59 protein-coding genes (2 of these 59 only partly in view) are annotated in these 57,671 nt (G+C 35.8%); 38 read left to right on the top strand and 21 right to left on the bottom strand.

Annotated elements, in window-relative coordinates:
- Both dusB and fis read left to right on the top strand, forming a co-directional pair.
- Nucleotides 1–457 carry the 3' end of a tRNA dihydrouridine synthase DusB gene (gene dusB, locus A6A10_RS07745; protein ID WP_121122737.1) on the top strand. Its footprint begins 509 nt before the window's first position, so the window shows 457 of its 966 coding nt (coding positions 510–966); its start codon lies off the left edge, out of view; the stop codon is at nt 455–457.
- A gap of 22 nt (nt 458–479) precedes the next feature.
- Nucleotides 480–773, top strand: coding sequence for a DNA-binding transcriptional regulator Fis (gene fis, locus A6A10_RS07740; RefSeq protein WP_121122735.1), 294 nt, complete (start codon nt 480–482; stop codon nt 771–773).
- Between the two features lie 65 nt (nt 774–838).
- Here the strand turns inward: fis and A6A10_RS07735 are convergent, their stop codons facing one another.
- The 3 genes from A6A10_RS07735 to A6A10_RS07725 are packed head-to-tail and all read right to left on the bottom strand — an operon-like array spanning nt 839 to nt 4,593.
- A complete protein-coding gene (locus tag A6A10_RS07735; RefSeq protein ID WP_121122733.1) occupies nt 839–1,024 on the bottom strand; it encodes a YnbE family lipoprotein in 186 nt (61 codons plus the stop codon).
- Entirely contained in the window at nt 1,021–3,774 is a 2,754-nt protein-coding gene (locus A6A10_RS07730) for a YdbH family protein (protein ID WP_121122731.1), read from the bottom strand. The genes A6A10_RS07735 and A6A10_RS07730 overlap by 4 nt, the downstream gene beginning before the upstream one ends.
- A 3-nt stretch (nt 3,775–3,777) precedes the next feature.
- Nucleotides 3,778–4,593, bottom strand: coding sequence for a hypothetical protein (locus tag A6A10_RS07725; protein WP_121122729.1), 816 nt, complete (start codon nt 4,591–4,593; stop codon nt 3,778–3,780).
- Between the two features lie 90 nt (nt 4,594–4,683).
- Here A6A10_RS07725 and gloA point away from each other — a divergent pair, with 90 nt between their 5' ends.
- The 12 genes from gloA to A6A10_RS07665 all read left to right on the top strand — a co-directional run bounded on the left by gloA (nt 4,684) and on the right by A6A10_RS07665 (nt 16,288).
- Nucleotides 4,684–5,088 carry a lactoylglutathione lyase gene (gene gloA, locus A6A10_RS07720; protein ID WP_121122727.1) on the top strand — a complete coding sequence of 135 codons (405 nt, stop codon included), beginning with the start codon at nt 4,684–4,686 and terminating at the stop codon, nt 5,086–5,088.
- 66 nt (nt 5,089–5,154) lie between these two features.
- A complete protein-coding gene (gene rnt, locus A6A10_RS07715) occupies nt 5,155–5,835 on the top strand; it encodes a ribonuclease T (protein ID WP_121122725.1) in 681 nt (226 codons plus the stop codon).
- Complete coding sequence (locus A6A10_RS07710) at nt 5,835–6,218, top strand: pyrimidine dimer DNA glycosylase/endonuclease V (protein ID WP_121122723.1); 384 nt, start codon at nt 5,835–5,837, stop codon at nt 6,216–6,218. Before rnt ends, A6A10_RS07710 begins: the two co-directional genes overlap by 1 nt.
- 198 nt (nt 6,219–6,416) lie before the next feature.
- Nucleotides 6,417–7,529, top strand: coding sequence for a spermidine/putrescine ABC transporter ATP-binding protein PotA (gene potA, locus A6A10_RS07705; protein WP_121122721.1), 1,113 nt, complete (start codon nt 6,417–6,419; stop codon nt 7,527–7,529).
- Nucleotides 7,516–8,376, top strand: a complete 861-nt coding sequence (gene potB / locus A6A10_RS07700; protein WP_121122719.1) for a spermidine/putrescine ABC transporter permease PotB — start codon at nt 7,516–7,518, stop codon at nt 8,374–8,376. The genes potA and potB overlap by 14 nt, the downstream gene beginning before the upstream one ends.
- On the top strand, nt 8,376–9,143 hold the full coding sequence (gene potC, locus A6A10_RS07695; protein WP_121122717.1) for a spermidine/putrescine ABC transporter permease PotC: 768 nt from the start codon (nt 8,376–8,378) through the stop codon (nt 9,141–9,143). The genes potB and potC overlap by 1 nt, the downstream gene beginning before the upstream one ends.
- Before the next feature lie 132 nt (nt 9,144–9,275).
- Nucleotides 9,276–9,884, top strand: a complete 609-nt coding sequence (ruvA, locus tag A6A10_RS07690; protein WP_121122715.1) for a Holliday junction branch migration protein RuvA — start codon at nt 9,276–9,278, stop codon at nt 9,882–9,884.
- Nucleotides 9,885–9,900: 16 nt separating this feature from the next.
- Nucleotides 9,901–10,905: a Holliday junction branch migration DNA helicase RuvB gene (ruvB, locus tag A6A10_RS07685; protein ID WP_121122713.1), complete on the top strand. Its 1,005-nt coding sequence runs from the start codon at nt 9,901–9,903 to the stop codon at nt 10,903–10,905.
- Between the two features lie 191 nt (nt 10,906–11,096).
- Nucleotides 11,097–12,734, top strand: coding sequence for an ABC transporter substrate-binding protein (locus tag A6A10_RS07680; protein ID WP_121122710.1), 1,638 nt, complete (start codon nt 11,097–11,099; stop codon nt 12,732–12,734).
- A 92-nt stretch (nt 12,735–12,826) separates the two neighbouring features.
- A complete protein-coding gene (gene oppB, locus A6A10_RS07675; protein ID WP_121122708.1) occupies nt 12,827–13,750 on the top strand; it encodes an oligopeptide ABC transporter permease OppB in 924 nt (307 codons plus the stop codon).
- 10 nt (nt 13,751–13,760) lie between these two features.
- Nucleotides 13,761–14,681, top strand: coding sequence for an oligopeptide ABC transporter permease OppC (gene oppC, locus A6A10_RS07670; RefSeq protein WP_121122706.1), 921 nt, complete (start codon nt 13,761–13,763; stop codon nt 14,679–14,681).
- 11 nt (nt 14,682–14,692) lie between these two features.
- On the top strand, nt 14,693–16,288 hold the full coding sequence (locus tag A6A10_RS07665; protein ID WP_121122704.1) for an ABC transporter ATP-binding protein: 1,596 nt from the start codon (nt 14,693–14,695) through the stop codon (nt 16,286–16,288).
- Nucleotides 16,289–16,374: 86 nt separating this feature from the next.
- Here the strand turns inward: A6A10_RS07665 and A6A10_RS07660 are convergent, their stop codons facing one another.
- The gene (locus A6A10_RS07660; protein WP_121122702.1) at nt 16,375–17,394 is read right to left on the bottom strand and encodes a TrmH family RNA methyltransferase; all 1,020 of its coding nucleotides are present in this window, start codon (nt 17,392–17,394) and stop codon (nt 16,375–16,377) included.
- Between the two features lie 162 nt (nt 17,395–17,556).
- On the opposite strand from A6A10_RS07660, the gene suhB reads away from it, so the two are divergent.
- Nucleotides 17,557–18,369: an inositol-1-monophosphatase gene (gene suhB, locus A6A10_RS07655; RefSeq protein ID WP_121122700.1), complete on the top strand. Its 813-nt coding sequence runs from the start codon at nt 17,557–17,559 to the stop codon at nt 18,367–18,369.
- Between the two features lie 85 nt (nt 18,370–18,454).
- Nucleotides 18,455–20,308, top strand: coding sequence for a 1-deoxy-D-xylulose-5-phosphate synthase (gene dxs, locus A6A10_RS07650; protein WP_121122698.1), 1,854 nt, complete (start codon nt 18,455–18,457; stop codon nt 20,306–20,308).
- Nucleotides 20,309–20,362: 54 nt separating this feature from the next.
- On the opposite strand, the gene A6A10_RS07645 is transcribed toward dxs, so the two are convergent.
- Nucleotides 20,363–20,707, bottom strand: coding sequence for a DUF5339 domain-containing protein (locus tag A6A10_RS07645; RefSeq protein ID WP_121122696.1), 345 nt, complete (start codon nt 20,705–20,707; stop codon nt 20,363–20,365).
- 354 nt (nt 20,708–21,061) lie between these two features.
- On the opposite strand from A6A10_RS07645, the gene A6A10_RS07640 reads away from it, so the two are divergent.
- The 17 genes from A6A10_RS07640 (at nt 21,062) to A6A10_RS07560 (ending at nt 34,629) form a co-directional block, all read left to right on the top strand.
- Complete coding sequence (locus tag A6A10_RS07640; RefSeq protein ID WP_121122694.1) at nt 21,062–22,612, top strand: cytochrome ubiquinol oxidase subunit I; 1,551 nt, start codon at nt 21,062–21,064, stop codon at nt 22,610–22,612.
- 13 nt (nt 22,613–22,625) lie between these two features.
- On the top strand, nt 22,626–23,762 hold the full coding sequence (gene cydB / locus A6A10_RS07635; RefSeq protein WP_121122692.1) for a cytochrome d ubiquinol oxidase subunit II: 1,137 nt from the start codon (nt 22,626–22,628) through the stop codon (nt 23,760–23,762).
- Between the two features lie 9 nt (nt 23,763–23,771).
- Nucleotides 23,772–23,870, top strand: a complete 99-nt coding sequence (locus A6A10_RS07630; protein ID WP_121122690.1) for a cytochrome bd oxidase small subunit, CydX/CbdX family — start codon at nt 23,772–23,774, stop codon at nt 23,868–23,870.
- 2 nt (nt 23,871–23,872) lie between these two features.
- Nucleotides 23,873–24,169: a cyd operon YbgE family protein gene (locus A6A10_RS07625; RefSeq protein ID WP_121122688.1), complete on the top strand. Its 297-nt coding sequence runs from the start codon at nt 23,873–23,875 to the stop codon at nt 24,167–24,169.
- Between the two features lie 147 nt (nt 24,170–24,316).
- Entirely contained in the window at nt 24,317–24,715 is a 399-nt protein-coding gene (gene ybgC / locus A6A10_RS07620) for a tol-pal system-associated acyl-CoA thioesterase (RefSeq protein WP_121122686.1), read from the top strand.
- Nucleotides 24,716–24,741: 26 nt separating this feature from the next.
- Nucleotides 24,742–25,422 (top strand): protein TolQ, encoded by a 681-nt coding sequence (gene tolQ / locus A6A10_RS07615; protein ID WP_121122684.1) that lies wholly within the window; start codon nt 24,742–24,744, stop codon nt 25,420–25,422.
- An 87-nt stretch (nt 25,423–25,509) separates the two neighbouring features.
- Nucleotides 25,510–25,947 carry a colicin uptake protein TolR gene (gene tolR, locus A6A10_RS07610; RefSeq protein WP_121122682.1) on the top strand — a complete coding sequence of 146 codons (438 nt, stop codon included), beginning with the start codon at nt 25,510–25,512 and terminating at the stop codon, nt 25,945–25,947.
- A gap of 13 nt (nt 25,948–25,960) precedes the next feature.
- Complete coding sequence (gene tolA, locus A6A10_RS07605; RefSeq protein WP_121122680.1) at nt 25,961–27,226, top strand: cell envelope integrity protein TolA; 1,266 nt, start codon at nt 25,961–25,963, stop codon at nt 27,224–27,226.
- A gap of 47 nt (nt 27,227–27,273) precedes the next feature.
- The gene (gene tolB / locus A6A10_RS07600) at nt 27,274–28,560 is read left to right on the top strand and encodes a Tol-Pal system beta propeller repeat protein TolB (RefSeq protein ID WP_121122678.1); all 1,287 of its coding nucleotides are present in this window, start codon (nt 27,274–27,276) and stop codon (nt 28,558–28,560) included.
- Nucleotides 28,561–28,579: 19 nt separating this feature from the next.
- Nucleotides 28,580–29,047, top strand: a complete 468-nt coding sequence (locus A6A10_RS07595; protein ID WP_121122676.1) for an OmpA family protein — start codon at nt 28,580–28,582, stop codon at nt 29,045–29,047.
- 123 nt (nt 29,048–29,170) lie between these two features.
- The gene (gene djlA / locus A6A10_RS07590; RefSeq protein ID WP_121122674.1) at nt 29,171–30,037 is read left to right on the top strand and encodes a co-chaperone DjlA; all 867 of its coding nucleotides are present in this window, start codon (nt 29,171–29,173) and stop codon (nt 30,035–30,037) included.
- Nucleotides 30,037–30,660 carry a DUF2238 domain-containing protein gene (locus A6A10_RS07585; RefSeq protein WP_121122672.1) on the top strand — a complete coding sequence of 208 codons (624 nt, stop codon included), beginning with the start codon at nt 30,037–30,039 and terminating at the stop codon, nt 30,658–30,660. Before djlA ends, A6A10_RS07585 begins: the two co-directional genes overlap by 1 nt.
- Nucleotides 30,661–30,712: 52 nt before the next feature.
- Complete coding sequence (dusC, locus tag A6A10_RS07580; RefSeq protein WP_229583635.1) at nt 30,713–31,636, top strand: tRNA dihydrouridine(16) synthase DusC; 924 nt, start codon at nt 30,713–30,715, stop codon at nt 31,634–31,636.
- Nucleotides 31,629–32,675, top strand: coding sequence for a TIGR01620 family protein (locus A6A10_RS07575; RefSeq protein WP_121122668.1), 1,047 nt, complete (start codon nt 31,629–31,631; stop codon nt 32,673–32,675). Before dusC ends, A6A10_RS07575 begins: the two co-directional genes overlap by 8 nt.
- Before the next feature lie 69 nt (nt 32,676–32,744).
- Complete coding sequence (locus tag A6A10_RS07570; RefSeq protein ID WP_121122666.1) at nt 32,745–33,335, top strand: LemA family protein; 591 nt, start codon at nt 32,745–32,747, stop codon at nt 33,333–33,335.
- A 95-nt stretch (nt 33,336–33,430) separates the two neighbouring features.
- On the top strand, nt 33,431–33,877 hold the full coding sequence (locus tag A6A10_RS07565; protein ID WP_121122664.1) for a TPM domain-containing protein: 447 nt from the start codon (nt 33,431–33,433) through the stop codon (nt 33,875–33,877).
- Nucleotides 33,874–34,629 carry a TPM domain-containing protein gene (locus A6A10_RS07560; RefSeq protein ID WP_121122662.1) on the top strand — a complete coding sequence of 252 codons (756 nt, stop codon included), beginning with the start codon at nt 33,874–33,876 and terminating at the stop codon, nt 34,627–34,629. The genes A6A10_RS07565 and A6A10_RS07560 overlap by 4 nt, the downstream gene beginning before the upstream one ends.
- A 53-nt stretch (nt 34,630–34,682) precedes the next feature.
- Here A6A10_RS07560 and upp read toward each other — a convergent pair whose 3' ends face one another.
- From upp to rpmE, 7 genes are all read right to left on the bottom strand, one after another.
- Complete coding sequence (gene upp, locus A6A10_RS07555; protein ID WP_121122660.1) at nt 34,683–35,309, bottom strand: uracil phosphoribosyltransferase; 627 nt, start codon at nt 35,307–35,309, stop codon at nt 34,683–34,685.
- Between the two features lie 65 nt (nt 35,310–35,374).
- Nucleotides 35,375–36,262, bottom strand: a complete 888-nt coding sequence (gene ilvY, locus A6A10_RS07550) for an HTH-type transcriptional activator IlvY (RefSeq protein ID WP_121122658.1) — start codon at nt 36,260–36,262, stop codon at nt 35,375–35,377.
- Between the two features lie 10 nt (nt 36,263–36,272).
- Nucleotides 36,273–37,154: a glycosyltransferase family 8 protein gene (locus A6A10_RS07545; protein WP_121122656.1), complete on the bottom strand. Its 882-nt coding sequence runs from the start codon at nt 37,152–37,154 to the stop codon at nt 36,273–36,275.
- A gap of 4 nt (nt 37,155–37,158) precedes the next feature.
- A complete protein-coding gene (locus A6A10_RS07540; RefSeq protein ID WP_121122654.1) occupies nt 37,159–38,184 on the bottom strand; it encodes a glycosyltransferase family 2 protein in 1,026 nt (341 codons plus the stop codon).
- Nucleotides 38,177–38,992: a glycosyltransferase family 25 protein gene (locus A6A10_RS07535; protein WP_121122652.1), complete on the bottom strand. Its 816-nt coding sequence runs from the start codon at nt 38,990–38,992 to the stop codon at nt 38,177–38,179. Before A6A10_RS07535 ends, A6A10_RS07540 begins: the two co-directional genes overlap by 8 nt.
- Nucleotides 38,993–39,003: 11 nt before the next feature.
- Nucleotides 39,004–39,777 (bottom strand): glycosyltransferase family 25 protein, encoded by a 774-nt coding sequence (locus A6A10_RS07530; protein WP_121122650.1) that lies wholly within the window; start codon nt 39,775–39,777, stop codon nt 39,004–39,006.
- A 56-nt stretch (nt 39,778–39,833) separates the two neighbouring features.
- On the bottom strand, nt 39,834–40,049 hold the full coding sequence (gene rpmE, locus A6A10_RS07525) for a 50S ribosomal protein L31 (protein ID WP_121122648.1): 216 nt from the start codon (nt 40,047–40,049) through the stop codon (nt 39,834–39,836).
- Between the two features lie 258 nt (nt 40,050–40,307).
- On the opposite strand from rpmE, the gene tkt reads away from it, so the two are divergent.
- Entirely contained in the window at nt 40,308–42,305 is a 1,998-nt protein-coding gene (gene tkt / locus A6A10_RS07520; RefSeq protein WP_121122646.1) for a transketolase, read from the top strand.
- 59 nt (nt 42,306–42,364) lie between these two features.
- Here the strand turns inward: tkt and rsmA are convergent, their stop codons facing one another.
- The 6 genes from rsmA to hemA form a co-directional block, all read right to left on the bottom strand.
- Nucleotides 42,365–43,237, bottom strand: coding sequence for a 16S rRNA (adenine(1518)-N(6)/adenine(1519)-N(6))-dimethyltransferase RsmA (rsmA, locus tag A6A10_RS07515; RefSeq protein WP_121122644.1), 873 nt, complete (start codon nt 43,235–43,237; stop codon nt 42,365–42,367).
- Nucleotides 43,238–43,333: 96 nt separating this feature from the next.
- Nucleotides 43,334–44,278, bottom strand: coding sequence for a peptidylprolyl isomerase (locus tag A6A10_RS07510; protein WP_121122642.1), 945 nt, complete (start codon nt 44,276–44,278; stop codon nt 43,334–43,336).
- Nucleotides 44,279–44,360: 82 nt separating this feature from the next.
- Nucleotides 44,361–44,897 carry a bifunctional pyr operon transcriptional regulator/uracil phosphoribosyltransferase PyrR gene (gene pyrR / locus A6A10_RS07505; RefSeq protein ID WP_121122640.1) on the bottom strand — a complete coding sequence of 179 codons (537 nt, stop codon included), beginning with the start codon at nt 44,895–44,897 and terminating at the stop codon, nt 44,361–44,363.
- Nucleotides 44,898–44,903: 6 nt separating this feature from the next.
- Nucleotides 44,904–46,328, bottom strand: coding sequence for a bifunctional D-glycero-beta-D-manno-heptose-7-phosphate kinase/D-glycero-beta-D-manno-heptose 1-phosphate adenylyltransferase HldE (gene hldE, locus A6A10_RS07500; protein WP_195759398.1), 1,425 nt, complete (start codon nt 46,326–46,328; stop codon nt 44,904–44,906).
- A 96-nt stretch (nt 46,329–46,424) separates the two neighbouring features.
- Nucleotides 46,425–47,936, bottom strand: coding sequence for a ribosome biogenesis GTPase Der (der, locus tag A6A10_RS07495; protein ID WP_121122636.1), 1,512 nt, complete (start codon nt 47,934–47,936; stop codon nt 46,425–46,427).
- Between the two features lie 147 nt (nt 47,937–48,083).
- Nucleotides 48,084–49,391, bottom strand: coding sequence for a glutamyl-tRNA reductase (gene hemA, locus A6A10_RS07490; RefSeq protein WP_121122634.1), 1,308 nt, complete (start codon nt 49,389–49,391; stop codon nt 48,084–48,086).
- Between the two features lie 267 nt (nt 49,392–49,658).
- Between hemA and relA the strand changes: the two genes are divergently transcribed.
- The gene (relA, locus tag A6A10_RS07485) at nt 49,659–51,866 is read left to right on the top strand and encodes a GTP diphosphokinase (RefSeq protein WP_121122633.1); all 2,208 of its coding nucleotides are present in this window, start codon (nt 49,659–49,661) and stop codon (nt 51,864–51,866) included.
- 19 nt (nt 51,867–51,885) lie between these two features.
- A complete protein-coding gene (ispC, locus tag A6A10_RS07480) occupies nt 51,886–53,076 on the top strand; it encodes a 1-deoxy-D-xylulose-5-phosphate reductoisomerase (protein ID WP_121122631.1) in 1,191 nt (396 codons plus the stop codon).
- A gap of 82 nt (nt 53,077–53,158) precedes the next feature.
- On the opposite strand, the gene groL is transcribed toward ispC, so the two are convergent.
- Together groL and A6A10_RS07470 are read right to left on the bottom strand one after the other, a co-directional pair.
- Nucleotides 53,159–54,802, bottom strand: a complete 1,644-nt coding sequence (gene groL / locus A6A10_RS07475) for a chaperonin GroEL (protein ID WP_121122629.1) — start codon at nt 54,800–54,802, stop codon at nt 53,159–53,161.
- Nucleotides 54,803–54,822: 20 nt separating this feature from the next.
- Entirely contained in the window at nt 54,823–55,110 is a 288-nt protein-coding gene (locus A6A10_RS07470) for a co-chaperone GroES (RefSeq protein WP_121122627.1), read from the bottom strand.
- A 184-nt stretch (nt 55,111–55,294) separates the two neighbouring features.
- Here A6A10_RS07470 and A6A10_RS07465 point away from each other — a divergent pair, with 184 nt between their 5' ends.
- Nucleotides 55,295–55,852 carry a GNAT family N-acetyltransferase gene (locus tag A6A10_RS07465; RefSeq protein ID WP_170143759.1) on the top strand — a complete coding sequence of 186 codons (558 nt, stop codon included), beginning with the start codon at nt 55,295–55,297 and terminating at the stop codon, nt 55,850–55,852.
- 3 nt (nt 55,853–55,855) lie between these two features.
- Nucleotides 55,856–57,025, top strand: a complete 1,170-nt coding sequence (locus A6A10_RS07460) for an alpha/beta hydrolase family protein (RefSeq protein WP_121122623.1) — start codon at nt 55,856–55,858, stop codon at nt 57,023–57,025.
- A gap of 93 nt (nt 57,026–57,118) precedes the next feature.
- On the opposite strand, the gene A6A10_RS07455 is transcribed toward A6A10_RS07460, so the two are convergent.
- Nucleotides 57,119–57,671: the 3' portion of an NAD(+) kinase gene (locus A6A10_RS07455; protein WP_121122621.1), read on the bottom strand. Its footprint extends 332 nt past the window's final position; the window shows 553 of its 885 coding nt (coding positions 333–885); its start codon lies beyond the right edge, outside the window; it ends in the stop codon at nt 57,119–57,121.

Below are 57,671 nucleotides of genomic sequence, written 5' to 3'. Positions count from 1 at the left end.
GAGGACTCGCCACTGTTTGTTTCAGGGAGAGGCTGAATACGATTCTATTCGTACAGTCAAACAGTCAGTTTCGATGCCAGTTATAGCTAATGGAGATATAACTTCTGCTGAAAAAGCGAAGTTTGTTTTAGATTATACGGGTGCTGATGCTGTAATGGTGGGTAGAGGAAGTTTTGGAAATCCTTGGATTTTTAAGGAGATTGAAAATTTTTTAGAGAGGGAGGAGCTTTCTTCTGATTTATCAGTCTATAAAAAGAGTCAATTTATGCTAAATCATATAGCAGATCTTTATTCTTTTTATGGCGAAGACAAAGGTTATCGGATTGCTCGTAAGCATGTTGGTTGGTATACCGATAAATTAGCTCCGAACTTGAATTTTAAACGTACTTTTAATGCACTTGACTCTGCAAAAGCACAGTTTGAAGCGTTGGAAGATTTTGTGAAATTGATTCGTTAGAATCTTAAGTTGGATAGAGAAAATGTTAGAACAACAAACAACAAACCCATTAACAGTGGCTATGCTGAATGCACAGGCACAACAAGTAAATAAACCACTCCGTGATAATGTTAAGCAAGCAATTAGAAACTATTTATCACAACTAAATGGCGAAGATCCAACAGAATTATACGAGTTGGTGTTATCAGAAATCGAACATCCAATGTTAGATATGGTGATGCAGTATACTCGCGGTAACCAAACGCGTGCTGCAACTATGTTGGGTATTAACCGTGGTACTTTACGTAAAAAGTTAAAAAAATACGGTATGGGCTAATATTGAACTAATATCGTAGAAAAAACCTCATAAGTTTCTATTTCTTATGAGGTTTTTTATATTTATTATTTATTTTCCGAAGTTTTTATAATTGCTCGTGATTTATCATCCATATTTACTTCAATTTTATGATCAACAACTACATTCATATTGATAGTAATCCCTTCTTGTGGCGTTTCAAGCTGAATTTTTGGAGTACAAGCGGTCAGATACACTGAAAAAAATGCATAAAATAAGAACTTCAATTTCATTGGTTATCCAGTTGTTTATAAATAGAGTGTTCAATGTTTTGTTCAAACTCTGAACCGTAATTAATTAATTGCCACAAATCAAACATATTTTCTTGATGATTATAATTTAAATTCACTTTGGTTTTTTCATAGTCTAGTGAATGTATTTTTAATGAAGTGTTTAGATTCATTAAACCTGTTGAATCAAGATTAACCTTTGCATTTAATTCATCAATACTGCTGTTGTTGATTATTGTCGTGAGTATTTGTTCAGTATATCCCCCTTCCTTGATTGCATTCAATAATTCAGGTGTAAATTTCAACGTACTTTCGCCTGATTTAGTCAAAGAGCCTCCACATATATAGCATGGGTTGCCTGATAACCAAAATGGAAAGACGGCATTTGCTTGTCCTTTTAGATCAATTTGCTGATATTGAGCTAATGAAAGAATATCTTCAAAATGAATATTAAATAAATTTAAGTAAGCAATTTGAGTTTGTGGCAGTGCAAATTTATCGACAGTCAGTTTTCCACCTAGTAAATTAAAAGAAAGCTCTCTCAGTGTAAGCGGTCTTTTTTTGCTATAAGGGTAATGCCCTTGGAGTTTCATTTTGGCGTTATTCAGTTTAATTCCTACATCAATTTCAGCAATATTTACGTCGAGAGCCTTTTTTGCTCCAATATTAAATTCGTTATTTTGATACTGATAAGGGAGAGAAAACTGAATTCCTTTCATACTACCATTGGGTAAGGAAATTTCGCCATTACGGATGGCAAAGTGTCCCCCTGCAATTAATCCTCTTTCTGCATTCGCACTGAATGAAGTTTCTCCACGAATTGTGCCGTTGGTAATAATCCAATTTGAGCGAATAGGGAAAAGGGATTGGAACACCATAGCGGGTTGTTCTGCCCAATAAAGTTTACCAATAATATTACTTGATTGCGGAGTTAATTCTCTGCGAGCAAAGAAACGAATTGGACCTAATTCTCCAGAGCTAATTTGTCCATTTAAGCGGAGATTTTCCAATCTTCCTTCGAAATTTAAAGTGCCAGTCGGGGATTCAAACTCCCCACCATAATCAAATTGTATTTTTTGCATATCAAGTTGTAGTCCGCCCGTTAAGGTATCTTCTTCATAGGCAAAGGTTATTGGGGTTGCTAAGGTAAGAGTCATGTTTGGAATTAACATTGCATTTTGCTGAATTTTACCCATATCCCCTTCAAATTCAGACAGTTGGATAATATTTTCTTGCCAGTTACCTCGACCTGAAATAGTTACAGGGCTATTGAAGGCTTTGATGGTGGAATTTCCCCAAAATCGCCATTGCCAAAGATCAGCGATACTTTCTGGATCTGAAGGATCAGAGAAGAAAGAGAGTAACCCCGCTTTAAATTTTCTGGCAAATCCATCTAAATGCAATTCAATATTATCAAAGTCTGGACTTTCAGCTTTTAAGATGGCTTGTAATCGACCTGTTATTCCATATTTATCAATCGCAAGTCCTGCCATTGGAAAACGTAGATCGTGAATGGTTAATAAATGTTCTGTCCCTGTCATACGTAATAGTGAACCGGGGAGAAAGCGGAGTACTGGATTGTCATACTCCCCTTTAAAATCTAAAGGAAGCGAGGAATAGACAATAAAATTACCTTGTTTGATATTTCCAGTGACTTGAAGCGGTAAGTTAAAGGATTCTTTTTGCAATGTACCGTCAGAGCTATTAAAAACCACATTACCTTTGCCTCGACTATTTTCCGTCAATAAGCTGATGCGGATTGCGGTTTTTATTGGGTATAAGTCGTCAACATTGAAGCTATTTGGCGTGAGTGACGTCGTAATAAATGCTCGTAGGGTAAAATCATCACTCAATAGCCAATTGACATAGCCTTGCGTGATAGTTACACCTTGTTCATCAAAATTAATCGGTAATTCAATCTTATTTTCTGGATTGAAGGAGGAATGTAGAGCAAAAGAGCCTGTGAATTGTTTTTGGTTATTTTTATCTTCTTCCCAAGCAAGTGTCATATTGCCTTGCTGTAAATCAGGATCGCTAACGATATTTTCTGGGAATTGCCAGTGATATTCTAGCGATGTTTTAGGTGGAATGGTTAGAATTTGATTATTGATTGTGCTAGAAAAACTGATTCGGTGCTGTTCTTTTTCTTCTTGCTTATTTTTGTTCGGTTCATAAATGATATTGCCAATCAGTTTCTGATTTTCAAAGTTAAGAAAGAGATTGAGATCGTCTTGTATTAATGAAGCGGTCAGTTTGTCATTAAAATATGCAAATGTTATCTCATTGGACTGTTCTAAAAGTGATTTTATGCGAGGATGAGTTTCATCAGGTAAATTGATAATAGAAAATACTTTGACACTAATATTACCATTAGGCACCATGGAAAAGATTGAGCCAAGACTCTCTAGTGTGACTTCGTTTGATGAAGATGAATCCTCGCTATTCGATGGAAGTAATGCTAGACAAGCATAATTAACAACTGCTTGTTGTAGTGTGATTTCATGCTGTTCTGCCCACTGGACTTTTAGATCATCGGTAGTAACTATGGTGCAATTTTGATAAGCGAGAGAAAAAGAAGGCAGAATGGCATGATCCCAACTCGAAGACATTCCTTTTGGGATATCAACTTCCCACCCTTCAGGTAAGATCCAATTAATTGTCGTTGCTAACTGGCTACCGCTCATTAAGGCTAAACCGCCGCCAATAAGGATAGCCAGTACAGTAGCAAGGATAATTAGACCTCGTTTTAGCATAATTTAAATGATATTGGTAAATGGATAGAGCATTGCTAAAAATGTTGCAGTTGTCCAAGCAATAGGGTTTTTAATACTTTTCCCAAGTAGTAACCAAGCTAGCATTATTAGGATAATGAACTGTACCGCAAAAAAGACAAAATAAGGGGATAATTGCATTTCTGGCATAACTTGTAATTGTTGATAAAGAACAAAAGCTACCCAAATGTAGTTAAATACTAAGAAGATTAATGCAACAAGTACTAATAATTTTAAGAACCCTTCTAAGCGACTTTTTGCGATAATTAAATACCAACCCGCGAGTAATACACCTAACATTAATTGAGCAAAATTATTGGCACGTATTCCGTTAAATAAAGAGGGGAGTTCAATCCAATAAATAATCAAATATTGTAATACGCCAATGAATGCAATAGCTAAACCTAAATAGAGCATGGTTCTATACAGCCTTTGATCTTCAGGCACTTTCCAATATAAGAAAGGAATAAATAAAGAGGCTAGCATTGATATAATCATTGGGATATGCTTTGGTGTAAACCCGATGGAGTATAAAAAATTACCCAATGCAAAAACCATAACAAAAGGAAGAATATAGATTAATCGTCCATATTGTCCAGCACAAATTTGCCCTTTCAGTAGCACAATAAACATAATAATTGTTGTTACGAAAAATGTCAGCAAGTAGGGTGAAATGAATATCGAATTCATTGGAGATGCGATATGATTCAGTAACATTTCAATGAAGAGCATTAATGTTACAGGCAATATTGCAAAGGTAATAATTTCTAATTTTGATGGTGTTTGGTAATCGTATAGCATAGTATTAGCCAGAAAATGATTTTGAGTGGAGATTATGCCATAATACTACTCATTTTTTCTATTGTTAAATATGTTAAAAAGGAGTTGAGTATGAGAATTTTACATACTATGTTACGAGTGGGTAATTTGGAACGCTCTATCAAGTTCTATACAGAAGTGTTAGGAATGCGTTTACTTCGTACTAGCGAAAATGAACAGTATAAATATTCGTTAGCTTTTTTAGGGTACGCTGATGAGAGTGAAAGTGCGGTTATTGAACTTACTTATAACTGGGGAGTGGATAGCTATGATTTAGGGACAGCTTATGGACACATAGCTCTAGGTGTAGACGATATTTATGCAACTGTTGAAGCTGTACGTAAAGCTGGTGGGAATATTACGCGTGAAGCAGGTCCAGTAAAAGGTGGTACGACTTTAATTGCTTTTGTGGAGGATCCTGATGGTTATAAAATTGAATTTATCGAAAATAAAGATGCACTAAAAGCATTAGGATAAAGATAGCACTACCTGAAAATTAAATTAGTAGGGGAATCTCGTATTCCCCTTAAAAATGTAAATCGAATGACAGAAAAAATAGAAAACCAACCAATAAATTACAACTTAATTAAACATCGCTTTCGTGGTTACTTACCTGTAGTGATTGACGTTGAAACTGCTGGATTAAACGCTAAAACTGACGCCTTATTAGAAATCGCGGCAATTACACTTTCAATGGACGAAAATGGCTATATTCAATTAGATCAAAAATACCATAGCCATATTCAACCTTTTGAGGGAGCAAATATTAATCCCGAATCATTGAAAGTAAATGGAATCGATATTGATGATCCTGAGCGTGGTGCTATTGCTGAAAATATTGCGATTACTGATATGTTTAAAATGATTCGCAAAGCAGTTAAAGATGCAGGTTGCCAACGGGCAGTGATCGTGGCACATAACGCTACGTTTGATCAGGCATTTCTACAAGAAGCAGTGAAGAGAATTAACGCTAAGCGAGATCCATTTCATCCTTTTGCCTTATTTGATACAGCAACCTTAGGTGGCTTTATGTATGGGCAAACGGTGCTAGTAAAAGCTTGTCAAATGGCTGGTATTGCGTTTGATGGCAAACAAGCCCACTCGGCATTGTATGATACAGAACGCACCGCAGAATTATTTTGTACAATGGTCAATAAATTAAAAGATCTTGGCGGTTTCCCTCCGTTATCTTCCTCTCCCAATATGGAAACGAAAGAAGTTTAATGACTAGAATTAACGTCGTACCAGTCACAGAATTGTGTGACCAACATTTGTTAGCAGAGCATAGAGAACTCACTCGGATTCCTAATGCTGTTGCTAAAGGTAAATACAATTTAAATGGACAACCTCTCGATTATAAATTAGGAGAAGGGCATGTTCGTTTTTTCTTTAATAAACTCACTTTTTTAAAACGTCGGTATGATGCTTTACACGAGGAATGTAAGAAAAGAGGGTTTAATGTGCAGTATATTTGGCCAACCGAATTACCAACAGATCCAGCTTTGTGGCTAGACTATCAAGTTACAGAGCAAGCAATTAAGTTAAATCGTGAAAGAATTCAATTGAGAATGCCTCAAAAAGCAAGATTTACTCCTTATCAATCATAATATTGCTTATTTTTATGATGAACTGACCGCTTGTAGTCAAACTGAACAAGTAATGGCTAATTTTTACTTTCATTCTCATGTCATTCCTTATATCATTACGGGTCGTTTTATAGCGTATGGCTATGCATAATTTATGCTGAATTTTTATTCAGATTTTTGCATTTTCTCAACAAAACCCTAGGGGGAAAACAAAAATAAATGGAAAAATTAGATCAAAAACCAATTATTGAGCTTCGTTCTATTACGAAACGTTATGGTGATAAGACAATTATTGATAAGTTAGATCTTACAATCAATGATGGTGAGTTTTTAACAATTTTAGGTCCATCAGGTTGTGGTAAGACTACAGCGCTACGTTTAATTGCAGGTTTTGAAGACTTAACGGAAGGCTCTGTCATTTTAGATGGGCAAGATGTGTCAAATGTGCCTGCAGAGCAACGTCCTGTAAATACCGTTTTCCAAAGTTATGCACTTTTCCCACATATGACAATTTTTGAAAATGTTGCGTTTGGATTGAGAATGCAAAAAATACCTGAGGCAGATATAAAGCCTCGAGTAATCGAAGCGTTAAAAATGGTTCGCTTAGAAGATATGGCGAATCGTAAACCAGCCCAATTATCGGGCGGTCAGCAACAACGTATTGCGATTGCACGTGCTGTAGTGAATAAACCAAAAGTATTGCTATTAGACGAATCTCTTTCGGCGTTAGATTATAAATTACGTAAAGAGATGCAAAATGAATTAAAAGCATTACAACGTCAATTAGGTATTACCTTTATTTTCGTTACCCACGATCAAGAAGAGGCTTTAACAATGTCGGATCGTATTATCGTGATGAACAAAGGTAATATTGAACAAGATGGTACACCACGTGAAATCTATGAAGATCCGAAGAACTTATTTGTAGCACGTTTCATTGGTGAAATTAACGTATTTGAAGCTACCGTCATTGAAAGAGTAACAGAAAAAACAGTTAAAGCGAATGTGGAAGGACGTATTTGTGAGATTCATACTGATATTCCTGTCCATCCGCACCAGAAACTCAATGTTTTACTGCGTCCAGAAGATATTGTGATTGAAGAACTAGATGAGAATGAAGCATCTAAAGCAATTATTGGACATATTATGGATCGTAATTACAAAGGAATGACATTAGAATCAAGTGTCAAACTTGATCACAATGGAATGAGTGTATTAGTTAGTGAATTCTTTAATGAAGATGATCCGAATATTGATCACTCAATTGGTCAGAAAGTTGCACTAACTTGGTATGAAGGTTGGGAGGTTGTAATCAACGATGAAAATCACTAGCAATAAATTTCAAAATATCACAGTTGCGGTTATTTTCGGTTGGTTGATTTTTTTCGTCCTTATTCCGAATTTACTCGTTTTAATTACGAGTGTAATGACCAAAGACACAAGCGATCTGATTGAATTTACTTTTTCATTAGATAGCTATAAACGCTTAATTGACCCACTTTATTCTCAAGTATTGTGGAATTCCTTATATATGTCAGGGATTGCGACAATTATTTGTTTAGTGGTAGGTTATCCGTTTGCTTTCATGATGGCAAAATTACCAGAAAAATATCGACCACTATTATTATTCTTAGTGGTATTGCCTTTCTGGACTAACTCTCTTATCCGTATTTATGGAATGAAAATTTTCTTAGGGGTGAAAGGGATATTAAATGAGTCATTACTTTGGCTTGGTGTGATTGATTCGCCAATTCGTATTTTAAATACGGAAGTTGCGGTCGTTATCGGCTTAGTTTATTTGCTTTTACCATTCATGATCTTACCGCTTTATTCCTCTATTGAAAAAATAGATGGACGTTTACTTGAAGCAGCAAGAGATCTAGGTGCGAATGCGTTTCAGCGTTTTATTCGAGTGATTATTCCTTTAACAATGCCGGGTATTGTGGCAGGTTGTTTATTAGTTTTACTTCCTGCGATGGGTATGTTCTATGTAGCAGATTTACTTGGTGGAGCTAAAGTATTATTAGTCGGTAATGTGATCAAGAGTGAGTTCTTGGTAACACGTAACTGGCCGTTTGGTTCTGCAATCAGTATTGCATTAACTGTACTAATGGCATTGATGTTATATGTTTATTATCGCGCAAATAAACTGATGAATAAGAAAGTGGAGTTAGAATAATGAAACGCGTATTTAAAAGCTTATTTATGTTTTTGGTGTACGCGTATTTGTACATCCCAATCATCATTTTGGTCACAAACTCGTTCAATGCAGATAGATATGGCTTGAGCTGGAAAGGGTTCAGTTTCAACTGGTATGATCGCTTATTTAATAATGATACGTTAATTCAAGCTGCTTGGCATTCTATTAGTATTGCATTTTTTTCCGCAACATTATCGACAATCATTGGCGCAATGACTGCCATTGCATTATACCGTTATCGTTTCCGTGGCAAACAAATGGTTGGCGGAATGTTATTCGTTGTTATGATGTCGCCTGATATCGTTATGGCGGTATCATTATTGGCATTGTTTATGATAGTCGGCGTATCATTAGGATTTTGGTCACTATTATTTGCACACGTGACTTTCTGTTTGCCGTATGTTGTTATCACCGTATCTTCACGTTTGAAAGATTTTGACTCTAAAATGCTAGAAGCGGCTAAAGATTTAGGGGCAACAGAAGTGGTGATTTTACGTAAAATCTTATTACCTTTGTTGTTACCTGCGATCGTTTCTGGTTGGTTACTCAGTTTCACGATTTCACTTGATGATGTGGTTGTATCTTCATTTGTCACAAGTGCAAGCTATGAAGTGTTACCACTCAAAATTTTCTCATTGGTGAAAACGGGTGTGACACCAGAGGTCAATGCACTAGCAACCTTGATGATTATCTTCTCATTGGCGTTAGTCATACTCAGTCAAATCGTAGTCAGAAAGAAAAACTAAAATAGATTTAAAATAACCCGCTATCAGCGGGTTATTTTTTGCAAAAAATAAGATCAAACTGACCGCTTGATCTGTATTTTTATCCAGTTTTCAGTTATTCTTATTGTTAAACAATAGATTCAAATAGATATTATGATTGGTAGATTACAGGGTAAAATTATTGAAAAATCGCCACCAGAAATGGTGATTGATGTACAAGGTGTGGGATATGAAGTCCTTCTACCAATGACAAGTTTTTATGACCTTCCACAAGTGGGTGAAGATGCTGTAATTTATACGCATTTAGTTGTGCGTGAAGATGCACATTTACTCTTTGGATTTTCTCAAAAGCAAGATAGAACATTATTTAGAGAACTCATTAAAACAAATGGTGTTGGTCCTAAATTGGCATTAGCGATTTTATCTGCGATGTCTGTTTCTCAATTTGCTACAGCGGTTGAGCAAGAAGAATTAGCAAAATTAGTGAAAATTCCAGGTGTGGGTAAGAAAACAGCGGAGCGATTACTTGTGGAGCTTAAGGGTAAATTTAAAGGAATGGCTCAAAGTGATTTCTTTGTTGAGCAATCTACCGAACAATTTGTCGTGAGTCATACAACCACAACCCCTTCTGATGAAGCTAGAGATGCTTTAATTGCATTAGGCTATAAGCCAACTGATGCAGAGAAGATGATCAAAAAAGTACACCATTCTGATAAAACCAGTGAACAGCTCATTCGAGAAGCACTGAAGAACTCCCTTTAAAGATTTAGTATAAATTATGATAGAAGCAGATCGCATTATTAGTGCCATTCCTAAACGTGATGATGAAGTGATTGACCGAGCAATCCGTCCGAAAATGTTACATGATTACGTCGGACAAGCTTCGGTTCGTGAGCAAATGGATATTTTTATTCAGGCAGCAAAACTTCGCCAAGATGCGTTAGATCATTTATTGATTTTTGGTCCACCCGGATTAGGTAAAACAACATTAGCCAATATTGTTGCTAACGAAATGGGTGTAAATATTCGTACAACCTCGGGACCCGTATTGGAAAAAGCGGGCGATTTGGCGGCAATGCTGACTAATTTAGAGCCTTATGATGTGCTATTTATTGATGAAATTCATCGTTTATCGCCTGCGATTGAAGAAGTATTGTATCCCGCAATGGAAGATTACCAATTAGATATTATGATTGGCGAAGGACCAGCCGCTCGTTCTATCAAGCTTGATTTACCGCCATTTACGTTAGTGGGTGCGACCACTCGTGCAGGTTCTTTAACTTCGCCTTTGAGAGATCGTTTTGGTATCGTACAACGTTTAGAGTTTTATTCTATTGAGGATTTAACTACTATTGTTAGTCGTAGTGCGAATTGTCTCAATTTGAATTTATCCCCAGAAGCTTCTTATGAAATTGCTCGTCGTTCGAGAGGAACGCCTCGTATTGCTAATCGTTTACTCCGTCGAGTAAGGGATTTTGCCGATGTACGTAATGGTGGAGCAATTACCTTAGATATCGCAACGCAAGCAATGGCGATGTTAGATGTTGATCCAGAAGGTTTTGATTTTATGGATAGAAAATTACTTTCTGCGGTGATTGAGCGATTTGATGGCGGACCTGTAGGACTTGATAATCTTGCGGCTGCAATTGGAGAAGAACGAGATACGATTGAAGACGTACTTGAGCCTTATTTAATCCAACAAGGTTTTTTACAGCGTACACCAAGAGGGCGAGTTGCAACCTCTAGAACTTACAATCATTTTGGGTTAAGTAAAGTCAAGTAAATATTCCTTGATCTAATTCATGAGTAAATTGCTGATTTGATGATATAATCCTGCTTAATTATTCATTTTCTGTGATATATTTCGCATAAGTTTAAATTGCCTCTTTTAAATTGCTATAAAAACTTTACAAATTTATTTTTTTCCGTTACTAATTGCAGACCAAATAGAATAAATTAAACAGGAGAATTTTTATGCAAACCAAATTCATTCGTTCATTACTTGCTTCGGCAATTACGCTAGGCATTTCAGCCTCTGCTTTAGCAGCCTCTGTCCCTGCTGGTACAGAGTTAGCTGATGTACAAGAGATTGTACTTAACAATGGTGCCGAGCCACAAAGTTTAGATCCACAAAAAACAGAAGGTGTACCAGAGTCTGAAATCCAATATCAATTATTAGAAGGTTTAGTGACAAAAGATGCTAGTGGTAAGGTTATTCCGGGTGTAGCTGTTTCTTGGGAAAGTACACCTGATTTTAAACAATGGACATTTAAATTACGTCCTGAAGCAAAATGGTCAAATGGTGATCCTGTAACAGCAGACGATTTTGTTTTTGCGTGGCAACGTTTAGCTAATCCAGAAACTGCTTCACCTTATGCAAGTTATTTAGATTATCTACAAGTTATGAATGCGGAAGATGTAATTAGTGGGAAGAAAAAACCGGAAGAGTTAGGTGTTAAAGCTGTAGATGATCATACTTTCCAAGTCACTTTATCTAATCCTGTTCCTTATTTAGTTGGTATGACAAGCCACCAGTCAGTGTTACCAGTGCCTAAAAAAGTGGTTGAGAAGTACGGTGATGATTGGGTAAAAGATGGTAATATAGTGGGAAATGGCGCTTATAAATTAGTGGATCATGTGATCAATGAGAAGATTGTTTTTGAACGTAATCCTTTATATTGGAACGACAAAGAAACCGTCATTAACAAAGCAACATTCCTGGCGATTCCAAGTTTGAATACTGATGTACAACGTTATCGTTCTGGTGAAATTGACATCACTAACTATGGTCTTCCACCAGAATTATTCACTAAATTGAAAGAAGAAATTCCTGATGAAGTTTCTATTGCGAGAACATTAGCAACTTACATCTATGAAATTAATAATAAGAAACCACCATTTGATAATGTGAAAGTGCGTGAAGCATTAAATTTAGCGTTAGATCGTGACATTATTACAGAAAAAGTGCTGGCTCAAGGTCAAACGCCAACTTATGTGTTTACTCCGACGTATATTTCAGAAGGTGATCAAATTCAGCAACCTGAATACTCAACATTACCGATGAAAGAGCGTAATGAGCAAGCAATCAAATTATTAGAAGAAGTGGGTTATAGTAAATCTAATCCACTTAAATTCTCAATTTTGTATAATACTAACGAAAATCATAAAAAAATAGCGATTGCAGCGGCTTCTATATGGAAAGCAAATACGCAAGGTTTAGTTGATGTGACACTTGAAAATCAAGAGTGGAAAACGTACCTAGATACACGTCACCAAGGAAACTATGATTTAGCTCGTGCTGGTTGGAATGCAGATTATGATCAAGCAACAACCTTTGGTAATTACTTCTTATCTAATTCAAGTAATAATACGGCATTCTATCAAAGTGCTGAGTATGATGCTGCAATGGATGAGTCTTACAAAGCAGCAGATGCAGCAGAGCGTGCAGCTGCTTATGCCAAAGCTGAAGCAGTATTAGCAAAAGATTTTGCTATTGTACCTGTTTATAATTATGTGAATGTTCGCTTAGTGAAACCTTATGTTAAAGGGTATGAGGGAAAAGATCCTCAAGATCATATTTTCTTAAGAAACTTATATATTACTAAACACTAATGGTATTTAAGCGGTCAGGATTCAATGTTGCTAATTTTGCATGGGATCTGACCGCTTGTTTTATTTTTGTTGCGTAAATTGGAGAATTTACTATGTTGAAGTTTATTTTGAAAAGGATTTTAGAAGCAATTCCGACTCTTTTTATTCTAATTACTTTTTCTTTCTTTCTGATGCGCTTAGCTCCAGGAAGTCCCTTCACTTCGGAACGTGCTTATCCACCAGAGGTAATGGCAAATATTGAAGCGAAGTATCATTTAAATGAGCCTCTCTACAAACAATATTTTATTTACTTAGAAGATTTATCTCATGGGGATTTTGGACCTTCATTCAAATATAAAGATCAAACAGTAAATGATTTAATTGGTTCCGCTTTTCCTGTTTCATTAAAATTGGGTATCGTGTCATTTTTCTTTGCAGTAACGATTGGATTGTTAGCGGGTACCTTTGCTGCATTAAGACAGAATAGTAAGTGGGATTACCTTGTGATGTCCTTTGCAATGACAGGGATTATCATGCCAAGTTTCGTATTTGCGCCTTTATTAGTTCTTTTCTTTGCCATCTATGTTAAATGGTTACCTGCAGGTGGATGGAATGGTGGTCAACTTTACTATATGATTTTACCTGTACTTTCATTGACGATTGGATATGTCGCAGGGATTGCGCGTATTACTCGTGGTTCAATGATTGAAGTATTACATTCAAACTTTATCCGTACCGCTCATGCTAAGGGATTACCTCTCAAACGTATTATCTTTAAACATGCGTTAAAACCTGCATTGATCCCTGTGATTACTTATTTAGGACCCGCTTTTGTGGGGATCATTACAGGTTCAATGGTGATTGAAAGTGTATTTGGTTTGCCGGGAATAGGACAACTTTTTGTGAATGGTGCATTAAACCGTGACTATTCATTAGTATTAAGTTTAACTATTTTAGTCGGTTCATTAACTATTTTCTTTAATGCTGTTGTAGATATTCTCTATGCGGTGATTGATCCGAAGATTCGTTATTCATAAGGAATGCAAGATGTTAGTTGATAATAAGAAGAATCAAAAAAGAGCTGAGGAGTTGGCAACAGAAGCAACGGAAATGTCGTTAGAGGGTCGTAGCTTATGGCAAGATGCTCGTCGTCGTTTTTTCCGTAATAAAGCTGCGGTAGCAAGTTTAGTTACTCTTGTATTAATTATATTATTTATTGCTTTTGCACCCTCTTTAATTCCTTTTACTTATGATGATACAGACTGGAATATGATGAGTGCAGCACCTAGTATTGAGTCAATGCACTATTTTGGTACAGATTCCTCAGGACGTGATTTATTAGTGCGTGTTGCCATTGGTGGACGAGTTTCACTGATGGTTGGGGTTGCTGGTGCCTTTATTGCGGTAATTATCGGTACAATCTATGGGGCGATTTCAGGCTATATTGGCGGTAAAACTGATATGGTAATGATGCGTTTTATCGAAATTTTAAGCTCATTTCCATTTATGTTCTTCGTGATCTTATTGGTTACTTTCTTCGGTCAGAATATTTTACTGATTTTCGTTGCAATAGGTTTAATTGCTTGGTTGGGGCTAGCTCGTATTGTTCGTGGGCAAACACTTACATTGAAGAATAAAGAGTTTGTGGAAGCCGCGATTGTCTGTGGCGTACCAAAACGCCAAATCATTTGGAAGCACATCATTCCAAATGTCTTAGGTATTGTTGTAGTGTATGCTTCACTTGAAGTACCAGGATTTATTTTGTTTGAATCTTTCTTAAGCTTCTTGGGCTTAGGAACACAAGAGCCAATGAGTAGTTGGGGGGCATTATTAAGTGATGGTGCTGCGCAAATGGAAACTTCACCATGGTTATTAGCATTCCCAGCCTTTTTCTTATGTTTAACATTATTCTGCTTTAACTTTATCGGTGATGGATTGCGTGATGCTCTTGATCCAAAAGACAAATAGGATGTGACTAAATGAAATTATTAGAAGTTAAAAATTTAGACGTTTATCTGAAAACCGATGAAGAAAATGTACATGCTGTACGTTCAGTCTCTTTTACTGTTAATAAAGGGCAAACATTAGCGATTGTGGGTGAATCTGGATCAGGTAAATCTGTTACCTCAATGTCAATCATGCAATTATTACCAAAGAATATTGTCACTTATGGATCAGATTCCTCTATTTGCTTTGAAGATCAAGAAATTTTAACATTATCAGAAGATCAAATGAGGACATTGCGTGGTGATCGTATTGGTATGATTTTCCAAGAGCCAATGACTTCACTTAATCCCTTTATGACAATTGGAGAGCAGGTTTCAGAAGCAACAAAAACGCATAATCCGAATATGAGTCAGGAAGAAGCGTATGCACACGCATTAGAAATGCTAGAAAAAGTAAAAATTCCTGATGCAGATAAGAAAATGAAATCGTATCCCCATGAATTTTCTGGTGGGCAATTGCAACGCATTATGATTGCGATGGCAATTATTAATAAACCCGATTTATTAATTGCCGATGAGCCAACTACAGCACTCGATGTAACAACTCAAGCGGAAATTTTAGATTTGATGCATGACTTACAACGAGATATGGGAATGGCGATTATCCTAATTTCTCACGATTTGCGTTTAGTCCATCGATATAGTGACTTTGTTTGTGTAATGCAAATGGGGGAAATTATTGAGCAAGGAGAAACAGATAAAGTTTTCCATAATCCACAGCACCCTTATACCATTGAATTACTGACACCAATTCCGAGAAATATTAAACCGGCATTAAGTGATGATGAAAAACGCATCATTACGGCTGAAAATATTGATGTTGATTATGTAATCAAGCGTTCGTTCTTTGGTAAACCTAAAAAAGTCTTTAAAGCGGTTAAAAATATTTCATTAGATCTTAAAGTGGGGGAAACACTTGGAATTGTTGGTGAATCAGGTTCGGGTAAATCTACATTAGGTAGAGCAATAATGCAGATGCTTGATTATCAAGGCAAAATTAACTTTGAAGATGAAACGATCGCAGAGTTGTCAGATTCTGATCGCCAAGCGTTGAAAAAAGACATGCAAATGGTGTTCCAAGATCCGTTTAATTCCCTTTCTCCTCGTTTAACTGTGGGTGAAATTATTGGTGAGGGGCTATCTGTCCATTACCCGAAAATGAGTAAAGAAAAGCGTCGTGAAAAAGTAATGAAAACATTGGAAGAGGTAAATCTTTCCCCTTCAATGATCAATCGTTACCCTCATGAGTTTTCGGGCGGTCAAAGACAACGTATCGCGATTGCTCGTGCAATTATTCTTGAACCAAGATTTGTTTTATTAGATGAGCCAACTTCTGCATTGGATCGCTCAACTCAGATCACAGTTGTGGAATTACTGAATAATTTACAGAAAAAATATGGTTTAAGTTATATTTTTATCAGCCATGATTTATCTGTGGTAAGAGCATTGAGTGATAGAGTAATGGTCATGAATCAAGGTGAAGTTATCGAAAGTGGTGATGTTCAGCAAATCTTCGATAATCCGCAAAATGACTATACTAGACGCCTAATTGAAGCCTCTAATTTATAGTCTATAGTATGTGACAAGCGGTCAGATTGAGAAAATATTTTGCAGATCTGACCGCTTATTTATTGGATTATTAGTTTATTTTTTCCTTAAATCAAATGATTTTGATACCAGTGAGCAAGTAAAATCCCTGTATTCACTGCAACATTTAGCCCGCTATTTAGAGGGTTTAAAAATGAGAGCTGAACGTTGGTATCCTCAGGATATTCCACTTCACTTGGAACAACTTCACTGAGTACAAAAACCACTTTTTCGGATAAATTTGTTTTCGCTAGTGCGGGTGTTTGTTTTTGGCGAGTTAAATGCACAATTTGATATCCTGCATTGCGTAACTGAGTCAATGCAATTTGTTTATGTTTAGTTTCTAGTGCGTGAACAAACTCCAATCCACCTTCTGCTACACGAGCAGCGCTGCTTGAATTGAGTAAATCATTCTGCTCTACGATGATTCCTTTTACACCATAGAATGCACAAGTGCGGATAACTCCACCGATATTTTGAGCATTATTTACACCATCTAAAAGTACTAAACAATCTCTCTGACGAGCAATTTGTAAGTAGCCTTCTAACGAGAATGGCGTTGATTTTTTGACTAATAAACAAATTCCACCATGATGTTCAGTCCCTGTAACGCGTTCCATTTCTTCGCTATCAACGATATGGTAGGCTTTTTTATTCTCAGCCAAATAACTCATCAAATCGCCGGCTTTTTTGGCACCTTCTATTGTTGCCCAAAGTCTAACAATGGATTCTGGACGTTGTTGAAATAGAGTATGACAAGCATTCTCGCCATATATTTTCATTTCTGTTGCACGATTATTACGAATTTTCTCTGGCGCTCGAGGTGAAAGTGGACCCGTTTTCTTTTCATTATTATTTGTGCGACCTTTTACGCTAATTTTAACGGTGCCTTCTTTGCCTATTTTTCTCGCTTCTTGCGGATAAATATCATGATGGGTAGTTTGACGGTAATTGGTTGATTTTTTTTCTGTACGATTATTTCGTGCATAAGGTGAGCTATTTTGCGCACGATCTGATTTAAATTTAGGGGATTTACGCTCTTCTGCGGTTTTAAAACGAGGTGTTTTTTGTGTGAATTTTGTATTCATAGTCTGCTGAATTAATTAAGAATAGGGGAATTATTGGTAAGCAGTATAACAGATATAAATGATCGCTTAATAGGCTTTTTTGCTTAGGCTATTCCTTTATTGTCCAACTTTCTCTATAATTCGTATCTTCTTACTTTATGTTCTTTAAAATCTGGTGGAATTATGAATCCAATGTTAAATATCGCTATTCGTGCAGCACGAAAAGCAGGCAATATTATTGCCAAAGGGTATGAGCAATCAACTTCAGATCTCGATATTGCTCAAAAAGGTGTAAATGATTATGTTACTGCTGTTGATAAAGCAGCAGAAGAAGCAATTATCGAAGTTATTCGCAAATCTTATCCTGACCATACCATTGTGGGTGAAGAGTCAGGGCTTTTATCGGCTGATAATAGTGATGTGCAATGGGTTATTGATCCTTTGGATGGTACAACAAACTTTATCAAGCGTTTTCCGCATTTTTCTGTATCAATTGCAATTCGTGTTAATGGTCGTACTGAAGTGGGTGTTGTTTATGATCCAATTCGTAATGAATTATTTACTGCGGTACGTGGCGAAGGTGCAAAATTAAATGAATTTCGTTTAAGAGTAGACAATGATCGCCGTGATTTACAAGGTGCAGTACTAGCAACTGGTTTCCCATTTAAAGTCGCTAAACACACAACAGCTCATTTAAATATGATCGAAGGATTAATGAATAATGGCGTGGCTGATTTCCGTCGTACAGGTTCTGCTGCATTAGATTTAGCTTATGTAGCATCTGGTCGTGTTGATGGTTTCTTTGAAATTGGCTTAAAACCTTGGGATTGTGCTGCAGGTGATATTATTGCTCGTGAAGCGGGTGCATTGGTGACAAATTTTGTAGGTGGCACAAATTATTTGAAATCAGGTAACTTAGTGGCTGGTAATGCAAGAGTGGTAAAAGAGATTTTAAATACCATTAAACCTGTATTATCTGATGATCTAAAATCATAATTCCAGTAGAAAATGTAAGGCAGAGATTTTCTGCCTTCTTTCAATAATTTAGGTAGATTCTTTACCTTACGATTAAGATGATATTATGCAAAAAACCTATCCCTTATTAAGTCAAATTAATAGTCCAGATGACTTACGCTTATTACCAAAAGAAAAATTACAACAACTTTGTGATGAATTAAGGGCGTATTTATTGGAATCTGTCAGCCAGACAAGTGGGCACTTAGCTTCTGGTTTAGGTACTGTTGAATTGACTGTTGCATTACATTATGTGTATCAGACCCCGTTTGATCAATTAATTTGGGATGTCGGCCATCAAGCTTACCCGCATAAAATTCTCACAGGTCGTCGTGAGCAAATGTGTACGATTCGTCAGAAAAATGGCTTGCATCCATTTCCTTGGCGTGAAGAAAGTCCTTATGATGTTTTGAGTGTCGGGCATTCATCCACTTCGATTAGTGCTGGTTTAGGTATCGCTATTGCCGCAGAAAAAGAAAATGCAAATCGTAAGACTATTTGTGTGATTGGTGATGGTGCTATTACTGCAGGAATGGCATTTGAAGCACTTAATCATGCAGGCTCTATTCATCCAGATATGTTAGTTATTTTAAATGATAATGAGATGTCTATTTCAGAAAATGTCGGGGCATTAAATTATCATTTAGCTCGTCTATTTACTGGCTCGTTATATGGTACATTGAGAGAAAGTGGTAAAAAATTACTATCTGGTGTACCTCCTATCAAAGAGTTTGTTAAGAAAACGGAAGAACATGTAAAAGGGTTTGTTTCTCCTGTTGGAACTATGTTTGAAAGCTTAGGTTTTAATTATATTGGACCAATTGATGGACATGATATTGATGAGTTAGTTTCAACATTATCTAATATGAGAAATATGTCTGGCCCGTTATTTCTTCATATCAAAACAAAAAAAGGGAAAGGATATACACCAGCAGAAGAAGATCCTATTGGTTTTCATGGTGTACCTAAATTTGATCCTACATTAGGCAAATTACCTCAAAATAAATCAGCGCCAACCTATTCTTCGATTTTTGGTGATTGGCTTTGTGAAATTGCTGAGAAAGATCCTAAAATTATGGGGATCACGCCAGCGATGCGCGAAGGTTCTGGAATGGTTGAGTTTTCTAAGCGTTTCCCTGAGCAATATTTTGATGTAGCGATTGCTGAACAACATGCAGTGACTTTTGGGGTAGGGCTCGCTATTGCAGGTTATAAACCTGTTATAGCTATTTATTCTACTTTTCTACAAAGGGCTTATGATCAGTTAGTTCATGATGTGGCGATTCAAAATTTACCTGTGATTTTTGCTATTGATCGAGCGGGTATTGTGGGTGCTGATGGACAAACTCACCAAGGTGTTTTTGATCTGAGCTTTATGCGTTGCATTCCAAATATGACGATAATGTGTCCAAGTGATGAAAATGAAATGCGCCAAATGCTCTACACTGCCTATACAATGAATTCTCCTGTTGCTGTACGCTATCCAAGAGGGAATGCTCAAGGGGTTGAGTTAGCGCCAATGGTAGCAATAGATATAGGTAAAGCCAAGGTGTTAAGAAAGGGAAAAGGTGTTGCTATTTTGAATTTTGGTGCTTTACTTAATCAAGCTAAACAAGTTGCAGAAGAGAGAGATTATACTTTGGTTGATATGCGATTTGTTAAGCCTTTAGATGAGGCGTTAATCAGTGAATTAGCAGATACTCATGATATTTTAGTTACTGTTGAAGAGAATGTGATTCAAGGTGGTGCAGGAAGTGCTGTAAATGAGTTTTTGCAAAAAATTGGTAAGATTAAACCCCTTATAATGGTTGGTATCCCTGATTTCTTTATTCCTCAAGGCACGCAAGCTGAGATATATGAGGACTTAGGTTTAGATGCTAAAGGAATTGATTTTCGAATCAAAAAGGTACTAGGGTTATAATAATTAAAATAGGAAGCCAAGCAATATTGCTTGGCTTCCTAGTTTTGAGTTCATTTATTGTTTTATTTGAGTTTGTTTTTTCAGATTATTTAATGCTAACAACCCTTTTTCACAACTTAAGTCTTGTTTTACGGGATCTAACTGTAAAATTTGTTGTTTTGACGCATATAATTTATCTTTCATTTTTGATACTTGAGTGTGCGTTCCTGGCTGTTTCTCAACTTCAGAAATTAATTTATCACCCTCACTAAACATCTTTTGGCATTGATATGACAACGTTGCGGCTTTTTCAGTTTTGACTATAGCTAATGATGATGTTTTTAATTCATTAGCAAAACTAAAACTACTCAATAGACCAAGAACTAAAATATTGCTAGAAAAAAGAAGCTTATTTAACATATATTTCTCTTATTGAAAAAAACTATCGCTAAAATAGGTTACGGATACTACCAAATTAAAAGTAATAAGTCATCATTATTTTTATTAGTATTTTGAGTAATTTTTGAGAAAATAATTTTGATTTAAATCAATAATATTGAAATAACTTATAATAAAATTAAATATTTATCTAATTTTGTGAACAATGTAATCTTTTTGCTATTTTTAATTCTATTGTTTACTAGTAGAATGCTATTTTGACATTTCAGAAAATTTTTCTGGGGGCAATTTTGCTTGTGTCAGTATGTTGGGGATTGCTGGAATACTTTCTTCGTAGTCCATTATTTAGATTAATCTATTACAAAGAGGTTTGAGATGTTAGATGTTGTAGAGCTCTCGCGCTTACAATTTGCATTAACCGCTCTTTATCACTTTTTATTTGTACCTTTGACATTAGGTCTTTCTTTTGTACTTGTTGCAATGGAAACACTTTATGTTACAACAGGAAAGGAAGTGTATAAAGATATGACAAAATTCTGGGGAAAGTTATTTGGAATTAACTTTGCCTTGGGAGTAACGACTGGTATTACAATGGAATTTCAGTTTGGTACCAACTGGGCATATTACTCTCACTATGTCGGTGATATTTTTGGAGCACCGCTTGCTATTGAAGGTTTAATGGCATTCTTTTTAGAGTCTACATTTGTAGGACTTTTCTTTTTCGGTTGGGATCGCCTATCCAAAGGGAAACATTTATTAGCAACTTATGCAGTAGCATTTGGTTCTAACTTCTCAGCTTTATGGATTTTAGTTGCTAATGGCTGGATGCAAAGTCCAGTAGGATCTGAATTTAATTTTGAAACTATGCGAATGGAAATGAGCAGTTTCTCTGAATTAGTTTTGAATCCAATTACTCAAGCTAAATTTTTACATACTGTAACAGCTGGTTATACTTGTGGTGCTGTATTTGTTTTAGGAATTAGTGCTTATTATTTGCTAAAAGGTCGTGATTTAGGCTTTGCTCGCCGTTCATTTTCTGTTGGAGCTACTTTTGGACTCATTTCTATTATTTCAGTAATCATCATGGGAGATGAATCTGGATATGAAATAGGTCAGGCACAACCCACTAAATTAGCAGCAATGGAAGGAGAGTTTGAAACACACCATGCTCCTGCACCTTGGAATGTAATCGTCATACCAAATAGTGCTGAAATGCGCCATGAATTTGAGTTATCTATTCCTTATGCAGCAGGTATCATTGCAACACGTTCATTTGATAAAGAGATTCAAGGATTAAAGGATATTCGTAGTGAAAATGAACAACGCGTGCGTAATGGTATGGTTGCCTATTCATTATTAGAAAAATTACGTTCAGGTAATTATACGTTAGAAGATAAGGAAGCATTTAAAGTTGCACAGAAGGATCTTGGGTTTGGATTGCTATTGAAAGCATATACAGATAATGTTGTTGATGCTACAGAACAGCAAATTAAGCGAGCAGCAGCAGATACTATACCTAATGTAGGACCCGTATTTTGGTCATTCCGTATTATGATGGCATCTGGTGGATTAATGTTGTTATTAATTGCTTTGGCGTTCATTCAAAATATTAGAGGCACTGTAGGAACTAAGCCTATGTTACTCAGAGCCTTACTTATCGGTCTTCCTCTTCCATGGATTGCTATTGAGAGCGGTTGGTTTTTGGCAGAATATGGTCGTCAGCCATGGGCAATTTATAATATGTTGCCAACGGGAGTCAGTAATTCAGCATTGACGGAAGTTGATCTTTGGATCTCCATAGGGTTATTGTGTGGGTTATATACATTATTCTTGGTTGTTGAAATGTATTTAATGTTTAAATATGGTCGATTAGGGCCTAGTGCATTAAAAACAGGTCGTTACCATTTTGAACAGTCTACGAAATAAGTGGGAGTAAAAAATGATTGATTATGAAGTTCTACGCTTTATTTGGTGGATTTTAATTGGCGTACTTTTAATTGGTTTTGCTATTACAGATGGCTTCGATATGGGCGTACTTACATTATTACCCGTAATTGGAAAAAGTAATGTAGAACGCCGTATCATGATTAACTCTATTGCACCGCATTGGGATGGAAACCAAGTTTGGTTGTTAACAGCGGGCGGCGCGATATTTGCTGCATGGCCAACCGTTTATGCAACATCTTTTTCTGGATTCTATCTTGCAATGATTTTGGTCTTGGCAGCTCTATTTTTCCGTCCAGTTGGTATGGAATATCGTGCTAAAATTGATAGTCCTAAATGGAGAAGTGCTTGGGATTGGGGATTATTTATAGGTGGTTTTGTTCCTTCTCTAATTTTTGGCGTGGCATTTGGTAATTTATTGCAAGGTGTTCCGTTTGAATTTAATGAATTGAATCAAGTAAGATACACTGGATCCTTTTTTGGTTTACTTAATCCGTTTGCTTTACTGTGTGGTGTTATTAGCTTAATGATGCTAACGACTCAAGGTGCAACATGGTTACAAATGAAGACTACTGGAGAGTTACGCAATCGTGCAAGAGCCATATCTCAAGTAACATCGTTAGTCGCTATTGGTGTTTTTGTTATTGCTGGTATTTTTGTTTATTTTAAAGAAGGCTTTGTTGTAACTAGTGTCATGGATCATAATGCGGCATCTGTATTCACAACTAAGAGTGTTACTGTAGAAAGTGGTGCTTGGTTTAAAAACTATTTTGAAATGCCAATTCTCTGGATTATCCCTATTTTAGCTGTAGTTGGGGGTGTACTAACATTTATTGCATCACGAGCGAATAGATCAGGTTTATCGTTCTTTGCATCATCAATAATGTTGGCTGGTATTATATTGACTGCTGGAGTTTCTATGTTCCCATTTGTAATGCCTTCAATTTCGCATCCAGAAATGAGTTTAACTATGTGGGATTCTACAGCAAGTCATAATACTCTTACTGTTATGTTCATTGTAGCTTGTATTTTTGTACCTTTGATACTGGCTTATACTATTTGGACTTATATCAAAATGTTTGGACGTCTTGATGCCAAGTTTATTGAAAGTAATCAATCAAGTTTATATTAGGAGAATATGATGTTTTATGTAACTTGGGTGTTTGGTGTTCTGTTAGCAATTTTATTTGCAACAGTAGTCACTATTAGCATTGAAAAAACAGGCAAATTTGATGAGTAATCATGATAGATTCTCTTTATAATTCAACAAGAAAAGGCTGGTTAAAAGCCTTTTCTTTTATCATATCTACAGTAATGTTTATTTCGATCTTACTATTTTCAGAAAGATTTTCTACGCACTTTGGCGGACAAACTCCTTATCTTGTTTTATTAGTCTTGTATGGTATGACTATTTTATGGATTCATGGTATAGGTTTTGAAATTAGATTACACTTATTTAAAGCAGTATTTTTACCCATTATTGGTTATATTATTGTTCTTCCATCACTTTGTTATCTCATCTTCCCATTATTTATTTGAGAATAACTGATACTGCAATACAGTAACTTTTTACAAAAGTAAGAAGAAAATATCTTGCACAACAAATATTCTCTATCTAAAATGAGAACTAGTTTGCGTCTACTTTTTAGGCGCTTTAATTTTTTAGTACAGGTGATCTAATCGTCGATGCAATTTCCTATTCGTGTATATTATGAAGATACTGATGCAGGTGGTGTAGTTTACCATGCTCAATACTTGAATTTTTTTGAACGAGCAAGAACAGAGTTATTACGAACCCTTTCTTTTTCTCAGCAAAGGCTACTTTCAAAGAAGATTGCATTTGTTGTGAAAAAAATTGAGATTGATTATAAGCTTGCAGCGCATTTAGATGATATGTTAATTGTTGAAACTGAGATTGTGAAACTCAAAAAAGCATCTATTATATTTCGACAAAAATTATGGCGTGATGAAGAGTGTTTAAATGAAGCGACTGTAGTGGTTGCTTGTGTTAATTTAGAAAAAATGAAACCAATTGTAATCCCTGATGTCATTTTAATACAATTACAAGCGGTTGGATCCTTTTAATTTTTTACTTTATTCGGAGTTTTTCAATGTCAACTGAATTTGACCTGCTTTCGTTATTTTGGGAAGCGAGTATTGTTGTTAAGATTGTAATGTTCATTTTAATTGCATTTTCTATCATATCTTGGGCTGTAATTATTCAACGTAGTAGTATATTAAATCGAGCTAAAAAAGAAGCATTAGTCTTTGAAGATCGTTTTTGGTCTGGTGAGGATTTACATCGATTGCATGAAGGATTAGAAAACCGAAGAGATGGATTAAGCGGATCAGAGCAAATTTTTTACGTAGGATTTAAAGAATATAATCGCTTACATCAATCAAATCCTGATGCTCCAGAATCAACTATTCAGGGTTCTACTAGAGCGATGAATTTAGCTCTAAATAGAGAATTAGAAAGCTTAGAAAGTTATATTCCTTTCTTGGGAACTGTTGGATCCATTAGCCCATATATTGGACTTTTTGGAACTGTTTGGGGAATTATGCACTCTTTTATGGGATTAAGTGCAGTAAAACAGGCGACACTTCAATCCGTTGCGCCAGGGATTGCAGAGGCATTAATTGCAACGGCCATTGGTTTGTTCGCTGCTATTCCTGCAGTTATGGCATATAACCGTTTAAGTTTAAGAGTGAACAAATTAGAACAAAATTATATCAATTTTATTGATGAGTTCACTACAATATTACATCGTCAGGCTTTTGCAAAAAAATAAAAAATAGTCGTATTCATATCAGAGACTTTATTTGATTGTCTATATGTGTACGTAATAGAACAAAATAGTGTTATAGAAGAGGGAAGTATGTCTCGTCGTCGGGAACGTAGTGCAATTAAATCTGAAATTAATATTGTCCCATTTTTAGATGTATTGCTTGTATTATTATTAATCTTTATGGCAACAGCGCCTATTATCAGCCAGAGTGTTGAAGTTGATTTGCCAGAAGAGAGACATAGCCAGTCAGTTACAAATGAAGATAAAACACCTGTCATTTTAGAAATTGCAGATGTGGGAATGTATAAATTAAAGATAGAAGGGAATTATATTCAACAGAATTCAGATGAGTATATTTCTGAACAAGATATTGTTGCCTATGCAGCAGATGCTTTTGGCAAAGACAATAACACCTTGTTTCTTGTGGCTGGTGGAAAAGATGTTCCTTATGAAGAAGTAATGAAAGGAATTTCCTTATTAAAGGATGCCGGCATAAAGTCAGTTGGTTTGATGACTCAAGGAAAATGATCAAGGATAATGCGTGAAATTGAAAAAAGATAGATTAGACATTGCTATAATTTTTTCTGTATTTTTACATTTTGTATTGATTGGTTTGCTTTTGATTGGCTCTTTTTTCACCAAAATGATTCAATATTCAGCTGGTGGGAGTGGTGGAGATCAAGATAGCTTTGAGGCTGTAATGGTTGATACAGGGCAAGTTGCAGAAGAATATAATCGATTAGTTTCGCCTGCTACTGAAACTGTATCAGAGAAAGTTGATGTTGTAGAAAAAACAGAGGCAGAGGAACGTCCAGTACCAGAAACTATGGAGACTGAAGAACAAGTAGTCGAAGTGGATAATTCAGAAGCTTTAAAAATTTCAGAACAAGAGAGACAGCAAAATTTAGAGCAACAAAAATTAGAACAACAAAAAGCAGAGCAAGAAAGAATACAGCAAGAAAAACAGAGACAGCAAGAAATTGCAAAACAGCAAGAAGAGGCGCGTAAAAAACTTGCTGAGCAAGCTAGATTAAAAGCAGAGGCAGAAGCTAAACGTTTGGAAGCTTTAGCTAAACAAGCAGAAGAGGAACGTAAGGCTAAAGCGGAACAAGAAGCCAAAGCAAAGGCAGAAAGAGAAGCGAAAGCTAAAGCAGAACAAGAAGCGAAAGCAAAGGCAGAAAGAGAAGCGAAAGCTAAAGCAGAACAAGAAGCAAAAGCAAGGGCAGAAAGAGAAGCGAAGGCTAAAGCAGAACAAGAAGCGAAAGCTAAAGCAGAACAAGAAGCAAAAGCAAGGGCAGAACAAGAAGCGAAGGCAAGGGCAGAACAAGAAGCGAAGGCTAAAGCAGAACAAGAAGCAAAAGCAAGGGCAGAAAGAGAAGCGAAGGCTAAAGCAGAACAAGCTGCAAAAGCCAAAGCAGAAAAAGAAGCTAGAGCTAGAGATGCGGCAAGAGCACAGCAGTTACTGGATGGTACCTTAGGACAAGGAAGTAACCGAACTCAAAATGGTTCTACAGGAAGTGGAGGATCCACAGGTGTGGGACGCGGGTCTGCTCAAGGCAATCGATATTTAGATCAAATTAGTCGCTTATTGAGATCTAAATTTATGAATACAAGTGGGCAATCGTGCTATGTGAGAATTTTTATTGAAAGAAATGGCGTGATAAAAAATTATCAAGTGATGAGTGGGCCAACTGATGTTTGCCAAGCAGCAACAAGAGCTATTGTTGCAACAGGAAAAGTACCTCCTGCACCATCCGATGCTATATATCAGCAATATAGTTCACCGACAATTGAATTTAGACCTTAATTGTTGGTCATTTATTCAAATAACTACTTAATTTTAGGGGTTAAGATATGAAATTATTCACGTATTTTAAGAAATGCGTAGGTTTTATTGGCTGTTTTGTTGCTATATCTGCTATGGCCGAATCAGATGTTCAGATTTTAGTAGATGGTGCAATTAATACATCTCAGCCGATAGCAGTAGTACCTTTTAGAACGAATGTAGCAATACCAAGTGATGTGGCTCAAATTGTCTCTGATGATTTACGTAATAGCGGAAAATTTTCTCCTATTCCTAGAGGAAGATTACCGGCACAACCAGGCTCTGCAGGTGAAGTGGTACCAGAACAATGGAGTATTTTAGGAACCGATTATGTTGTTGTTGGGCAAGTAGATGCAGCTGGGAGTGGCTATAGTATTGCTTATCAGTTAATTGATGTATTAGGAACATCAGGATTCGCGGGTAACGTTGTATCTCAAGGTGCTTTTAATGTATCAGCTGATCAACTTCGACTAGGGGCCCATACTGTTAGCGATCAAATTTTTGAAAAAATTACTCAAATTCGTGGTGCATTTAGAACTAAAATTGCTTACGTTGTTCAACGTGGTGTTTCATCATATGAATTAAGAGTTTCAGATTATGATGGATTTAATGCTTTTACTCTCGTTTCAAGTAAAGAGCCATTTATGTCACCAGAATGGTCACCAGATGGGGCAAAATTAGCTTATGTCACATTTGAGAATAAAAAACCTCAAGTTGTTGTTCATGATATACGCAGTGGTAAACGTAATGTTGTAGGGGCTTTGAAAGGACATAACGGAGCACCATCATTTTCACCTGATGGTTCGCAACTTGCATTTGCATCAAATCAAGATGGATTGTTAAATATTTATGTTGCAAATGCCAATGGTGGTGGAATTAGACAATTAACAAGAGGACAGGGAAATAATACAGAGCCAAGTTGGTCACCTGATGGAAGTGTGATTTTATTTACATCAGATCGAGGGGGATCTCCTCAAGTTTATAGCATGAATATATCAGGTGGTAATGTAAGTTTAATTGGAGGAAGTGGTAGTGGAAAAATTTCCTCAGATGGTAAGAATTTAATCATGGTTTCAAGCGATAAAATTGTAAAGCGTGACTTGATTTCAGGTAGCACGGAAGTACTAAGCTCTACGTTTTTAGATGAAAGTCCAAGTATTTCGCCAAATGGTACTATGGTTATTTATAGCTCTACCAAAGGTGTGAGCAAAGTGCTACAATTGGTGTCAGCAGATGGCCGTTTTAAAGCTAACTTGCCGGGGGTAGGTGGGCAGTATAAGTTCCCTGCTTGGTCACCGTATTTGACTAAACAATAATTCTTTTTAGGAGAACAAAATGAAAAAACTAGCTAAAGTATTTATGATTGCGGCACCAGCTTTTGTTTTAGCAGCATGTAGTAGCTCAAACAATGATGATGCAGCGATGACTACTAATAATACAGCAACAGCCCAAACTTTTGGGGGTATGTCAGTTCAAGATTTACAAACTCGTTATAATACCGTTTATTTCGGTTTTGATCGTTATAATGTTGAAGGTGAATACCAAACATTGTTAGATGCGCATGCAGAATATTTAAATTCTATGAATGGCAGTGTTACTGTTGCAGGTCATGCTGATGAACGTGGTACACCTGAATACAATATTGCATTAGGTCAACGTCGTGCAAACGCTGTACAAGGATATTTAGCATCTAAAGGTGCAACAAATGTTTCAACAGTTTCTTATGGTGAAGAAAAACCAGCAGTATTAGGTCACACAGAAGCTGATTATGCTAAAAACCGTCGTGCAGTATTAGAATACTAATTTTGTATGATGTTAAACAAAGCCTCGATTTTTTCGAGGCTTTGTTTTTATAATAACTAATCTATTTCGTATTTTTATTCTTTTTCCGCTAAAATAGAAGAAAATTTAATAGAAGGACTAAATATGCAGTTTATTGGAAAAATTTTAGGGTTTTTCATTGGTTATAAGTTTTTAGGTGGTTTTTTTGGTGGAATGCTTGGTTTAATTATTGGACACTGGGCAGATAAAAAGCTATATGAATTAGGTACGGTTTCTTCTTCTATATTTGGAAAAGCATTAACTCGTCAGTCGATTTTTATTCAAACGACATTTGCTGTATTAGGACATATTTCTAAATCAAAAGGACGAGTGACTGAGGATGACATTCAACTGGCTCGTGGTTTAATGAATCAGATGAAATTAGATGCTCAAAATCAGCAACTTGCACAACAAGCTTTTACTTTAGGAAAGGATTCTAATTTCCCATTACGCCAAGTTATTAAGGAATTTAGAGAGGCTTGTGGACAGCGCAGGGATCTACTACGTTTTTTTGTCGAAGTACAAATACAAGCAGCCTTGCAAGATGGTACTATTGACATAAATGAACAAAAGATTTTATTTACGATTGCTGAATCGTTAGGTATGTCAAGATTCCAATTTGAGCAAATGTTAGCGATGATTGCTGCAGCACAACGTTTTCGTTCAGGGCAGTACCAATATGAACAATATTCCTCTCAACAAGATGGAAATTATCAAGGTAGACAAAGTGGATACCAGCAATCCTATAATAAAGGTCCAACTTTAGAAGATGCGTATAGTGTTCTTGGTGTTAATGCTAATAGTGATCAAACTACAGTTAAAAGAGCTTATCGTAAATTAATGAATGAACATCATCCCGATAAATTGGTTGCAAAAGGGTTGCCTCCAGAAATGATGGAAGTCGCCAAGGAAAAAGCACAACAAATTCAAGCTGCTTATGATCTAATTTGTAAAGCTAAAGGGTGGAAGTAATGCAATCTCGTTCTCATATTGTGCCATTATTTTTAGCAATTGTTGTTATCATTATTTCAGTATGGTCTGGATTAAATCCTACAGATAGAGATGTATGGTATGCTGAAGTTATCCCAATTTTTACTGTGTTGGGACTATTAATGTTAACTTATTCACGCTTTCAATTTAGTGGTTTAGCTTATTTTTTAATGTCTTTATGGATGATTATGCATTTTATTGGGGCAAAATATACATTTGCTAATGTGCCTTTTGATTGGGCAAATGTTTATTTAGAACCATTTCTTGGAGAAGGGCGTAATCATTTTGATAGGGTAGGGCATTACGTTATTGGATTCTATAGCTTCCCAATGGCAGAGTGGTTGTTGCGTAAACGCAAATGTGGTTTAGGTGTTGCTTTCTTTTTCGCCCTTTTCTTCATTATGTCGTTAGCGGCAACCTATGAGCTTATTGAATGGCAATATGCCGTGATTGAAGGTGGTGAAGCGGGTGTCGAATTTTTAGGATCACAAGGCGATATTTGGGATGCACAAAAGGATATATTAGCGGATACATTAGGTGCAATTACCGCATTGATTATCTATCTAATTGCTCGTCCTGATTTGTATTTACGTCGCTATCACTAGCAAGCGGTCAGATCTTGTGGAGTTTTTGCCAAAACGAGTCATCCTTGCACCGATGCAAGGTGTATTAGATCCATTTGTTCGTCAGCTTTTAACGGCGGTGAATGATTACGATCTTTGTATTTCAGAATTTGTGCGTGTTGTCGATCAAAAATTACCCAAGAAAACTTTTTATCGTCTTTGCCCTGAATTGCATCAGCAAGGTTTAACGCCTTCTGGTACACCAGTAAGAGTGCAGATTCTAGGGCAATATCCCGAATGGTTGGCGGAAAATGCCGATCTTGCTATTCAGCTTGGTTCCCATGGTATTGATTTAAATTGTGGATGCCCCTCTAAAACAGTCAATGGGAGCCAAGGTGGAGCTTCACTTCTAAAAAATCCTGAGCTTATCTATCAAGCTACTAAAGCCATTAGAAAGGCTGTTCCTGAAGATTTGCCTGTTTCAGTTAAAGTTCGTTTAGGATGGGATTCAGATTCCTCTGCCTTTGAAATTGCAGATGCGGTGCAACAAGGTGGGGCAACGGAAATTACAGTTCACGGTCGAACCAAAATGGATGGCTATCGAGCAGAACGGATTAATTGGAAAAAAATTGCTGAGATTCGTCAACAACTCACAATTCCTGTTGTTGCAAATGGTGAAATTTGGGATGTAGATTCTGCAAAAAAATGTGTAGAAGTGACCGCTTGTGAGAATGTCATGATTGGGAGAGGTGCATTGCAAGTACCCAATTTAAGCAAAGTTGTAAAATTTGCTGAACCCAAAATGCCTTGGAAACAAGTGCTAGATTTGCTCTACACTTATGTTCAAATGGAAAATGAGCATGATGATAAAGGGTTTTATCATATTGCAAGAATTAAACAATGGCTACGCTATCTTGATAAAGAATATCCTGAAGCGAGTGAGTTATTTACATTATTGAGAACGGAACAAGGCTACGAAGGATTAAAAAATCGGCTTATGGAGGCAAAATATGGATAAAAAAATATTTAGCGAAGAAGAACAAAAAGAGACTATTTTACAACCTAAGCAAGAGTTTTCTGAGGAGACAGTAGAGTCTGTTGAATTAGAAGAAGAGAGTAAGAATGTTGAGGCTGAACTGATTATTGAGGAAAGCTTAAAGCCGTCCCGCTTTTGGATCAGAGTGTTACTTGGTGTTTTAGTCTTGTTTTGTGGGGCTGTGGTTGCTCAATCTATCCAATGGTTAATCGATACTTGGATGGCTCATCAGTGGATTTATTTTGCTTTCTCAATTGTTTTTTTCTGTATTAGTTTAACGGGGATTGGCACTCTAATAGTTGAATGGAATAAGCTTCGTTGGTTACGTAAGCATTATCAAAATCAACAGATGACGCAACAGTGGTTAGTTGATAAAAACAATGTAAGCGGTGAGATTGCGACGGAATTTTGTCAATCTGTGATTCAAAACTTATCGCAAACGCCGATGATTGCTCAAGCTGAAAAACGTTGGAAAAGTCAATTAGATGAAGGGTATAACAGCCAAGAGGTACTTTATCTGTTTAGTCAGAATGTGTTAATTCCGCTGGATAGCCAAGCGAAAAAAATGATTAGTCAGAGTGCGATTGAAAATATGATCATTGTCGCAGTAAGCCCATTAGCGATTGTTGATGTATTAATGATGGCATGGCGTAATATTGCATTAGTAAATAAAATTACTAAAGTATATGGTATGGAATTAGGTTATTTTAGTCGCTTAAAACTCTTTAGAATGGTGCTTACCAATATGGTATTTGCGGGGGCAACTGAAATTATGACTGATGTAGGGATGGAATTTTTTTCGCAAAACCTCACTGCAAAATTATCTATGCGAGCGGCACAAGGAATGGGAGCAGGGTTACTCACAGCCAGATTAGGGGTTAAAGCGATGGAGTTTTGTCGTCCTGTGGCATTTACTAAAAATGAACGCCCTAAAATTGCTGAAATTAGACAAGAGCTCATAGGAGTATTAAAAGATAAAATATTTAATAAATCGACAGAAAAAGAATTTGAAAAAGTGTAGGTATTTTATTTATATTTATACATACTAAATTTTTAACAATATCGTTTTAAACAATAAAAGGTAAATTCAATGAAAAAATGGACAACGCTCATTATTATTGCAGTTATTTTAATTATTGGTGGAATAACACTTAGTAGTAGCTATAACAGTTTAGTTAAAGCAGAAGAAAGCATTAATTCTGTGTGGGGAAATGTGGAATCGGCTTATCAACGTCGCGCAGATTTAATTCCAAATTTAGTCAATACAGTGAAAGGTCAAGCAAACTTTGAGCAAGAAACTTTAACACAAGTGATTGAGGCAAGAGCAAAAGCCACTCAAACCCATATTGATCCAAGTAATGCTACAGAAGAGCAATTAGCGCAATTCCAACAAGCTCAACAAGGTTTGAATTCAGCATTATCTCGTTTATTAGTCAGTGTGGAAAGATATCCAGAATTAAAAGCTCATGAGGGTTTCTTAAATTTACAAGCACAGATTGAAGGAACGGAGAACCGCATTAATGTAGAGCGTAATAATTTCAATAATGCAGTTAAAGAATATAATCAAAAAGTTCGTCAAGTACCGACAAAATTCGTGGCTTTATTATTTGGGTTTGAGGCTAAACCTCAATTTAAAGCGGAAGCCGGATCTGAAAAAGCACCTGAAGTAAATTTTAATTAAAAGAGAGATAAGCGGTAGGATCCCATTATTTTTTGCAAATAAAATAGTGGGATTATCTTTCATCTAGTGAGCAAGCTTATTTTACTGAGGAAATTATGGGATTATTCGATCTTGTTAGCAAAAAATTACCCATTGACACACAACAAATTGAACAAGCGATTTCACATTTAGAAACGCAAACTTCAGCTGAATTGCGAGTGGTGGTGGAACGTAAGGCAAAATCTAATTCCCCAATTGATCGAGCCAATCAGCTATTTGATGAATTAGCCATGCGAGAAACAAAAGATCGCAATGGCGTATTAATTTATTTGTCTTTTAAACCTCGTTTAATGGCGATTGTGGGTGATGAGGGAATTCATCAAAAAGTGGGTGAAAGCTTTTGGGAATCTGTATATCAAGCTATGAAAGTAGATTGTCAGCATGGTGAATTTACCCTTGCAATTTGTAAGGGAATCGAGCAGGTTGAGCAACAACTTAAAAGTTATTTCCCTATTCAAAAAGATGACACCAATGAATTACCTAATGAGGTAGTAATCAAATGATAAAACGATATTACCACTTAATACTTTCCTTAGTACTCATCTGTTTTTCTACATTGAGTTGGGCAGACTATCCTAGCGTACCTGATCCTTTCCGTTATGTAACAGATTACACTCAAACGTTAAGCCCACAAGATAAACAGACATTAGAAAATGCGTTAGTGGATTATGGCACTAAAACCAGTTCACAAATTGCAGTTGTGATTATCGCAAGCACAGAAGGCGAAGCCATTTCAAGTTACACTCATAATTTATTTAACCAATGGGGCATTGGACGAAAAAAAGAGAATAATGGCGTGTTACTTTTGGTTGCAAAGAATGATCGCAAATTATTTATTGCTACAGGTCGAGGCTTAGAAGGTGCATTACCCGATGCAATCGCTTCCTCAATTATTCGTAATGATATTACCCCTTACTTTAAGGAAAATCGTTATGCGGAAGGGATTGCCAAAGGTTTATCATCTATCATTGCTGCAACTCAGGGAGAATATCAACCACTTGTAGAACAAGATGAAAATGAGCCAAATGATTTTTTAACGTTTATCTTATTTGCCATAATTATTTTCTTTATTTTTGGAATCTCTAATAGAAGAAATGGTGTTTATATCAGCTCAGGTGATTTAGGTAGAGTGATACGCCATTCAAGTCGAAGTGGTGGTTTTGGTCATAGTCGCGGAGGTTTTGGCGGAGGTAGCCATGGTGGTGGTTTCGGTGGTGGAAGCTCTGGCGGAGGCGGTGCTGGTGGAAGCTGGTAAACAAGGTAAGACGCTACAAAGATTGTTCTTTATAGCGTCTAGTAAATTAATAATTATTTTGTACCGAAAATCTTATCACCCGCATCACCTAAACCTGGAATAATATATCCGTTTTCGTTTAAGTGGCTATCTATTGAGGCTGTATAAAGCTCTATATCAGGATGAGCGGCTTCTAATGCTTTAATCCCTTCTGGTGCAGCTACAAGCACCAATACTTTAATATTTTTACATCCTGCATTTTTGAGTAAATCGATCGTTGCTATCATTGAACCGCCTGTTGCTAACATTGGGTCAACAATAATTGCAAGACGTTCTTCAACATCGTTGGCTAATTTAGTGAAGTATGGCACAGGTTCAAGGGTTTCTTCATTACGATACATCCCTACAACACTGATTCTTGCGCTTGGCATATGTTCAAGCACGCCATCCATCATCCCTAAACCAGCACGTAAAATCGGAACAACAGTAACTTTTTTACCCTTGATACGATCAATTTCAACTGGGCCATTCCATCCATCAATTGTTACTTTTTCAGTTTCTAAATCGGCTGTTGCTTCATAAGTGAGTAAGCTACCAACCTCAGTTGCTAATTCACGGAAATTTTTTGTATTTACATCGGCGGCACGCATTAAACCAAGTTTATGTTTTACAAGCGGGTGTTTAACTTCAACAATTTTCATTACTATTTACTCCTTATGTTGATTTTTGAAATTAAGTATTCTATCAAGTTGTTGCTGTATGAAATTTAATTTAGATCAGATAATAATCGCCAAAAAGATTGAATAATAGGTTCCTTTAAACGTCTTTGTTGAACACAAACCCCCAATTCAAAAGGTTTAATGGCAATATCGGGTAAGAAATAGGAAACTTGATTACTCACAGAGCTATGTTTTACCACTACATCAGGCAACATTGCGACCCCACAACCTACTGCGACCATAGATAATATTGCTTCATGTCCCTCTACTGTAGCATAAATTTGTGGTTTGCGGATTTTTTGCAATTTAAACCAATGATCTATCCTCTGACGAGCGGGACCTTCAACAGGCAAAATAAAAGGGATGCTTTGCCAGTCTATAGGTGATTGTTGGAGAAGCTTGGTTGCAGGACAGGCAATTCTTGGTACAACAAGAGATAGGCTCATATCATCGATAGATTGAAATGCAATGTTAGGTGGTAAAAATTCAGGTTTTCCCGCTAAGGCTAAATCAGCTTTCAATGATTGTACTGTATGTAGTGCTTTGGCAGGATCGCCAGTGCTTAATTTGATTTCTACTTTCGGATAACGCTGTCTAAAACGTTCTAATATTTTTGGTAAGTGACTATAAGCGGCTGTTACAGAACAAAATAGTTTTAGCTCTCCCTCTAATTCATTTTGTTTTTGGGATAATTCTTGCTGAATGTGTTGCCATGAAAGCCAAGTTTGCTCTGCAAAGGTTAAGAACTTCTTACCTGCTTCAGTTAATGTAACTTGTCTATTATCTCTTAATAATAATGGTTGCCCTATTTCTTCTTCCATTCTTTGAATATGTCGAGAAAGAGTGGAAGCACTCATATGGTTTTTCTCGGCAGTACGAAGAAAACTATGAGTTTGTGTAATGTCTAACAATAACTTAAGATTTTGGATATTCATAATCTAAATTTTAGTAAATTCCGTATTTGAACTTATATTTGATTTTTTTTATGAAAATCTTTAATTTAATAAAAATATTTTTTTTCTCAAATTGTATATCAAGAGATTTAGCTATTTTTTCATAAATCTCTGAGTGTATCTGAGTGCTATTCTTATCCCATTGTTTTATTGGTCCACAAAAATGAGAAATTACTATCGGCATAGTATTTTTCTCTAGAGGGTGTAGATTTTTATTATTTTTAATTCTTGAAAGTAAGGTTGGCATAGAATTAAATCGACAATCTAGATAATAAACTTTCTCCATAAATATTCCATTGAGTATATCTTGATCCTGATATTTTATGATGTTTTTATATTTTTTTAACCAATTTATGGATTGCTGGGATATATCTTCTGTTCTCCATTTTTTTAGATTTATCAGTAACACTCCAGCATTAAAGTAGTAATCTTTTTCAGTTAATCCAATTAGTTTTTTATAATTGTTTGTTTTATATTCTATAAAAGAATCAATACATGCTGCAATATGGAATTCATTAATATCTGTCTTCCATAAAGGCATTAAGTCTCCTAAAACTATGATATCTATATCTAAATAAAGAATTTTATCTATATCAGGTGGTAAATATTTTGTGGAATATAATCTTGCATAAGTTGCTAATGATATATATTCAATTGTTTTAGGAAAATCATTAAAATCACTTTTTTTTATAGGGATGAAATTTATTTTATAATTGCTATTTTCCAATTTTTTTATTTTTTCTTTATTCTTTTTATCTATTCCAAAATCAAATATATAAAAGTTTATCTTGTGATTGTTTTTATTTATTATGCTTTTTATTGTAACTAATAAAAATTTTGCATAATTATTATCTGATGAAAATAATATATTCATACTATTATCCGATTTTATTATATTTGTTTATGTTAAATAATTTTTTAATTATTTTTCGGTTTTGTTTAAAGCTAAATGTTTTATAAAGATTATTTCTATAAAATCTAATTACATCTATGGGTTTATAATTTTTAAAAGATAAGTATATATCAAATATAATTTGTTTATTTATATTTTTATTTATTATATTTAATGATGTCATTTTTTTGTGTAATTTTTGAGCGTATTCAAAAGAGAAATTTTCTTCCAGTTTGAAATCTAAATTTATATCATTAAAATAATAATTAATAGCTATTCTTCTAATCTGATTTGCTATATGTATTTGCTTTTCATTGTGTAATGATGATGTTTGATTTCCATGAAATCGATAATATACCAATGATTCAGGATAATTAGCTAATTTTCCAATTCTGCTCACATCTAACCAGAACTTATAATCCTCAGCATGTTTATAATTATGATCAAAAGTCAATCCATATTCTGTAAATATAGATCTTTTCATGATCATTGTATTATTATGCATAGGATTATAAAATAGCATAGCTTGAACAATATCTTCATGATTTAATGGATTCTTCCACAATTCACCATTTTTAAAAACTTTAGATAATATACTACCATTATGATCTTCTGATAATATAGTTAGGTAAGATCCCATTGCCATAATGTCTAAATTTTTTTCCATATAATTAACAATAGTTTCTATCCAATGTGGTTTAGCTATATCATCAGCATCTGTTCTTGCTATATATACTCCATTAACTTCTTTAATACCTTTATTTAATGAAGCAACAAAACCAAGATTAGTATGATTATTTATAATTTTTATACGATTATCTTTTTGTGCTAATGTATTGAGTAAATTACCTGTATTATCTGTTGAACCATCATTTACAATAATGATTTCTATATTTTTATACGTTTGATTAGATACGGCATTAACTGCTGATTCTATATATTTTTCTACATTATATGCAGCAATTAAAACAGAAACTAAAGGTATTTTTCTATTTTCAATACTATTAATCATACTTTTTACCTTTATAATAAAATGGAATTTTAACTTTATCTTTTAGGTGATTTATCTTTTTAATAATCCTTATTGGTTTGTGTAATTTGTATATTACTTTTTCTATAATGGTTTTTTTAGTATATTTTATGTTTAATTTTCTTTCTTTTTCTAATTGGCTAGATAATTTACTATTTTCTCTATTTATTTGTTGTTCTTGAACACAAATTGCAGGAGAAACTTGATAAATTTTATTCTTAGAATTTATATGCATTTGCTCAAAGATAATCCAATCTGCTGGTTTGAACTCATTATCTTTCATTGATGATAGTATATTAACTAGGTATTTTGCTACTTGATATGTTATGATGTATCCAGCTGTACCAAAATGTATTGTTTCTAAATTTAGGAAGTTTTTATTATAATAGCTAGTTATATTGCTTTCTGAAACTTTAACAGGTTGTAAAAAAGTTTCTAATTTAATAATAATATTATCTTGAGTATTAAACCTTTCATTTAGCCAATCTATTTGAGATAAAAATTTATTTGCATCCTCACTAAGAATTACATCATCTTCAAAAATAGCAATATAATCAAAATTATTCTCTATACATTTTTTCCAGAGAAGAAAATGACTTAGTAAGCATCCCTTTTCACCTTTAGTAAGAGTAGATTTATTAATGTTAGGTAAATATATATTAATTAATTCAACTGTAGGAGAAATTGCGTCAAAAAATTCAAACGAAATATTTTTTTCTTCAAATTCTTTTTTGATATGTTCTCGTCTTTCAGTAGCTGATTCTAGACTAATTACATAATTATTTATCATAAATATCCAAGTTATTTACTAATGTTATATATAATTTTCTTAATTCTATCAATTAAATTAAAATACTCATGATTTAATTTTGTTTTTAATGTTCTTGTCTTTCCCAATTTTTTTTGAACAGGAATATTACTTTCTTTAGAAAAATCAGGCTCTATACAAGAGGGCTCTACTGCTAAATAATCTATCTTATTTTCCCAATATCTATCCATTGTTATATCGACATCATAAATCCATTCTTGGCTATAGTTTATGAGTTTTTTTGCTGCTTGTGGTGTGATGAAATATCCTGTTGCATTTTCCCAAGCATCGTAGAATCGAGAAACACTATTTTTTGTATTATCGATATTATGGAGTATTTTTCCTTTTTGTCCTCTTTTTCTTGGTGCTGGAGGGCTTAGCCAAAAAAACTCAAACGTGTTTTCTGGAGAAGAACAAAATTGGTAAACATCTAAAAAATTATTATGAATAATTGCATCATCTTCCAGAACAATTATCCCTTGATTTAGCTCCATACATTTTTCCCACAATAAATAATGGCTTGCCCAACAACCTAGTTGTGAAAGATTCATTGTATGGCCTTTACGTTTTAATCGTTTTTCTTGATTGTATTTTTCAAAAAGATAAAAATCAGGATTTTCTTTTCCATTAATCGCAGGAAAGAATTGATAATTTATTATATGGGAGACATGTGCATTAAGATTATTGAATTGTTCGGTAATGAATTGTTTTCTGTCTATGGATTTTTCTAGATTTATAACAAAAACAGGTGTTGCATTATTATTCATATCTTGTAACCATATTAAACAAAACCCCACAATACGTGGGGTTTGTCATTAATATATTAATGTTTCTTACTTGGAATGCTGAAGCGTTTGTTAAAGCGTTCAACACGGCCACCAGTATCAACAACACGTTGTTTACCAGTGTAGAATGGGTGGCAATTACCACACACATCTAAATTCAAATCTTTCGCCACAGTTGAGCGAGTTTTAATCACGTTACCGCAAGAACATGTTGCTGTAACTTCTACATAGTTTGGATGAATACCTTGTTTCATAATAGAAAACCTCAAAGAAGCCATATCGCCATCAGAGCATACAACCTAGCTGTCTAATACCATATGTAATTAAAAAAGCCAAAAACTAGTTATTCTTGGCACGAGCCTGTAATTTTACTCCAAATTTATAAGCAACTCAAGAATCAAGTTCTTTTGATTTAAAAGAAACTCTTTTTCTAAATAGGAAATAGGTCACTAATTAAAAATAGTGTAGAATAAAGCGATTTTATATGCTCATTTACTAATTAAGGAGTTAAAATGACAGAACGTAGAGTATTAGCGAATGCAATCCGTTTTTTAAGTATGGATGCAGTGCAAAAAGCTAAATCGGGTCACCCTGGTGCGCCTATGGGTATGGCCGATATTGCTGAAGTATTATGGCGTGATTTCCTTTCTCATAATCCACAAAACCCATCATGGGCAAACAGAGATCGTTTTGTATTATCAAACGGTCATGGCTCAATGTTAATTTATAGCTTATTACACTTAACGGGTTATGACCTTTCAATTGAAGATTTAAAACAATTCCGTCAATTACATTCAAAAACCCCAGGCCACCCAGAATATGGCTATGCACCAGGCGTTGAAACAACAACAGGTCCTTTAGGACAAGGTATTACTAACGCCGTTGGTATGGCGATTGCAGAAAAAACATTAGCAGGCCAATTCAACCGCGAAGGACACAATATCGTTGATCACTATACTTATGCCTTTTTAGGTGATGGCTGTTTAATGGAAGGTATTTCTCATGAGGCAGGCTCATTAGCGGGAACATTAGGCTTAGGCAAACTTATTGCTTTCTATGACGATAATAATATTTCGATTGATGGTCATGTTGATGGTTGGTTTGCTGATGATACTGCAATGCGTTTTGAAGCTTATGGCTGGCAAGTAATCCGTAATGTTGACGGACACGATGCTGAGCAAATCAAAATTGCGATTGAAAATGCACAAGCAGAAAAAGATCGTCCAACATTAATCATTTGTAAAACGATTATCGGCTTTGGTTCACCAAATAAATCTAATTCACATGATAGCCATGGCGCACCTTTAGGTGATGAAGAAATCGCATTAACACGTAAAGCATTAAATTGGGATTACGCACCATTTGAAATTCCAGCAGAGATTTATGCAGAATGGGATACAAAAGAAAAAGGTAATGTTGCTGAAAAAGCATGGGATGAAAAATTTGCAGCCTATGAAAAAGCATATCCAGAACTTGCAGCAGAATTTAAACGTCGTATTTCTGGTGAATTACCGGCAAATTGGGCGGCTGAATCTCAAGCATTTGTTGAAAAATTACAAGCAAATCCAGCTTCTATTGCAAGCCGTAAAGCATCACAAAATGCGATTGAAGCTTATGCACATATCTTACCTGAATTCTTAGGTGGTTCAGCAGACTTAGCAAGTTCTAACTTAACTTTATGGTCTGGTTCTAAACCAATTCGTGCAGATGTGAATGTTGATGGTAACTATGTAAACTACGGTGTACGTGAGTTTGGTATGTCTGCAATGATGAATGGTATCGCATTACACGGTGGATTTATCCCTTACGGAGCAACATTCTTAATGTTTATGGAATATGCCCACAACGCAGTGCGTATGGCAGCATTAATGAAACAACGTGTACTCTTTGTTTATACCCATGATTCAATCGGCTTAGGCGAAGATGGTCCAACCCACCAACCAGTAGAACAAACAACTGCATTACGTCTAATTCCTAACTTAGATACATGGAGACCATGTGACCAAGTTGAATCTGCAATTGCATGGAAATATGCAGTTGAGAAGAAAAATGGTCCAAGTGCATTAATCTTCACTCGTCAAAACTTAGAACAAATGGATCGTACGCCTGAGCAATTAGCTAACGTATATCGTGGTGGTTATATCTTAAAAGATAGCGAAGGCACACCTGAATTAATCTTTATTGCGACAGGTTCTGAAGTTGAATTAGCAGTAAAAGCAGCAGAAGCATTAACAGCTGAAGGTCGTAAAGTACGTGTCGTTTCTATGCCAAGTACCAATGTATTTGATGCACAAGATGAAGCTTACCGTGAGTCTGTATTACCAAGTTCTGTGACTAAACGTGTTGCAATTGAAGCTGGTATTGAAGACTTCTGGTACAAATATGTAGGCTTAAATGGTCGCATTGTGGGTATGAATAGATTCGGTGAATCTGCACCAGCTGGTGAATTATTTAAACTATTTGGCTTTACTGTAGAGAATGTGGTTGCGAAAGCAAAAGAAATTCTTTAATTGGCTTTTAAGTTAAATAAAAAGCAGGATATGTATCCTGCTTTTTTATTGTGTTAAATTTATTCGGTTATATCTATATTATCGGTAGAAGGTTGGTTATCCTCTGGCGGGTGATCATATAACCAGTTTGCTAATCTGACATAATCTGCTAGTGTTAAATTTTCAGCTCTATCATTATTATCCACGCCCAATTCAGCTAATTGCTCTAAGGTAAATAATGTTGATAGTGCATTGCGTAGAGTTTTTCTACGCTGATTAAATGCTTGTGTGACCACTCTATTTAGCCAATAAACGTCTTTTGCAGGGTGGGGCAATTCTGTATAAGGTACTAATCTTACTACCGCTGAATCAACCTTAGGAGCGGGTTTAAAGGCTGTTGGTGGCACTTCTAGAACAGGAATCACTTGGCAATAATATTGTGCCATGATTGTTAATCTACCATAAGCTTTACTATTCGGTGCGGCACATAATCGTTTAACCACTTCTTTTTGTAGCATGAAGTGCATGTCTTGCACGAGATCATGAAATTTCAATAAATGGAAGATGAGTGGCGTAGAAATGTTATAGGGTAAGTTCCCAAAAACACGTACGCCTTGTCCTTCTGGTAGGTTTAAACCTTCAAAATATTCCCTAAAATTAAAGTTGAGCGCATCTTGTTCAATGACTGTCAGTTTTTGATTTAAGAAAGGATGATGACGTAAACGTTCTGCAAGATCTCTATCTAATTCAACAACAGTAAGCTTTTCAACTAAATCGGCAACAGGCTCGGTTAACGCACCTAATCCAGGTCCAATTTCTAATAAGAATTCATTTGGTTGTGGATTGATCGCAGAGACAATGCCATGAATAACATTTTGATCGTGTAAAAAGTTTTGGCCAAAACGTTTTCGGGCAGTATGGCCAAGATGTTTTTTTGAATTTGAATTCATTATATTTCCTAAAAGCGGTCAGATTACCGCAATATTTTACAAATTTTATATAGACGAAAGAACCCCGCAAATGCGAGGTTCTTTTATATGGAGAAGATTTTACTTAATATATTTGATATCAGCACGATCTTTTAATGCTTTTACCCAGTTTTGTGAAGCGGCTTGTGCTTGTCTATTGATGATTTGCTCATAAGCTCTTTGTAAATAAGCATCCTCAGTTCTATCTGCTTGGCGAGTATCGGTTACTTTCATAATATGCCATCCAAACTCAGATTTAAATGGTTTAGATAGTACACCAATTTTGGTCTGTTGTGCGATTTTTGCAAAAGTTGGATCATAAACTTCTAAGAAGTTCCAACCTAAATCACCACCATCAGCGGCGGAGACATAATCTAAAGAATTTTTTTCTGCAGCACTTTCAAAGGTAGTTTTCCCAGAATTAATATCATCAGCGATAGCTGTTAATTTTGCTTTTGCTTGGGCATCATTCAGTATAGGATTTGTTTTAATTAAAATATGGCTAATATGATACTGCGTACCTGTTGCTGTTTTTAAGGTACCTGAAGCTTTTGCGTTATCTTGCATTTCTTTAGCTAAACGTTGGACATCTTCTGGTTGAACTTGAATACTACTTTCAATCGCTTGTTGGCGAACGCCTTGCATTAGTAGATCGTGTGCTAATTGTTGGCGGTATTGATTCAACGTAATACCTTGGTAATCGAGTGCATCAAGTAACTGACCATAAGTAATACCATTCTCAATAGCAATATTTTCAATTATTTGATCCACATAAGCATAATTTACTTTAATACCTGACTCTTGAATAGCACGTTGTACTAGAAAATCATCAATAGTATCATTCAGTGCTATTTGACGATTCTTCTCAGTATTAGCGCGTCTACCAAGGGCTTTATCTACTTCACTTTGCATAATAGGGTAGCCATCAACGGTAGCAACAACCCTTTCTTCTGCTTGTGCAATAGAAAATAATGAGAAGTAAGCGATCAATGTTGTAAATAATAATTTTACAAAGGTTAATTTCATTTTTATTCCTTATGGGACAATTAAAAATCAGTTTCCCCAATTTAGAAGATAATTTCTTCAAAAGGTTCAACCTTGTTTTATATTACTGAATTAAAGCGACTTGATTAATTCCATCATAGTGTAAAGTTCTTACTTGAATGCTTTCTGAACGGGATGTTGGGATGTTTTTCCCAACATAGTCTGCTCGAATGGGTAATTCTCTATGCCCTCTATCAATAAAGATAACCAATTCAATTTTTTTTGCTCTTCCTAAGTCAGCTAAAGCATCAAGTGCAGCTCTTATGGTTCTACCTGTAAATAATACGTCATCAACGAGAATAATCTCTTTATCCTGAATATTGATTGGATTGTCAATACCTGAATAAATAGGATCCTCAGTGGTCGGTGTTGTTGGATTAATATCATCACGATAAAACGTAATATCTAATGACATAATAGGTAGCTGAATTTGTACAAGCTCAAAAATACGAGCTTGTAGCATTTCTGCAATTTCAGCACCACGGCGTTTGACTCCAACCAAAACTAAATTGTCAAGAGAATGATGTTTCTCAATAATTTGGTGAGAAATACGTGAAATCGTACGTTGAAATTGTTCAGTATCAATGATGATTTTTTCCATTATATTTTATAGCCCTTGAATTTTTTTGATAACGTTAGAAGTCGAGCAGCCATTCTCAAAATTTAGTACTCTAACATCACCACCATTTGCCCAAACTTCTTGGCTACCTGCAATTTCTTCTGGTTTGTAGTCACCACCTTTTACTAATAAGTCAGGTAAAATTTCACCAATTAGGCGTTGTGGCGTATCTTCATCAAATGGCACTACCCAATCCACAGAAGCTAAGCCTGCAAGCACTGCCATTCTAGCATCAAGATCATTAATTGGACGGGTTTCACCTTTTAATCTTTTGACTGAAGCATCGGTATTGACAGCCACAATTAAGCGGTCTCCAAGTTTTCTGGCATTTTCAAGGTAAGAAACGTGTCCAGGGTGAAGAATATCGAAACAACCATTTGTCATCACAATTTTTTCACCACGTTGTTTAGCATCAAGTACAATTTGTTTTAAGGTTTGTTCTTCAGTAATCCCAAAACCTGTTTCAATACGCTGATGAATCGCTTGTTCTAATTCATTTTGCGTCACGGTTGAAGTACCGAGTTTGCCTACCACAATACCTGCCGCTGCATTAGCTAAATAACAAGCCTCTTCTAGAGGACGTTTATCGGCGATAGCTGTAGCTAATACGCTGATTACGGTATCGCCTGCACCTGTTACGTCATAAACTTCTTTTGCTTCTGTTGGTAAATGAAACACGGGTTGATTTGGGCGAAGTAAAGTCATGCCTTTTTCTGAACGTGTTACAAGTAATGCCTGTAAATCGTATTTCTCGATCATGGCTAAGCCTTGTTTTTCAATGTCATCATCTGTTGGGCAATGACCAGCAACGGCTTCAAATTCCGACATATTTGGGGTAAGTAATGTTGCACCGCGATAACGTTCAAAATTAGTGCCTTTTGGATCGATCAACACAGGCACATTGGCAGATCGTGCAATTTGAATCATTTTTTGCACAGAATCTAGCGTGCCTTTCCCATAATCAGATAGCACTAATGCACCATATTCTTGAATTTCATTTGTGAGTTTTTCAAGTAATAACGTATTATCAACGCCATGGAAATTTTCTTCAAAATCTAGACGTAATAGTTGCTGATGACGCGATAGAATACGTAATTTAGTAATGGTCGGATGGGTTTTTAATGCCACACAATGATTTTGAATATTATGTGAATTTAACAGTTTTCCTAATGCAGAGCCCGCATCATCTTCACCGATAAGACCATGTAGTGTAACAGGCACATTCAAACTGGCAATATTCATTGCCACATTTGCTGCACCGCCAGCGCGGTCTTCATTTTGCTGCACCTTAACTACGGGTACAGGGGCTTCTGGCGAAATACGATTTGTTGCACCAAACCAATAACGATCCAACATAACATCGCCCAGTACTAATACTTTAGCTTGGCGAAATTGAGGTGAGTATTCCATCATAATGAATTCCTTACGTTCTTACAACAACATAAAAGCGGTCAGATAAACAGCAATATTTGCAATATTTTGACACGATCTTACCGCTTGTTCTGCACATTATTTTTTATTTTTCTTAATAAATTTCATCAAACGTTTACGTTTACGTAGCTGATTTGGTGTCAGCTTATTGCGTTTACCGGCAAACGGATTATTCCCTTCTTGCAATAATACTCTGATTGGCGTACCAATAATGCGTAAACTCTTGCGGAAATAATTCGACAAGTAACGTTTATATGAATCGGGTAATTTTTCAATTTGGTTCCCGTGAATCACAATAATTGGCGGATTATAGCCACCCGGGTGAGCATATTTTAATTTCACTCGGCGACCATTTACCAATGGTGGTTGATGATCATCCGTTGCCATTTGCAATATACGAGTTAGCATGGAGGTCGTCATTTTTTGAGTTGCACATTGATAAGCCTCTTGAATTGATTCAAACAGATTACCTACGCCACTGCCGTGTAATGCAGAAATAAAATGCACTCGAGCAAAATCAATAAAATCTAAACGGCGATCTAATTCAGATTTCACGTTATCTTTAATATCTTGTGAAAGTCCATCCCATTTATTGACCACAATCACTAATGATTTACCCGCATTGAGAATAAAGCCAAGGAGTGAAAGATCCTGATCGGATACACCATCTCTTGCATCAATCGTTAATAACACTACATTGGCATCTTGGATCGCTTGTAATGTTTTGATTACCGAAAATTTTTCAACTGTTAAATGGACTTTTCCACGTTTGCGTACACCCGCAGTATCTATGATTGTATAATGCTGATCATCACGTTCCATTGGGATATACACTGAATCACGCGTTGTACCTGGTAAGTCATAAACTACAACACGATCTTCGCCTAAAATTCGATTAGTTAGGGTCGATTTACCGACATTAGGACGTCCTACAATCGCAATTTTGATATTTTTATTTTCTTCGCTTTCTTCAGACTCTTCTTCTAATAAAGCTTCATCAAGTAATGCGGTATCTTCTTCGTTATCAAAATCGAAATCATGATCCCATTCATCTTGTTCTGATTCGGCTTCATCTTCTTGTTTAGCCTCATCAAATTTTTCAGCTAGAGGTGCTAACACTTGCTCAATAAGTTGCGTTACGCCTCGTCCTTGTGCAGCAGCAATAGCTTCCACTTCACCTAAGCCTAACTGGTAGAATTCACCAATGTGTGAGTGCGCATCAATACCATCTGTTTTATTTGCCACCACAACGGTAGTTTTATCACGTTGGCGTAAATATTGTGCAATACCAATATCCGCAGGTAATAAGCCTGCTCTAGCATCCACAAGAAATAACACAACATCTGCTTCTTCAATCGCGAGTAACGATTGTTCAGCCATTTTCTCTTCAACGCCTTCCTCAGTACCATCAATTCCACCAGTATCAATAACAATAAAATCATGACCAGCAATATTGGCTTGACCATATTTACGATCACGAGTTAAACCAGGGAAATCTGCAACGAGAGCATCACGCGTTCGAGTGAGACGATTAAATAATGTGGATTTGCCCACATTGGGTCTGCCAACAAGGGCAATAACGGGAGTCATATAAATTAGAACCTCAATAACAATTCGGTTTACAATTATTTGTAAAATGCTTTGTATTATAGCCTAAATTATGGAGCAGCGGGGAAATCTAGTAAAAAACCCACAACAAGCGGTTAGTTTTATTAGATTTTTTGTAGAATATGAGGATTAATCTTCGATTTTTAAGGCTTTAGAAAAGCTGAGCAAGCCTTTTGAATTGCCACTTTTTGCCATCGATTGTAAAGCTTGAGTAGGGACATGAAGCAGTTGATTAGTCAGTTTATAACTTAATTCCTGTAGGACTTTTTCACTATCTTGTCCTTGTTGTAACGCACTTAATGCTTTATCTAATAATTCAATGCGAATTTCTTCAGCATTTTGGCGGTAATGTTTGATTAAATTACTGGATTGCTGTTTCTTAAGCCAAGCAAAGTATTCTTGCGCTTCTTGTTGCACGATTTCTTTAGCTTGTTCAGCGGCTTGTTGTCGATTGGCAATGTTTTGATCAATGATACTTTGCAGATCATCTACACTGTAGGAATAAACGCCATCTAATTCTGTGACAGTTTCATCAATATCACGCGGAACTGCAATATCAATCAATAACATTGGGGTAAAGTAGCGTTCTTTTTGTGCTGTTTCTACCATCGCTTTTGTAATCAGCGTATCGGGGCTACCCGTTGAGCTAATCACTACGTCTGCTTGGTTTAATCCGACTTGCAATGCACTCAAAGATAGGATTTGCATCGGTTGATCTAACTTCTTAGCTAATAACTCCGCTCTTTGCGGGGTACGGTTAGCAATCATGATATTTTTTGCACCGTGTTGTACTAAATAGCGAGAAACAAGTTCTATCGTTTCACCTGCGCCCACAAGGAGAAAACGTAATTTGTCGAAATTATCAAAGATTTGTTTTGCTAATCCACAAGCTGCATAAGCAACAGAAACTGCACTTGCTCCGATTTCTGTTTCCGTACGTACCCGTTTAGCTGCTGAAAAAGTTTTTTGGAATAGTCGAGATAGGTTACTTGATATGGCGCTACCGTGAGTTTGATAAAACTGCTCACTGATTTGATAGGCTTGTTTAACTTGTCCTAAAATCTGAGGTTCACCCAATACGAGAGAGTCTAAGCCACAAGCGACTTGCATTAGATGTTCCGCAGCATCCATATTTTGCTTGATATATAGTGATTCTTTTAGTTCATCTTTATCAATATGATGGATTTTAGCAAACCAATTCAAACATTGTTCACGCCAAGTAATATTGTCAATATGGTCTTCTTGTGGAGGAATATCGGGTTGATGAAAATAGAGCTCTGTACGATTACAAGTCGATAGAATAACGACACTTTCAGCTAAAGCTTGCTGAGAAACTTGTTCAAAGGCTTGCTCGCGTTTATTTTCAACAAACGCAACCTTTTCACGCAAGCTAACTGGCGCAGTTTTATGGTTAATGCCCAACGCAAGAATCGTCATTATTCAAAGCCCACAATATATAAAGAAAAAGTTGAGATATCTCCCAAAATTACGATCCTTCATTCTAATCAATCAGTTTACATACTGCAAATAATTGTCTTAATAGGTCAGGCCTATAACAAAGCTTGCCTTCTAATGAAAAGGTTATATGATATGGTTTAACGAGCTTTAAAAAGAATAAAAAAATCTCCATTTAGGTTATAATAGATTGGTATTTTTCTTGTCACACTCAGACAAGATTCCCTTTTGAGTATTTAGGAGGACTTTATGGTTGCGATTCGTCATTCACACCTACTTGATCCCAGTAATTTTGAATTGGCAAGTTGGAGTGCTGGGTTGCAGATGTCCCCAATTACTTTCGAAGAATTACTCCTTGCTTGGCGCTATGCTCAAGAAAAATTAGACACAAATAATAGCCATCTAATTTGGGGTGGCGTTGAAATGGTTGAGATTCTCCATAGTTTGAATATGGATGATGATAGTCTTGTTTCTGCGTTACTTTTTCCATTAGTTAAAAATAATGTGCTTGATCTTGTTGAGATTAACGAACGCTTTGGTGATCAGGTTCAACGCCTCGTCAAAGGTGTTTTAGAAATGGACAATATTCGCCAATTAAATGCGAGCCACGCCTCAGATTTACAAATTGATAATATCCGTAGAATGCTTTTGGCAATGGTTGATGATTTCCGTTGCGTTGTAATTAAGTTGGCGGAAAGAATTGTATTTTTACGGGATGAATCCCATTCAGAAGAAGATTTGGTATTAGCAGCAAAAGAGTGTGCACATATCTATGCCCCGCTAGCTAATCGATTGGGTATAGGGCAATTAAAATGGGAATTGGAAGATTATTGTTTTAGAGCCTTACATCCCCAAGTCTATCATCAAATTGCAAAATATGAATTAGGTGAGCGTCGCTTAGATCGTGAAAAATATATTGCAAATTTTGTCTCAGAACTGACCGCTTATTTGAAAGAATCTCTTTCAACGGTACAAGTATATGGACGTCCAAAACATATTTATAGTATTTGGAAAAAAATGCAGAAAAAACACCTGACGTTTAATAAATTATTTGATATTCGTGCAGTGAGAATTATCGTACCAACACTAGAAGACTGTTACACTGCATTAGGTATTGTTCATACACAATATAAACACTTACCTGAACATTTTGATGATTACATTTCTAACCCTAAACCTAATGGTTATCAATCTATTCACACCATTGTACTCGGTAAGGGTAATAAGCCGATTGAGATTCAGATTCGTACACAAAAAATGCATGATGAGGCAGAACTTGGTGTTGCTGCTCATTGGAAATATAAAGAAGGAGCGACAACTGGACGTACTGGCTATGAAGAAAAAATTGTCTGGCTACGTAAATTACTTGATTGGCAAAAAGATATTGCAGATTCCGCCGATATGGTTGGAGAAATGCGTTCACAAATCTTTGATGATCGAGTTTATGTATTTACACCAAAAGGTGAGGTAGTTGATTTACCAAAAGGTTCTACACCATTAGATTTTGCTTATTCGATTCATAGTGAAATTGGTCATCGTTGTATTGGAGCAAAAGTTGCAGGACGAATTGTTCCATTCACCTACCAATTGCAAATGGGAGACCAAGTTGAAATTAGTACCCAGAAAAATCCGAATCCTAGTCGAGATTGGTTAAATCCGAGTCAAGGGTTTGTTCACACCGCTAAGGCTCGTTCTAAAATTATCGCATGGTTTAAAAAACTCGACCGAGAAAAGAATATTCCTCTTGGAAAAGAAGCATTAGAAGCAGAAATGCTGAAGTTTAATTTTACATTGAAACAGATTGAAGAATATGCACTGCCACGTTATAACTTAAAACAAATGGATGATCTCTATGCAAGTATTGGAGGGGGGGATATTCGCTTAGGTCCGTTAATGAGTTACTTGCAAGGTAAGCTGATAAAAACAACGGCAGAGCAGGCGGATGAAGCAATTTTAAAACATGTGGCAAGTAAAGGGCAGAATACTCAAAAGCAAACTAAAAATAATGGCTTTATTGTTGTTGAAGGTGTGGGGAATTTAATGCACCACATTGCTCGTTGTTGTCATCCAATTCCAGGAGATAAGATTGTTGGCTATATTACACAAGGACGTGGTATTTCGATTCATCGGGATGACTGTGAACAGCTCTATGAATTGCAATTAATCAATCCTGAAAGGGTTGTTGAGGCACAATGGGGTGAAAATTATACTTCTGGATTTAATCTTATTATTAGAGTAATTGCTAATCCTTATAATGGGTTACTAAGAGATATTAGTGCCATTATGGCGAATGAAAAAGTGAATGTGATTGGTGTATCTAGCCGTACAGATACCAAGAAAAATATCACAACTATGGATATTGAAATAGAATTAAATAATATTCAATTCTTAACGAAATTATTGGCAAGAATTACACAATTGGAAGATGTGATTGAGGCTAAACGTTTATCAAATTAGCAAAAATAAAGGATAGAAAATGAAAAATTTAGTAATTTTGGGATCAACGGGTTCTATTGGAAAAAGTACCTTGTCTGTTGTTGAGCATAATCCTGATAAATATCATATTTTTGCTTTAGTGGGTGGACAGAATGTTGAATTGATGACAGAACAATGTCAAAAATACCAACCCGATTTTGCCGCCTTAGATGATGAAATCAAAGCAAAACAGTTAGCTGAAAACCTTAAAAATCTGAATGTAAAGACAGAAGTTGTATCAGGACAAAAAGCAATTTGTGAATTAGCTGCCGATAGACACGTTGATATGGTGATGGCTGCGATTGTAGGCGCTGCTGGGTTGTTGCCTACATTATCTGCGGTGCAAGCAGGTAAACAGGTTTTATTAGCCAATAAAGAATCTTTAGTTACTTGTGGGCAAATTTTTATTGATGAAGCAAGAAAATCAGGGGCGAAATTACTACCAGTAGACAGTGAACATAATGCGATTTTTCAGTCTTTGCCACCTGAAGCACAAAAACAAATTGGATTCTGCCCATTATCAGAATTAGGCATTAGTAAAATTGTGTTAACTGGTTCTGGTGGACCATTTAGAACCAAACCATTAACTGAATTTGATGCAATTACGCCTGCTCAAGCAGTGGCTCATCCGAATTGGTCCATGGGACAAAAAATTTCAGTTGATTCTGCAACAATGATGAATAAAGGATTGGAATATATTGAGGCTCGTTGGCTATTTAATGCGACGGCGGAAGAAATGGAAATTATTATTCATCCTCAATCTATTATTCATTCTATGGTGAGATATGTTGATGGCAGTGTGATTGCTCAAATGGGAAATCCTGATATGCGTACACCGATTGCACATACAATGGCATATCCGAATCGTATTCAATCAGGTGTTGAGCCTTTAGATTTCTTTAAATTATCTGAATTAACCTTTATCGAACCCGATTTCGCTCGTTATCCAAATTTAAAATTAGCGATAGAAGCCTTTGCTGAAGGACAATACGCAACAACGGCAATGAATGCGGCTAATGAAGTAGCGGTTGATGCATTTTTAAAGAATTTAATTCGATTCACTGATATTGCCGAAATTAATCGATCAGTAATAGAACATATTGCACCGATTGAAGTGAAAGAAATTGATGATGTACTACATATTGATGGGCTGTCTAGAGAATTAGCGGAACAAGCGGTGAAATTCCTATAATTTTTTAACATTTTCTAATGCTATAAAAAACTCCACTATTTATAAAATAGTGGAGTTTTTAGTTTTATGAGTTAAGCAAGAATTACATCATTCCGCCCATTCCACCCATACCGCCCATTCCAGCGTCTAGGCCTGCTTTGTCATCTTTTGGAAGGTCTGTGATCATACATTCTGTAGTAATCATTAAACCAGCGATAGAAGCTGCGAATTGTAATGCAGAACGAGTGACTTTAGTTGGATCTAAGATACCCATTTCTAACATATCGCCGTATTCTTCTGTTCCCGCATTGTAACCATAGTTACCTTTACCGTCTTTAACGTTACGAGCAACAACAGATGCTTCTTCACCCGCATTGCTAACGATTTGACGTAATGGAGACTCCATTGCACGAAGCGCTAATTTAATACCTACGTTTTGATCTTCGTTGTCGCCTTTTAAGCTTTCAGCTACTTTAGTTGCTGCACGTACTAATGCAACACCACCACCCGCAACAACACCTTCTTCAACGGCTGCACGAGTTGCGTGAAGAGCATCATCAACACGATCTTTCTTCTCTTTCATTTCAACTTCTGTTGCTGCACCCACTTTAATTACTGCAACACCGCCTGCTAATTTAGCAACACGTTCTTGAAGTTTTTCTTTATCGTAGTCAGAAGTTGAATCTTCAATTTGTTGGCGGATTTGAGCAACACGAGCTTTGATTTGCTCTTCATCACCCATACCATCGATGATAGTAGTATTGTCTTTAGTAATCACAACACGTTTTGCTTGACCAAGCTCTTCAAGTGTTGCTTTTTCTAATTCCATACCGATTTCTTCAGAGATCACAATACCTGCAGTTAAGATTGCGATATCTTGTAACATTGCTTTACGACGATCACCGAATCCAGGTGCTTTTACCGCAGCTACTTTCACGATACCACGCATATTGTTCACAACTAAAGTTGCAAGCGCTTCACCTTCAAGATCTTCAGAAATGATTAATAATGGTTTACCTGCTTTAGCAACAGCTTCTAATACTGGTAAAATTTCACGGATATTAGAGATTTTTTTATCAACTAAAAGGATATAAGGATTTTCTAATTCAACAGTACCTGCTTCTGGTTTGTTGATGAAATATGGAGAAAGGTAACCACGGTCGAATTGCATACCTTCAACAACATCTAAAGCATCTTCTAAACCTGTACCATCTTCAACAGTGATAACACCTTCTTTACCTACTTTTTCCATTGCTTGAGCAATTAATTTACCCACTGTGCTATCAGAGTTTGCAGAAATTGTACCAACTTGCTCGATCTCTTTTGATGTTTCGCATGGTTTTGATAATGATTTAAGTTCTTCAACTACAGAAGAAACCGCTTTATCGATACCACGTTTTAAATCCATTGGATTCATGCCTGCAGCAACGGCTTTTAAACCTTCATTAATAATAGCTTGTGCTAATACTGTTGCTGTTGTTGTACCATCACCCGCAGCATCATTGGCTTTTGATGCCACTTCTTTAACCATTTGTGCACCCATATTTTCGAATTTATCTTCTAATTCGATTTCACGAGCTACAGAAACACCATCTTTAGTAATTGCTGGCGCACCGAACGCTTTATCTAAAACAACATTACGACCTTTAGGACCAAGGGTTACTTTTACTGCGTCTGCTAATACATTCACACCTTTTAGCATTTTGCTACGTGCATCGTTACCAAATTTTACGTCTTTTGCTGCCATGTTCTTAATTCCTCTTTTGCTTATTCTACAATTGCTAAAATATTTTCTTCAGAAACGATTAGCACTTCTTCGCCATCAATTTTTTCTGCTTTCACGCCATATTCATTAAAGATAACTAAATCACCCACTTTTACGTGCATTGGATGAATATTACCATTTTCTAAAAGACGACCCTCACCTACAGCTAATACTTTAGCGCGAGTAGATTTAGCTGCTGCAGAACCAGTTAAAACGATTCCACCTGCTGATTTTGTTTCTTCTTCTTCACGTTTTAAAATTACTTTATCGTGTAACGGACGAATTTTCATTGAAATAGCTCCTAAAATAAATGAATAAATTTTGCCATACTGGCAGAACATGACAGTATTTGGAGACGGGATTTTTGTTTTCAAGAGAAAGCCGATAAAATTTGCAAAATTTTTAGTGAATCTCACCGCTTATTTATTACAATGTCGTTTGTTTAATCAGATAAGTAAGGGAAAGAGATCAAATATGTATCAAAATCAAATCCCACATGAAATCAGAGTCAATTCTAAAATTATCCTTGAGAAAATTGAACAATGCCATGCAGCTCCATTATTTGCACAATTAGATAAATATCGTCAATTCTTTGCACAATTTGTTGATTGGATTGATTTTAACAAGACCATCGAGGATAGCTTCAATTTTGTCGACACCAGCCAAAAAGAGGCGGAAGATGGGCTTGGATTTGTTTGGGTAATTTCTTATCAAGGAAATGTTGTCGGGGCTTTTTCCCTCAATAACCCGATAGATTGGGAAAATAAAACTGCTGAATTGGGCTATTGGCTCTCGCCAGATATACAAGGTAAAGGGATTATTACTCAATCGATCAATAAAGTGATAGAAGAAACAAAATCACTTTTTAATCATTACCGATTACGTTGTTCAGTACATAATCTTAAAAGTAATGCGGTGGCTGAGCGTTGTCAGTTTGAATTCGTGGGAATAGAAGGAAAAGGCTTAAAAATTGGTGAGCAATACTATGATTTGAATATTTATAGTAAAACATTATTGACTGATGAGAGATAAATTATGGATAAAGATGCTTTAGAAAGAGGGCATTTATTAACCTCAGAATTTGTTGCAACAATAGATAAGAATAATATCAATCATTATTTTCCTGAAAGAGAAATGATGGAGGGTAATATTGATGATTTACCAAAATACGATATTGATTTGTATCGAATTACATACCGTTCTGTTTATGAAAATTCGCCAGTCGTTCTTTCAGGGTTAGTTGTTGTACCTAAAAAAGAGGGAAAGCTTGATCACATACAATATCATCATGGTACGCTGTATCCCTATGCAAAAGATGAAGGATGGGGAAATCTAGATGCACCCTCTTTATATGATGGTCACGCGCCCAAGATGCCAATGATATTTTATGAAACTCGCTTAAATGCAAATTATTTGGGATCTTATGGTTACTTAGTGAGTTTACCGGATTATGCAGGTTATGGTGTTTCTCAAGATTTAGAACACCCTTACTGCATCAATTCAGAGTTAGCTGAAGAATCTATTGATATGATTTTAGCTACGAGAGAATTTGCAAAATCTAAAAACCTCGCAATGAATGATGGCGTATTTTTATCTGGTTGGTCTGAAGGGGCTGCTGTGGCGGTAGCTACGCAGAAACTTGTCGAAGAAAAGTATAGTAATATCGTTAAAATTCTAGCGAATGCGCCAATGTCAGGGTACTTAAATACAGAAAATATAAAAACTATCTTATCCCAAGTGCCACATATCAATGAAGATGTTGGAGGAACGTTAGATTTACTCGCTTGGTTATATTATTCATACAATAAATTTAGTGAAAATCCCATCACATTAAGTGCTATTTTTAAGTTTCCGATTAGCAATGGGCTTGATGTTTTAACAAAGAAACCATCCAATATACCCGCATTAGTTTTTAAAATATTAGATAAGCAATCTTTGCAACATTTAGCAGATCAAATAGATAAAAATAACCTTGCAGTAGGATGGAAACCCGTTTCCCCTTTAATTATTTATCATGGTACAGCGGATAAAACGGTTCCCTATGAGAATAATCCTGAAGTTGCTCTCAATAATTATGAGAAATATGGTGGGAATACTAAATTAGTTAAATTTGAAGATCATGATCATTACTCACTCGGAGTGCTCCAACTTAAAAATATGATGGATGAGTTTGAAAAAATTAAGCGTAGTTATAAGAGTAGTTAAGCAACCATAAAAATAGCCCGACTATAATGATTATTCATATAGAATAATTAACTTATAAATATCGAGCTAAATTTTATTGTTCAGCATTTAAAATTAAAATAATTTACTTAACCAACCTAATTTTGAACCAAGCACGTTAAAATAGTTATAATCTTTTAAGTGTAGCAATTGCAAGGTGTCAGGGCTTTTTTGTACGATAACACGCTCATCAGAACTAAATGGTAAAAGACGTTGACTATCACAACTCACCACTAAATGAGGCTGATTATATTGAGCAAATCGGAGTGAAATCATACTATCACCATCAATAACCAAAGGGCGGGAGGAAAGACTATGAGGACTCATTGGTACAAGAGCAATAGCATTCAAACTAGGCGTTAAAATGGGACCACCAGCCGATAACGAATAAGCGGTTGAGCCGGTTGGTGTAGAAATAATTAACCCGTCAGAGCGTTGAGAAAATGCAAATTTTCCTCCAATACTCACTTCAAATTCAATGGTTTTGGCAATTTGACTAGAATGTACCACGATTTCATTTAATGCATTATTGGATTCAATAATTTTGCCATTTGATTCAATTTTGACTTCCAATAAAAAACGATTTTCAATAATAAATTCTTCTCTTTCCAAACAACGATAAAGCTGT

The organism is Otariodibacter oris (genome assembly GCF_009684715.1).
In the GTDB taxonomy this organism is placed as follows: Bacteria; Pseudomonadota; Gammaproteobacteria; order Enterobacterales; family Pasteurellaceae; genus Otariodibacter; species Otariodibacter oris.
The sequence above is the reverse complement of the archived record's forward strand: the minus strand, read 5'-3'. Positions and strand labels throughout refer to the sequence as shown.

What these genes read in the sequence shown, in the direction of transcription:
- rpmE (WP_121122648.1), bottom strand. Translation starts at nt 40,049, where the DNA reads ATGAAACAAGGTATTCATCCAAACTATGTAGAAGTTACAGCAACATGT.
- A6A10_RS07510 (WP_121122642.1), bottom strand. Translation starts at nt 44,278, where the DNA reads ATGAAATTAACCTTTGTAAAATTATTATTTACAACATTGATCGCTTAC.
- pyrR (WP_121122640.1), bottom strand. Translation starts at nt 44,897, where the DNA reads ATGGAAAAAATCATCATTGATACTGAACAATTTCAACGTACGATTTCA.
- potB (WP_121122719.1), top strand. Translation starts at nt 7,516, where the DNA reads ATGAAAATCACTAGCAATAAATTTCAAAATATCACAGTTGCGGTTATT.
- A6A10_RS07730 (WP_121122731.1), bottom strand. Translation starts at nt 3,774, where the DNA reads ATGCTAAAACGAGGTCTAATTATCCTTGCTACTGTACTGGCTATCCTT.
- tolB (WP_121122678.1), top strand. Translation starts at nt 27,274, where the DNA reads ATGAAATTATTCACGTATTTTAAGAAATGCGTAGGTTTTATTGGCTGT.
- fis (WP_121122735.1), top strand. Translation starts at nt 480, where the DNA reads ATGTTAGAACAACAAACAACAAACCCATTAACAGTGGCTATGCTGAAT.
- A6A10_RS07465 (WP_170143759.1), top strand. Translation starts at nt 55,295, where the DNA reads ATGTATCAAAATCAAATCCCACATGAAATCAGAGTCAATTCTAAAATT.
- cydB (WP_121122692.1), top strand. Translation starts at nt 22,626, where the DNA reads ATGATTGATTATGAAGTTCTACGCTTTATTTGGTGGATTTTAATTGGC.
- A6A10_RS07665 (WP_121122704.1), top strand. Translation starts at nt 14,693, where the DNA reads ATGAAATTATTAGAAGTTAAAAATTTAGACGTTTATCTGAAAACCGAT.
- relA (WP_121122633.1), top strand. Translation starts at nt 49,659, where the DNA reads ATGGTTGCGATTCGTCATTCACACCTACTTGATCCCAGTAATTTTGAA.
- A6A10_RS07710 (WP_121122723.1), top strand. Translation starts at nt 5,835, where the DNA reads ATGACTAGAATTAACGTCGTACCAGTCACAGAATTGTGTGACCAACAT.
- dxs (WP_121122698.1), top strand. Translation starts at nt 18,455, where the DNA reads ATGCAAAAAACCTATCCCTTATTAAGTCAAATTAATAGTCCAGATGAC.
- dusC (WP_229583635.1), top strand. Translation starts at nt 30,713, where the DNA reads ATGCAAGGTGTATTAGATCCATTTGTTCGTCAGCTTTTAACGGCGGTG.
- der (WP_121122636.1), bottom strand. Translation starts at nt 47,936, where the DNA reads ATGACTCCCGTTATTGCCCTTGTTGGCAGACCCAATGTGGGCAAATCC.
- A6A10_RS07640 (WP_121122694.1), top strand. Translation starts at nt 21,062, where the DNA reads ATGTTAGATGTTGTAGAGCTCTCGCGCTTACAATTTGCATTAACCGCT.
- ruvA (WP_121122715.1), top strand. Translation starts at nt 9,276, where the DNA reads ATGATTGGTAGATTACAGGGTAAAATTATTGAAAAATCGCCACCAGAA.
- ybgC (WP_121122686.1), top strand. Translation starts at nt 24,317, where the DNA reads ATGCAATTTCCTATTCGTGTATATTATGAAGATACTGATGCAGGTGGT.
- A6A10_RS07725 (WP_121122729.1), bottom strand. Translation starts at nt 4,593, where the DNA reads ATGCTATACGATTACCAAACACCATCAAAATTAGAAATTATTACCTTT.
- upp (WP_121122660.1), bottom strand. Translation starts at nt 35,309, where the DNA reads ATGAAAATTGTTGAAGTTAAACACCCGCTTGTAAAACATAAACTTGGT.
- groL (WP_121122629.1), bottom strand. Translation starts at nt 54,802, where the DNA reads ATGGCAGCAAAAGACGTAAAATTTGGTAACGATGCACGTAGCAAAATG.
- potC (WP_121122717.1), top strand. Translation starts at nt 8,376, where the DNA reads ATGAAACGCGTATTTAAAAGCTTATTTATGTTTTTGGTGTACGCGTAT.
- A6A10_RS07625 (WP_121122688.1), top strand. Translation starts at nt 23,873, where the DNA reads ATGATAGATTCTCTTTATAATTCAACAAGAAAAGGCTGGTTAAAAGCC.
- A6A10_RS07460 (WP_121122623.1), top strand. Translation starts at nt 55,856, where the DNA reads ATGGATAAAGATGCTTTAGAAAGAGGGCATTTATTAACCTCAGAATTT.
- A6A10_RS07545 (WP_121122656.1), bottom strand. Translation starts at nt 37,154, where the DNA reads ATGAATATATTATTTTCATCAGATAATAATTATGCAAAATTTTTATTA.
- gloA (WP_121122727.1), top strand. Translation starts at nt 4,684, where the DNA reads ATGAGAATTTTACATACTATGTTACGAGTGGGTAATTTGGAACGCTCT.
- rnt (WP_121122725.1), top strand. Translation starts at nt 5,155, where the DNA reads ATGACAGAAAAAATAGAAAACCAACCAATAAATTACAACTTAATTAAA.
- djlA (WP_121122674.1), top strand. Translation starts at nt 29,171, where the DNA reads ATGCAGTTTATTGGAAAAATTTTAGGGTTTTTCATTGGTTATAAGTTT.
- ispC (WP_121122631.1), top strand. Translation starts at nt 51,886, where the DNA reads ATGAAAAATTTAGTAATTTTGGGATCAACGGGTTCTATTGGAAAAAGT.
- A6A10_RS07585 (WP_121122672.1), top strand. Translation starts at nt 30,037, where the DNA reads ATGCAATCTCGTTCTCATATTGTGCCATTATTTTTAGCAATTGTTGTT.
- A6A10_RS07470 (WP_121122627.1), bottom strand. Translation starts at nt 55,110, where the DNA reads ATGAAAATTCGTCCGTTACACGATAAAGTAATTTTAAAACGTGAAGAA.
- A6A10_RS07570 (WP_121122666.1), top strand. Translation starts at nt 32,745, where the DNA reads ATGAAAAAATGGACAACGCTCATTATTATTGCAGTTATTTTAATTATT.
- hemA (WP_121122634.1), bottom strand. Translation starts at nt 49,391, where the DNA reads ATGACGATTCTTGCGTTGGGCATTAACCATAAAACTGCGCCAGTTAGC.
- A6A10_RS07645 (WP_121122696.1), bottom strand. Translation starts at nt 20,707, where the DNA reads ATGTTAAATAAGCTTCTTTTTTCTAGCAATATTTTAGTTCTTGGTCTA.
- A6A10_RS07595 (WP_121122676.1), top strand. Translation starts at nt 28,580, where the DNA reads ATGAAAAAACTAGCTAAAGTATTTATGATTGCGGCACCAGCTTTTGTT.
- suhB (WP_121122700.1), top strand. Translation starts at nt 17,557, where the DNA reads ATGAATCCAATGTTAAATATCGCTATTCGTGCAGCACGAAAAGCAGGC.
- A6A10_RS07575 (WP_121122668.1), top strand. Translation starts at nt 31,629, where the DNA reads ATGGATAAAAAAATATTTAGCGAAGAAGAACAAAAAGAGACTATTTTA.
- hldE (WP_195759398.1), bottom strand. Translation starts at nt 46,328, where the DNA reads ATGATGGAATACTCACCTCAATTTCGCCAAGCTAAAGTATTAGTACTG.
- tolR (WP_121122682.1), top strand. Translation starts at nt 25,510, where the DNA reads ATGTCTCGTCGTCGGGAACGTAGTGCAATTAAATCTGAAATTAATATT.
- A6A10_RS07565 (WP_121122664.1), top strand. Translation starts at nt 33,431, where the DNA reads ATGGGATTATTCGATCTTGTTAGCAAAAAATTACCCATTGACACACAA.
- oppB (WP_121122708.1), top strand. Translation starts at nt 12,827, where the DNA reads ATGTTGAAGTTTATTTTGAAAAGGATTTTAGAAGCAATTCCGACTCTT.
- A6A10_RS07660 (WP_121122702.1), bottom strand. Translation starts at nt 17,394, where the DNA reads ATGAATACAAAATTCACACAAAAAACACCTCGTTTTAAAACCGCAGAA.
- ilvY (WP_121122658.1), bottom strand. Translation starts at nt 36,262, where the DNA reads ATGAATATCCAAAATCTTAAGTTATTGTTAGACATTACACAAACTCAT.
- A6A10_RS07535 (WP_121122652.1), bottom strand. Translation starts at nt 38,992, where the DNA reads ATGATAAATAATTATGTAATTAGTCTAGAATCAGCTACTGAAAGACGA.
- A6A10_RS07530 (WP_121122650.1), bottom strand. Translation starts at nt 39,777, where the DNA reads ATGAATAATAATGCAACACCTGTTTTTGTTATAAATCTAGAAAAATCC.
- tolQ (WP_121122684.1), top strand. Translation starts at nt 24,742, where the DNA reads ATGTCAACTGAATTTGACCTGCTTTCGTTATTTTGGGAAGCGAGTATT.
- oppC (WP_121122706.1), top strand. Translation starts at nt 13,761, where the DNA reads ATGTTAGTTGATAATAAGAAGAATCAAAAAAGAGCTGAGGAGTTGGCA.
- A6A10_RS07560 (WP_121122662.1), top strand. Translation starts at nt 33,874, where the DNA reads ATGATAAAACGATATTACCACTTAATACTTTCCTTAGTACTCATCTGT.
- ruvB (WP_121122713.1), top strand. Translation starts at nt 9,901, where the DNA reads ATGATAGAAGCAGATCGCATTATTAGTGCCATTCCTAAACGTGATGAT.
- A6A10_RS07540 (WP_121122654.1), bottom strand. Translation starts at nt 38,184, where the DNA reads ATGATTAATAGTATTGAAAATAGAAAAATACCTTTAGTTTCTGTTTTA.
- A6A10_RS07735 (WP_121122733.1), bottom strand. Translation starts at nt 1,024, where the DNA reads ATGAAATTGAAGTTCTTATTTTATGCATTTTTTTCAGTGTATCTGACC.
- tkt (WP_121122646.1), top strand. Translation starts at nt 40,308, where the DNA reads ATGACAGAACGTAGAGTATTAGCGAATGCAATCCGTTTTTTAAGTATG.
- potA (WP_121122721.1), top strand. Translation starts at nt 6,417, where the DNA reads ATGGAAAAATTAGATCAAAAACCAATTATTGAGCTTCGTTCTATTACG.
- A6A10_RS07680 (WP_121122710.1), top strand. Translation starts at nt 11,097, where the DNA reads ATGCAAACCAAATTCATTCGTTCATTACTTGCTTCGGCAATTACGCTA.
- A6A10_RS07630 (WP_121122690.1), top strand. Translation starts at nt 23,772, where the DNA reads ATGTTTTATGTAACTTGGGTGTTTGGTGTTCTGTTAGCAATTTTATTT.